Origin of the sequence: Metallibacterium scheffleri (genome assembly GCF_002077135.1) — a bacterium.
GTDB lineage: Bacteria > Pseudomonadota > Gammaproteobacteria > Xanthomonadales > Rhodanobacteraceae > Metallibacterium > Metallibacterium scheffleri.
The window spans coordinates 112727-170397 of sequence record NZ_LDOS01000001.1 but is presented as its reverse complement, the minus strand read 5'-3'; the positions used below and the strand labels follow the sequence as shown (position 1 = coordinate 170397).

46 protein-coding genes and 1 pseudogene (1 of these 47 cut by a window edge) are annotated in these 57671 nt (G+C 68.0%); 22 read left to right on the top strand and 25 right to left on the bottom strand.

Annotation, left to right across the window (positions count from 1 at the left end):
* The 3 genes from Mschef_RS00745 to Mschef_RS00735 form a co-directional block, all read right to left on the bottom strand.
* Positions 1-785, bottom strand: the 5' portion of a protein-coding gene (locus Mschef_RS00745; RefSeq protein WP_081125955.1) for an NRAMP family divalent metal transporter. The gene continues 466 nt to the left of window position 1, outside the view; only the first 785 of its 1251 coding nucleotides appear in the window; its start codon is at positions 783-785; its stop codon lies off the left edge, out of view.
* 113 nt (positions 786-898) lie between these two features.
* Entirely contained in the window at positions 899-1519 is a 621-nt protein-coding gene (locus Mschef_RS00740; RefSeq protein ID WP_136256374.1) for an SGNH/GDSL hydrolase family protein, read from the bottom strand.
* Positions 1512-2759 carry an aminotransferase class I/II-fold pyridoxal phosphate-dependent enzyme gene (locus tag Mschef_RS00735; protein ID WP_081125953.1) on the bottom strand — a complete coding sequence of 416 codons (1248 nt, stop codon included), beginning with the start codon at positions 2757-2759 and terminating at the stop codon, positions 1512-1514. The genes Mschef_RS00740 and Mschef_RS00735 overlap by 8 nt, the downstream gene beginning before the upstream one ends.
* Before the next feature lie 119 nt (positions 2760-2878).
* On the opposite strand from Mschef_RS00735, the gene rsgA reads away from it, so the two are divergent.
* On the top strand, positions 2879-3934 hold the full coding sequence (gene rsgA, locus Mschef_RS00730) for a ribosome small subunit-dependent GTPase A (protein WP_081125952.1): 1056 nt from the start codon (positions 2879-2881) through the stop codon (positions 3932-3934).
* Positions 3935-4083: 149 nt separating this feature from the next.
* Here the strand turns inward: rsgA and Mschef_RS00725 are convergent, their stop codons facing one another.
* The 8 genes and pseudogenes from Mschef_RS00725 to Mschef_RS00695 form a co-directional block, all read right to left on the bottom strand.
* Positions 4084-4596, bottom strand: coding sequence for a GNAT family N-acetyltransferase (locus Mschef_RS00725; RefSeq protein WP_277921456.1), 513 nt, complete (start codon positions 4594-4596; stop codon positions 4084-4086).
* Positions 4572-4826 (bottom strand): helix-turn-helix domain-containing protein, encoded by a 255-nt coding sequence (locus Mschef_RS00720; protein ID WP_081125951.1) that lies wholly within the window; start codon positions 4824-4826, stop codon positions 4572-4574. The genes Mschef_RS00725 and Mschef_RS00720 overlap by 25 nt, the downstream gene beginning before the upstream one ends.
* A 1-nt stretch (position 4827) precedes the next feature.
* On the bottom strand, positions 4828-5115 hold the full coding sequence (locus tag Mschef_RS00715) for a type II toxin-antitoxin system mRNA interferase toxin, RelE/StbE family (protein WP_081125950.1): 288 nt from the start codon (positions 5113-5115) through the stop codon (positions 4828-4830).
* Positions 5116-5199: 84 nt separating this feature from the next.
* A pseudogene (locus Mschef_RS18320) lies at positions 5200-5535 on the bottom strand (GNAT family N-acetyltransferase); the annotation flags it as partial.
* Positions 5438-6643, bottom strand: a complete 1206-nt coding sequence (locus Mschef_RS00710; RefSeq protein ID WP_081125949.1) for an ABC transporter permease — start codon at positions 6641-6643, stop codon at positions 5438-5440. The pseudogene Mschef_RS18320 and the gene Mschef_RS00710, both read right to left, overlap by 98 nt.
* Positions 6640-7374 carry an ABC transporter ATP-binding protein gene (locus Mschef_RS00705; protein WP_081125948.1) on the bottom strand — a complete coding sequence of 245 codons (735 nt, stop codon included), beginning with the start codon at positions 7372-7374 and terminating at the stop codon, positions 6640-6642. Before Mschef_RS00705 ends, Mschef_RS00710 begins: the two co-directional genes overlap by 4 nt.
* Complete coding sequence (locus tag Mschef_RS00700; RefSeq protein WP_081125947.1) at positions 7371-8957, bottom strand: alpha/beta hydrolase; 1587 nt, start codon at positions 8955-8957, stop codon at positions 7371-7373. The genes Mschef_RS00705 and Mschef_RS00700 overlap by 4 nt, the downstream gene beginning before the upstream one ends.
* Positions 8958-9033: 76 nt before the next feature.
* The gene (locus tag Mschef_RS00695; protein WP_081125946.1) at positions 9034-10362 is read right to left on the bottom strand and encodes an MFS transporter; all 1329 of its coding nucleotides are present in this window, start codon (positions 10360-10362) and stop codon (positions 9034-9036) included.
* A 191-nt stretch (positions 10363-10553) separates the two neighbouring features.
* On the opposite strand from Mschef_RS00695, the gene Mschef_RS00690 reads away from it, so the two are divergent.
* The 7 genes from Mschef_RS00690 (at position 10554) to Mschef_RS00660 (ending at position 19333) form a co-directional block, all read left to right on the top strand.
* Positions 10554-11129 (top strand): PepSY domain-containing protein, encoded by a 576-nt coding sequence (locus Mschef_RS00690; protein ID WP_081125945.1) that lies wholly within the window; start codon positions 10554-10556, stop codon positions 11127-11129.
* A 156-nt stretch (positions 11130-11285) separates the two neighbouring features.
* The gene (locus tag Mschef_RS00685) at positions 11286-11969 is read left to right on the top strand and encodes a winged helix-turn-helix domain-containing protein (protein WP_081125944.1); all 684 of its coding nucleotides are present in this window, start codon (positions 11286-11288) and stop codon (positions 11967-11969) included.
* The gene (locus Mschef_RS00680; RefSeq protein ID WP_136256373.1) at positions 11956-13362 is read left to right on the top strand and encodes a sensor histidine kinase; all 1407 of its coding nucleotides are present in this window, start codon (positions 11956-11958) and stop codon (positions 13360-13362) included. Before Mschef_RS00685 ends, Mschef_RS00680 begins: the two co-directional genes overlap by 14 nt.
* 8 nt (positions 13363-13370) lie before the next feature.
* Complete coding sequence (locus Mschef_RS00675) at positions 13371-13916, top strand: DedA family protein (RefSeq protein WP_168708888.1); 546 nt, start codon at positions 13371-13373, stop codon at positions 13914-13916.
* Positions 13906-15258 carry a TolC family protein gene (locus Mschef_RS00670; RefSeq protein WP_168708887.1) on the top strand — a complete coding sequence of 451 codons (1353 nt, stop codon included), beginning with the start codon at positions 13906-13908 and terminating at the stop codon, positions 15256-15258. Before Mschef_RS00675 ends, Mschef_RS00670 begins: the two co-directional genes overlap by 11 nt.
* Positions 15255-16292, top strand: coding sequence for an efflux RND transporter periplasmic adaptor subunit (locus Mschef_RS00665; RefSeq protein ID WP_081125940.1), 1038 nt, complete (start codon positions 15255-15257; stop codon positions 16290-16292). The genes Mschef_RS00670 and Mschef_RS00665 overlap by 4 nt, the downstream gene beginning before the upstream one ends.
* Positions 16289-19333: an efflux RND transporter permease subunit gene (locus Mschef_RS00660; protein ID WP_081125939.1), complete on the top strand. Its 3045-nt coding sequence runs from the start codon at positions 16289-16291 to the stop codon at positions 19331-19333. The genes Mschef_RS00665 and Mschef_RS00660 overlap by 4 nt, the downstream gene beginning before the upstream one ends.
* Before the next feature lie 3 nt (positions 19334-19336).
* Here the strand turns inward: Mschef_RS00660 and Mschef_RS17900 are convergent, their stop codons facing one another.
* Together Mschef_RS17900 and Mschef_RS17005 are read right to left on the bottom strand one after the other, a co-directional pair.
* A complete protein-coding gene (locus Mschef_RS17900; protein ID WP_197686701.1) occupies positions 19337-20449 on the bottom strand; it encodes a GNAT family N-acetyltransferase in 1113 nt (370 codons plus the stop codon).
* Between the two features lie 254 nt (positions 20450-20703).
* The gene (locus Mschef_RS17005; RefSeq protein WP_136256372.1) at positions 20704-21759 is read right to left on the bottom strand and encodes a TraB/GumN family protein; all 1056 of its coding nucleotides are present in this window, start codon (positions 21757-21759) and stop codon (positions 20704-20706) included.
* Positions 21760-21961: 202 nt separating this feature from the next.
* Here Mschef_RS17005 and Mschef_RS00640 point away from each other — a divergent pair, with 202 nt between their 5' ends.
* Positions 21962-25189: a hypothetical protein gene (locus Mschef_RS00640; protein ID WP_136256371.1), complete on the top strand. Its 3228-nt coding sequence runs from the start codon at positions 21962-21964 to the stop codon at positions 25187-25189.
* A 56-nt stretch (positions 25190-25245) separates the two neighbouring features.
* On the opposite strand, the gene Mschef_RS00635 is transcribed toward Mschef_RS00640, so the two are convergent.
* Entirely contained in the window at positions 25246-26523 is a 1278-nt protein-coding gene (locus Mschef_RS00635; protein ID WP_081126737.1) for a tyrosine/phenylalanine carboxypeptidase domain-containing protein, read from the bottom strand.
* A 247-nt stretch (positions 26524-26770) separates the two neighbouring features.
* On the opposite strand from Mschef_RS00635, the gene Mschef_RS00630 reads away from it, so the two are divergent.
* The 7 genes from Mschef_RS00630 to Mschef_RS00600 all read left to right on the top strand — a co-directional run bounded on the left by Mschef_RS00630 (position 26771) and on the right by Mschef_RS00600 (position 38805).
* Positions 26771-27211 (top strand): hypothetical protein, encoded by a 441-nt coding sequence (locus tag Mschef_RS00630; RefSeq protein ID WP_136256370.1) that lies wholly within the window; start codon positions 26771-26773, stop codon positions 27209-27211.
* 154 nt (positions 27212-27365) lie between these two features.
* Positions 27366-28541 (top strand): efflux RND transporter periplasmic adaptor subunit, encoded by a 1176-nt coding sequence (locus Mschef_RS00625; RefSeq protein WP_081125935.1) that lies wholly within the window; start codon positions 27366-27368, stop codon positions 28539-28541.
* Between the two features lies 1 nt (position 28542).
* The gene (locus tag Mschef_RS00620; protein ID WP_081125934.1) at positions 28543-31782 is read left to right on the top strand and encodes an efflux RND transporter permease subunit; all 3240 of its coding nucleotides are present in this window, start codon (positions 28543-28545) and stop codon (positions 31780-31782) included.
* Positions 31779-34901 (top strand): efflux RND transporter permease subunit, encoded by a 3123-nt coding sequence (locus tag Mschef_RS00615; RefSeq protein WP_081126736.1) that lies wholly within the window; start codon positions 31779-31781, stop codon positions 34899-34901. Before Mschef_RS00620 ends, Mschef_RS00615 begins: the two co-directional genes overlap by 4 nt.
* A 467-nt stretch (positions 34902-35368) precedes the next feature.
* The gene (locus tag Mschef_RS00610; protein ID WP_168708886.1) at positions 35369-36526 is read left to right on the top strand and encodes a murein hydrolase activator EnvC family protein; all 1158 of its coding nucleotides are present in this window, start codon (positions 35369-35371) and stop codon (positions 36524-36526) included.
* A gap of 113 nt (positions 36527-36639) precedes the next feature.
* The gene (locus Mschef_RS00605; protein WP_081125932.1) at positions 36640-37386 is read left to right on the top strand and encodes a CPBP family intramembrane glutamic endopeptidase; all 747 of its coding nucleotides are present in this window, start codon (positions 36640-36642) and stop codon (positions 37384-37386) included.
* 150 nt (positions 37387-37536) lie between these two features.
* Complete coding sequence (locus tag Mschef_RS00600) at positions 37537-38805, top strand: S41 family peptidase (protein WP_242426404.1); 1269 nt, start codon at positions 37537-37539, stop codon at positions 38803-38805.
* A gap of 7 nt (positions 38806-38812) precedes the next feature.
* On the opposite strand, the gene tatC is transcribed toward Mschef_RS00600, so the two are convergent.
* From tatC to Mschef_RS00580, 4 genes are read right to left on the bottom strand one after another with little or no spacing between them, the layout of a single operon-like run.
* Entirely contained in the window at positions 38813-39586 is a 774-nt protein-coding gene (tatC, locus tag Mschef_RS00595; protein ID WP_081125930.1) for a twin-arginine translocase subunit TatC, read from the bottom strand.
* On the bottom strand, positions 39583-40221 hold the full coding sequence (gene tatB / locus Mschef_RS00590; RefSeq protein ID WP_081125929.1) for a Sec-independent protein translocase protein TatB: 639 nt from the start codon (positions 40219-40221) through the stop codon (positions 39583-39585). Before tatB ends, tatC begins: the two co-directional genes overlap by 4 nt.
* Before the next feature lie 9 nt (positions 40222-40230).
* A complete protein-coding gene (tatA, locus tag Mschef_RS00585; protein ID WP_081125928.1) occupies positions 40231-40479 on the bottom strand; it encodes a Sec-independent protein translocase subunit TatA in 249 nt (82 codons plus the stop codon).
* 57 nt (positions 40480-40536) lie between these two features.
* Positions 40537-41226 (bottom strand): lipid-binding SYLF domain-containing protein, encoded by a 690-nt coding sequence (locus Mschef_RS00580; RefSeq protein ID WP_081125927.1) that lies wholly within the window; start codon positions 41224-41226, stop codon positions 40537-40539.
* A gap of 375 nt (positions 41227-41601) precedes the next feature.
* On the opposite strand from Mschef_RS00580, the gene hemH reads away from it, so the two are divergent.
* From hemH to Mschef_RS00555, 5 genes are all read left to right on the top strand, one after another.
* Positions 41602-42720 carry a ferrochelatase gene (hemH, locus tag Mschef_RS00575; protein WP_081126734.1) on the top strand — a complete coding sequence of 373 codons (1119 nt, stop codon included), beginning with the start codon at positions 41602-41604 and terminating at the stop codon, positions 42718-42720.
* A complete protein-coding gene (locus Mschef_RS00570) occupies positions 42704-43561 on the top strand; it encodes an alpha/beta fold hydrolase (protein ID WP_081126735.1) in 858 nt (285 codons plus the stop codon). Before hemH ends, Mschef_RS00570 begins: the two co-directional genes overlap by 17 nt.
* A gap of 304 nt (positions 43562-43865) precedes the next feature.
* The gene (locus tag Mschef_RS00565; protein ID WP_081125926.1) at positions 43866-46151 is read left to right on the top strand and encodes an NADP-dependent malic enzyme; all 2286 of its coding nucleotides are present in this window, start codon (positions 43866-43868) and stop codon (positions 46149-46151) included.
* A gap of 184 nt (positions 46152-46335) precedes the next feature.
* On the top strand, positions 46336-49035 hold the full coding sequence (aceE, locus tag Mschef_RS00560) for a pyruvate dehydrogenase (acetyl-transferring), homodimeric type (RefSeq protein ID WP_081125925.1): 2700 nt from the start codon (positions 46336-46338) through the stop codon (positions 49033-49035).
* Positions 49032-49784 carry a hypothetical protein gene (locus Mschef_RS00555; RefSeq protein ID WP_136256392.1) on the top strand — a complete coding sequence of 251 codons (753 nt, stop codon included), beginning with the start codon at positions 49032-49034 and terminating at the stop codon, positions 49782-49784. Before aceE ends, Mschef_RS00555 begins: the two co-directional genes overlap by 4 nt.
* A gap of 60 nt (positions 49785-49844) precedes the next feature.
* Here the strand turns inward: Mschef_RS00555 and Mschef_RS00550 are convergent, their stop codons facing one another.
* Positions 49845-50258 carry a universal stress protein gene (locus Mschef_RS00550; RefSeq protein WP_081125923.1) on the bottom strand — a complete coding sequence of 138 codons (414 nt, stop codon included), beginning with the start codon at positions 50256-50258 and terminating at the stop codon, positions 49845-49847.
* Positions 50259-50773: 515 nt separating this feature from the next.
* On the opposite strand from Mschef_RS00550, the gene Mschef_RS00545 reads away from it, so the two are divergent.
* Positions 50774-51469 (top strand): queuosine precursor transporter, encoded by a 696-nt coding sequence (locus Mschef_RS00545; RefSeq protein ID WP_081125922.1) that lies wholly within the window; start codon positions 50774-50776, stop codon positions 51467-51469.
* A 72-nt stretch (positions 51470-51541) separates the two neighbouring features.
* Here the strand turns inward: Mschef_RS00545 and Mschef_RS00540 are convergent, their stop codons facing one another.
* From Mschef_RS00540 to Mschef_RS00515, 6 genes are all read right to left on the bottom strand, one after another.
* On the bottom strand, positions 51542-53611 hold the full coding sequence (locus Mschef_RS00540; RefSeq protein ID WP_081125921.1) for a sodium-translocating pyrophosphatase: 2070 nt from the start codon (positions 53609-53611) through the stop codon (positions 51542-51544).
* A 101-nt stretch (positions 53612-53712) separates the two neighbouring features.
* Positions 53713-54426, bottom strand: coding sequence for a glycosyltransferase family 2 protein (locus tag Mschef_RS00535; RefSeq protein ID WP_081126733.1), 714 nt, complete (start codon positions 54424-54426; stop codon positions 53713-53715).
* A gap of 84 nt (positions 54427-54510) precedes the next feature.
* Positions 54511-55386, bottom strand: coding sequence for a ParB/RepB/Spo0J family partition protein (locus Mschef_RS00530; protein WP_081125920.1), 876 nt, complete (start codon positions 55384-55386; stop codon positions 54511-54513).
* An 89-nt stretch (positions 55387-55475) separates the two neighbouring features.
* A complete protein-coding gene (locus Mschef_RS00525; protein WP_081125919.1) occupies positions 55476-56267 on the bottom strand; it encodes a ParA family protein in 792 nt (263 codons plus the stop codon).
* Positions 56264-56917, bottom strand: a complete 654-nt coding sequence (rsmG, locus tag Mschef_RS00520) for a 16S rRNA (guanine(527)-N(7))-methyltransferase RsmG (RefSeq protein ID WP_081126732.1) — start codon at positions 56915-56917, stop codon at positions 56264-56266. The genes Mschef_RS00525 and rsmG overlap by 4 nt, the downstream gene beginning before the upstream one ends.
* 209 nt (positions 56918-57126) lie before the next feature.
* On the bottom strand, positions 57127-57549 hold the full coding sequence (locus tag Mschef_RS00515) for an SPFH domain-containing protein (RefSeq protein WP_081125918.1): 423 nt from the start codon (positions 57547-57549) through the stop codon (positions 57127-57129).
* Positions 57550-57671: the final 122 nt, after the last annotated feature.

The window sequence follows — 57671 nt, the reverse complement described above, 5'->3', positions numbered from 1 at the left end:
TTGCTGTGCGCGGAGGCCAGTGTCGCCGCGGCAGCCATCAGCACCGCCGCCATGATCACCTGGGTCAGCACTGCGCCCAGCGCGGTGTCCCAGCGCGCATAGGCGTAATCGCCGGGCGTGAGTTTTTTGTCGGCCACCGCCGACTGCTGATAAAACACCATCCACGGCATGATCACCGCGCCAATGTTGGCCGCGACCAGATACCAGTAATCACCGCTGTGCAGCGGCATGGCGAACAACTGGCGCGCCACCTGGTGGCCATCCAGCGGCGCGCGCAGCGCCACCCAGACGAAGGCCAGCTCGAACAGGCCCAGCAGGATCGCCACGCGCTCCACGCGCCGGTAGCTGCCGGTCCACACCACGACCAGCAGAAACGCCGCGGCCAGTGCCAGACTGGCCGCGCGTGGCACGCCGAACAGCTCGCCGACGCCGGCCACGCCGGAAAATTCGGTGATGATCGCGCCCGCCGACGCCACCGCCAGCCCGCTGACCGAAAGCCATGCCCAGCCCGCGCCGAAGTGCTCGCGGATCAGCTCGCCGTGGCCCTTGCCGGTGAAAATGCCCAGGCGCACGGTGAGTTCCTGCACCACGTACAGCACCGGCACCAGCAGCAGTTGCCAGATCAGCAGTCGATAGCCCCATTGCGCGCCGCTTTGCGCGGCGGTGATCACGCTGCCGACGTCGGTATCGGCCAGCATCACCACCAGCCCCGGCCCCAGCACCGCGAAAAAAGCGATCCAGCGCGACGAGCGCGGCAGGCGCGTACGAGCGGCAGGCGAGGACATGGCGGGTTCCACGGGGCTGAGCGCAAATGATAACGGATCGCAACACCGTTTGGTGCGTGACTGCGGCAATATGCGTGCTCAAGGCGCTGCGGACCATGTGCCGCGCGGCCATTTCAGGGTGCGGGCAGTTGCTCCCGTGCGGCGGGCAACAGTGCGGTTGCAACCCAGTGCGCGTATTGCGCGGGACCGGGATGCAGGCTATCGGCGCACAGCTGTTCGGGCGCTTGGCCAGCGCGGCGGCTGGCGCTGGTGATGTCAACCCAGCCGGCGCCGACACGCAGTGCGCACGCGCGCGCCCGCGCATTGAATTGGTCGATGGTCGTGGCGATGGCTTGCGGCGCGCGCGCATCCTGCCTGGCGAACGGCGTCACGCTCCAGTCCGGAATCGACACGCCCAGCACGCGCGTCGCGCGCGCATCGGCGAGGCGCAGCGCCTGCGCCAGCAGTGCATCGAAACCGCGCACGAATGCCTCCATGTCGCGGCCGCGGTACTGGTCGTTGACGCCGATCTGCAGCGTCACCAGGTCATAGGGCGGTGCCAGCGTGGCCGTTGCCAGTGCCGCCAGCAGCTCATCCGTGGTCCAGCCGGTGCGCGCCAGCACGGTCGGCGCGGCGCAGTCGTGGCCGTGTTCGCGCAGGCGCGCGACGAGTTGCGCGGGCCAGGCTGCGCTTGGCGCCACGCCCTCGCCCACCGTGTACGAATCGCCCAGCGCCAGCAGGCGCAGTTCAGCCATGCGCGTAACGCGGCGCCGCGGCTTCGACATGGCGCGCCAACGCACGCTCGAGGCGCGCCAGCACCTCGGTCATCATCGCTGGCTCGGGCAGCAGGGTCAGGCGCAGGTGCCGGCTGTCGGTCAGGTTGAAGCCGCTGCCCGGCGTCAGCAGCACGTGCTCGTGCTCGAGCAGGTCCAGCGCAAAGGCCTGGTCGTCGAAGCCGGGCAGCAGTCCGTCACGCAGCGCGGGGAACGCGTAGATGGCACCGCGCGGCACGACCACCTCGAGGAACTCGCTGCGCGCGATGCCTTCGATCAAACTCGCGCGCGTGGCGTGCAGGCGTCCGCCCGGCGTGGTGAGGGTGTGTATCTCGCCGCGCAGTTGCAAGGCCACGGGGATCGCATACTGCCCCATCTGGTTGGCGCACAGGCGCAGCGCGGCCAGCAACTGCAAGGCATCGCGCAACGGCTGCAGCGCCGCGCGCGCGCCGGTCAATTGCAGCCAACCGACACGATAGCCGCAGGCGCGCCAGAGCTTGGACAGTCCGCCGAAGCTCAGACAGGGCACCTCTCCGGACAGCGCGGCCAAGGGCGTGAACTGCGCATCGTCGTAGGTGATGCCGTCATAAATCTCGTCGCTCAGCAGCAGCAGCCGATGCCGCGCGGCCAGTGCCACCAGTTGCTGCAGCAGCGCACGCGGATACATCGCGCCGGTCGGGTTGTTGGGATTGATCAGCACCAGCGCGCGTGTGCGCGGGGTGATCAGTGCCTCGATCTCTCCCGCATCCGGCTGGTGGCCGCGCGACGCCGGGCAGTCGTAGTAGCGCGGCACGCCGCCGTTGAGGCGCGTGGCGGCGCTCCATAGCGGATAGTCGGGACGCGGCAGCAGCACCTCGTCGCCCGGCTCCAGCAGCGCGCGCAGGCTCATGTCGATCAGCTCGCTGACGCCGTTGCCGATGAATACGTGCTCGGCATCCAGTACGCCAATGCCGCGCGCCGCGGCGTCGGCGATCAGCGCCTCGCGCGCGATCTCCAGGCCCAGCTCGTGGCCGTAGGCGTCGGCCTCGTGCAGGTGCGCAGCGATGGCCTCGCGCAGCGCCGCCGGCGGGTGCAGGCCGAAGCGCGCCGGATTGCCGATGTTGATGCGCAGCAGGTCCACGCCCTGCTGCTCGAGTTCACGCGCGCGCTGGCTGAGTGGGCCGCGGATGTCGTAGCGCACCTGGTCGAGACGCGTGGCGGGAGCGAGGCGGAAATCGGGCATGACGTGACCGACATGGCTGCAAAGCGCGCCATGCTAGCAGTGCCTGCGGCCGCGTTCGCGCGTGCATGGCGGCACGCGCGCACCAGCGGTTCATGCGTCGCACCCGCCATAATCCATGCATGCATACCTTCGATCCGTTCGCCGCGCTGGTGGCCGTGGGCTGGCCGCCGGCGCAGCCATGGCCCGCGCTCGCGGCCGCGCAGCGCGTGGCGCGCGTGGCCGCGCAGCACCGCGCCGGTTACGTGCTGCACGATGGCCGCGAGAGTTTCAAGGCGCAGCCCGCGCCAGGCTTTCTGCGCCGCAGCCTGACGCCCGAGCAGCGCCCGGTAGTCGGCGATTTCGTCATCCTTGCCGACGGCAGGCCGCCGCATATCATCGAGATCCTGCCGCGGCGCAGCCTGCTCAGTCGTGCCGCCGCCGGCGAGCGCTACGCGCGCCAGCCGATCGCCGCCAACGTCGACACCGTGTGCGTGCTGATGGGCCTGGACGGCGATTTCAATCCCGCGCGCATCCAGCGCTATCTGGCGCTGATCGAAGGCTCCGGCGCGCAGGCACTGATCCTGCTGAGCAAGGCCGATGTGCATCCCGGGCATGCCGCGCAGCTCGCTGCGCTGCGCGCTGCCTTGCCCGCCGACGCGTCGGCACTGGCGATCAATGCCAAGGACGCGACGCTGGGCGACCAGCTCGCGTCGTGGCTGCAACCTGGCGCCACGCTGGCGCTGGTGGGCTCTTCCGGCGCGGGCAAGTCCACCCTCACCAACACGCTGCTGGGTCACGCCGCGCAGGCCACCGCCGCGGTGCGCGCGCACGACAGCCGCGGCCGCCACACCACCACGCACCGCGCGTTGCTGCCGCTGCCGGGCGGCGCCTGCCTGATCGACACGCCGGGCATGCGCGAGCTCAAGCTCACCGGCGACGAGGACCTGGCCCAGTACGCCGATATCGAGGCGCTGGCCGGCCAGTGCCGCTTCAGCGATTGCGCGCACGGCAACGAACCGGGCTGCGCCGTGCGCGACGCGCTGGATAGCGGCGAACTCAACCCGGCGCGCTGGCGCAGCTATCTGAAACTCAGCAGCGAGCGGGAACAGCAGGAAGCCGCGCTGGAAGCGCAGTTGCGTCGCCACGCCGACCCGCGCCCGTCACGCGTGCTGGGGCGGCGTCAGCGCGAGCGCTGAGCGGGTGTGAATTTTTCAGCCTCTCAGCCAGGCCATGGCTGGCCGACGCGAAGCGGTCACGCCAGTGGCCGATTCGCGCAGGCGTGTACGCAGCCGTGCCTGATACGCGTCTGGCGCCGATACGGTTGCCCCGCAATCTTGATCGGCTTTCAACGCTCGGCAACACCCAGTGGTAAATACAATGTCTGCGAATTCGCCGTGGCTTCGCGGAAACCATAGGCGCGATAGAAACGGGCCGCCTTCTCGTGCAGCGCATCCACCAGCAGTACGTTCACCCCAAGCTGGTCCCGCAGCCCCAGGCAGCGCGCCACGGCATGCGCCAGCAGGTAGTCACCATACCCCTTCCCCTGCTCACTGGCCGAGACAGCGAGCCGTCCCATCCGGATCGCCGGCACCGGGTAGCTGGGCAGGTGCTTGCGATCCGCCTCCTGCAATTCGGTCAGCAGGAGCTGAGCCGCGGACAGGCTGCAATAGCCGAGGATGCGGGCCGGATCGCTGCCAGCCACCAGGACGTGCGTGGTGCTGATGCCAGCGCGATGGTGTTGGGCTGCCTGCTGGCGCAGGTAGGTGTCCAGGGATGGCTCGCTGCAGGCGAACCCGTCGCGATCATGCCGCCTGGGCCTGAGCTGCTCGACAACTATGCGGCAGATTCCAGCTGCCAACCCGGGAAGACGAGAACTGCAGGATGGCAATGCAGCGAGGTTGCCAGAACCTTTGCACGCTCGACGCCGAGGTTGACCCGACCAGTTTCGATGCTGGAAATGGTGGTTTGCGGAATGCCGCAAAGTGACGAGAGCTGCGTTTGGCTAAGGCTTTGCAACTCGCGGATGATCCGCACCGATTCGCCAGGACTGACATCGATGCGCTTTTTGGCAGGAATGAGCTTGGGCATTTCAGTGCCTCCGATAGTCATGCGGGGTAACGCGAACAACTTGGACGGTCATGACGTCGGCCTCCACGGAGTAGATGACACGCCATTGCTCGCTCAACCGGGATGACCTGAAACCCTTCAAGTCGCCGGATAGCGCCTCATCACGGAAGCCCCTGATGGCGCGGAGGCCTTGCGGGCCGGAGAGCATGGCAATGTCTTTCCACTTCTCGTAGCGTTTCAGGATCTCGACCGGAACGCGCCCCGACGAAAGTTCCTTGTCCGCCTGGCGGTGTTCCAGAATCGTCCACATGCCACATTGTGCCTAGACACAATATGTACTGTCAAGCACCGGGACACTCGCTCAGCAATCGCCTGCGCGGCTTGCTGGCCGGGGTTATGCGTCTGCGCGCAATGCGACGTGTGCATACATGTAGAAGTTGCCATGCCTACCGCGTACCTTGCGGTACGAACGCAGGAGACCTTCTCGCGCGAAACCACAGCGCTCCAGTACAGCAATTGAACGAGCGTTCGATTCGAGTACGGTTGCTTGGACCCGAACGATGCTCGCTGCGGAGTGGGCCCAGCTGACCAGTGCGGAGCACACAGCGCGAAATTTCCTATTGCCCAGACGCCTACGCCGACACCGCCAGGCGCTCGCTGGAATACAGCCAGCGCGCCAGCAGGAAGGCGAGCACGGCGGCGAGGCTGGTGCCGCCCAGGCACGCGACCAGTTGCAGGCCGTCGAGCGTTTCACCACGCACCAGGTCCATGATGCCGAGCTGCTGGCCCAGCAGCGGCACGGCGTACATCCACAACTGCGCGCGCACCGGCACCACCGCCAGCAGCAGGGACGGGATCACCGGCAGCAGCATCAGGATCGACAGGTAGGTCTGCGCCTCGCGATAGCTCTTGGCGAAGGCCGACACCAGCGTCTGCAGGGTGGCCAGCAGCACCGCCAGCGGCAGCATCAGCAGCAGCACGAAGGCGCCGAAGCGCGGGCCGAGGTCGAGCACCACGTCGAGTTTTTCCACCGGCAGGAAGCGCCCGACCACGGCGAACGCGACGATGCTCAGCAGCAGGCTGGTCAGCGCGAAGCTGACGGTGGCGGCGAGCTTGCCGCTGAGGATGGTGCCGCGGCCGACCGGGTTGACCAGCAGCGGCTCCAGCGATTGCCGCTCGCGCTCGCCGGCGGTGGTGTCGATGGCCATGTACATGCCGCCGAGGAACACGGTGAGCACGAAGAAATACGGCAGGATGGAAAACATCAGCGCGCTGCGCGATTGCGGTGTGGCCTGGTCGCGATCCTCGGCCACCAGCGGGCGCATCAGCGTCGGTGAGATGCCGCGCACCAGCAGCCGCTGCGCCGCGGTGAGGCCGGCGTAGCCCTGCAGCATCTTTTTCAGACGGCGCACGGGCGTGTTGCTGTCCTGGCGCGCCGAGTCGTAATACAGCTCGACGCCGGCCGTCTGGCCCTTGCGCCAGGCGGCATCGAATCCGGGCGCAATCACCAGCACCACCTTGGCCTGGTGCGCGCGGATGGCGGCGGCGGCATTGGCGGGCGCGGGTTCGAGCACCATGCCCTGCGCTTCCAGCGCGTGAATCAGATTGGGTGCATGGGCTGCGCCGATCACCGGCACCGGCAGCGGTTTCTCAGCATCGGCCAGTTGCTGATGCAGGGTGAAGCTGAAGATCAGGCCGAACAGGATCGGCCCCAGCAAAGGCCCGGTGATCAGCGCGTTGAGCACGGTGCGCTTGTCGCGGATGTTTTCGCGCACTTCCTTGACGTAGACCGTCCACGCGGCGTGCAGGCGCTGGGCGAATCCGGGGCGCAGGCTCATGCGGCGAGGCCCTCGCCGCTGCCGATCAGGCTGACGAAGGCGTCCTCGAGCGTGGCGGCGCCGGTGCGCGCGCGCAGCTCGTCGCTGCTGCCTTCGGCCACCACGCGGCCACGCGCGATCACGATGATGCGGTCGCACAAGGCCGCCACCTCCTGCATGATGTGGCTGGAAAACAGCACGCAGCGCCCCTCGCCGCGCAGCTTGCGTAGGAACTCGCGCAGCGCGCGCGTGGCCATCACGTCGAGGCCGTTGCCGGGTTCGTCCAGGATCAGATTGTGCGGTTCGTGCACCAGCGCGCGCGCCAGCGCCACCTTGACGCGCTGGCCCTGCGAGAAGCCCTCGCTGCGGCGCTCGGCGATGTCCTGCATCTCCAGCAGCGTGATCATGGCATCGACGCGCGCGCGCAGCGCGGCGCCACTGAGACCGTGCAGGCGCGCGAAGTAGCTGATGTTCTCGCGTGCGCTCAGGCGCTTGTACACGCCGCGCGCATCCGGCAGCACGCCCAGGTGCTGGCGCGCGGCCAGCGTGTCGGTAAGCGCGTCGATGCCGTCGATGCGGATGCTGCCGCTGTCCGGGTGCATCAGCGTGTACAGCATGCGCAGGGTGGTGGTCTTGCCGGCGCCGTTGGGGCCGAGCAGGCCGGTGATCTCGCCATCGCGCGCGATGAAACTGACGCCGTCCACCGCCTGCACCTTGCCGAAGGCCTTGCGCAAATCCTGCACCTCGATCATGGCGCGGCTCCGTTGTAATTCAGGAATGGCGCGGTGGGCTTGAGCTGGTCGAGACACTGCGCGTCGAGCGTGCGTGGGTCGGGCTTCGCGATGAATTGCTTGACCAGACGCGGCATGCAGCCGGCGCCGATCACGTTGTGGCCCTGGCCGGGCGCGATCAGCATGCGCGCGTCGCCGAGACCCTTCAGCACTTCCGTGCCGTAACGCGGCGGCGTGACCGGGTCGAACTGGCCTTCGAGGATCAGCACCGGCACATTGCTGCGCAGCGGCGCATGAAAGTTTGCCGGCACCGCGCCATGCGGCCACAGCGCGCATTGCGCCTGCAGTTGCCTGATGTAGGCATCGCCGAGCAGGGTGTCGGCCTCGCGCGGCGTGACCTTGAGCCAGGGCACGTCCTCGCTGCACACCACCGACAATTGCATGCCGTCGTTGAGGCTGTGCTGCAGGCTGCTGCTGATGAAATGGCTTTGCGCCAGCAGCGGTCCGTAGTGGCCCGCGCTGGCGGCGTGCAGGCTCAGCGGCAGCAGCGCCGCGGTCAGCGGCGAATAGGCATACAGACGCACCAGGCCGACCAGGGCATCGGCGGTCATGGCTTCCTGTTTCGGCTGGAAGCCATCCGGCGTGCGGAAGTTCACCTCGGGGGTGTTTTTCTCGAGGCGCTTTTTCAGTTCCAGCAGGGTGGCCCAGGAATTGCCGAAGGCCTTGTGGCAGGCCGGCGAGTTCATGCACAAGTCGAAATCGTCACGCAACGCGGCGTCCAGATTCACGCCGAAATCCTGGCCCAGGATCAGTTGATCGGGCACCACGCTGTCCAGCACCACGCTGCGCACCGCATGCGGATGGCGCATGACGAACTGCTGCGCAACGCGCGTGCCGTAGGACACGCCGACCAGGTCGAACTGCGGATCGCCCAGCGCGTGGCGCAGCGCGGCCAGATCCTGCACCGCCTGCGTGGTGGTGAAGTCGGCGGGGTTCAATCCGCGTTTGCGCAGCGCCGCCAGACACGCGCGGGTCTCGGTTTCCAGCGCGCGCAGACGTGCCGTGCCGGAGGGTACCGGCTGCGGCGCGGGGTGTGATTTGCCGGCGCGCGCGGCGGCGGTGGCCGCGGGCGGGGTCGTCGCCTTCGGCGTGACATCCGGGCAAGTCAGTGGCGCCGAGCCGCCGGTGCCACGCTGGTCGAGCAGGATCACGTTGCGATGCGCGAGCACGTCGTCCAGCGCGGGCGCGATCTCGGGCCAGGTGTCGATGGCCGATTGCCCAGGGCCGCCGGCGAGGTACAGCACGGGATCGGGTGCCGGCTGCGCGGCGTGCGAGCGGATCAGCGCCAGGCGCAGCGCCAGCTTGCGGCCATCCGGCCTGGCCCAGTTCTCGGGCACGCTGAAGGGCGCGCACCACGCCGCGGTCGCCAGACCACTCTGCGGCTGGTGCAGCGTGCAGGGTTTGAAATCCAGTTGTCCGAGGCGGTAGTGCGCGGGTGCCGCGGCGGCCACGGTCGGCGTGCGCGCGTGCTGCCACAGCCATTGGCCGCCGAAGAAAACGATCAGTACCAGTGCCAGCAGGACCAGGCGTGTGCTGCGCTTCATGCTGCGACGGGTCCATGGCTGCGGCGAGGATGCGCGAGCCTAGCCGTGCGCGCCCCGTGCTGACAACCGCCCATCGTCATTGCGCCGCGCGCGTGTCGGTGCCGTCGTCCAGCCGCGCGCTCTGGTCGGGGTGGTGAAACAGCAGCACCGCCAGTACCGAGGACAGCGCCAGCACCGCCAGCAGCGCGAACGCCGCGGTGTAGTGCCCGCTGATGCCGACCAGCCAGCCGGTGAGCACCGGTGCGATGAACCCGGCCAGCGCAAAGAAGGTGTCCATCACGCCTAGCGCGGTGCCCGAGCGCGCCCGCGCCACGTCCACGTTGACCGCATAAAAACAGGCGTTGCTGCTCATGCCGAGGCCGACCGCCAGGGTGATGAATACCAGCGCCACGTCGAGCCGGTGCACGAAGATCACCGGCAGGATGCACAGACCGGCCAGCAATTGCGTCACCCAGATCACATGCGAGCGCGCCACGCGCAGGCGCCCGGTGCGGCGTAGCAGCCAGTCCGACAGATAGCCCGTGCCCCACAGCATCAGCGCCGCGGTCAGCCACGGCAGCACCGAGAACCAGCCCACCGCGGCCAGCTTCAGGCCATAGGTCTGCTGCAGGTAACTGGGCAGCCAGGTCATGAAGAAAAACAGGAAATAGCCGAACACGAAAAATGCCCAGTCGTTGGCCAGCAGGGTCGGATTGCGCAGCAGGAACTTCCACAGTCCGCGCGTCTTGCGCCGCGCCGCGTGGCGCGCGCTGGCGGCGTGGTCCAGCTCGGGCGCGGCGCCATCGCGGATATGCGCCAGCTCGGCGGCGTTCACGTGCTTGCTGTGCTCGGGGAAATCGCGGAACAGCCACCACCACAAGGGCAGCCACAGCAGGCTGGCCAGCATCAGCACGATGAACATGCCGCGCCACGACACATGCAGGATCAGTTGGGTGACGATGGGCGCGCCGATGGCCAGCGCCAGCGGCACCGCCACCAGCGCATTGCCCAGCGCGATCGCGCGTTCGCGGCTGGACAGCCAGTCGGCCACGGCGCGGTTCAGCGCCGGAAAGTTGGGGCCCTCGGCCACGCCCAGCAGCACGCGCGCCACCACCAGCATGGCGAAGCCCACGGCGAAGCCGGTCATGCCGATCGCCGCCGACCACAGCAGCGCCGCCCAGAACAGCGTCACGCGCGCGCCGTGGCGATCGGCGAGGATGCCGCCGAGAAACGTGGTGAACATGTAGCCGAGGCTGAACGCGGCGAGGATGAAGCCGTTGAGCAGGTCCTTGTCGTGCTGCCCGAAATGCAGTGCGCGCGCGATGTCGCCGATGGCGTAGGCGATCGCCGAGCGGTCGATGTAGTTGATCACGGTGATGAAGAAGATCAGCGCCACCACCAGCCAGCGGAACCGCGTCGCGCGCATGTCGATGTCCCCCGGTGGGTCAGGTGTGTGTTGGATGTAGGTGCTGGGTCAGACCGTCGCGCAGCGTGCAAGTTCGCCGCAAGCTGGCGATCCGCCGGCGCCCGGCTTACCAATCGGTAAGTGGCCGCAAAGCTTGCGGTGTGGTGCGCGCGCGCATGCTCATGCCTACTCATCCGATGTGGAGAACGAACATGCAGGATATCCAGGCAAAAAACACGACCCTGGCGCCACGGCCGCTGTGGCTGGCCGTCGCGCTGGCCCTGGCGCTGGACATGACCGGATTTGTCCCCGCCGCGCACGCCGACGCCAGCGAAGCCGCTGAGATCGCGGCCGTGGCCAGGGCGCACATCACCCCGATCGCGGCGGTGACGCTGGCCGAGAAACACAGCGGCGGCCGCGCCTACGGCATGGGTCTGGAAGTCGCCAGACTGGGCACCTGGTACGAGGTGCAACTCGACGTGAAGGGCCAGTCCATGGTCGCGCGCATCGATCCGCACTCGGGCGCGTTCCTCGGCATCGAACCGGCCAAGGGCGACGACAGGATCGGGGCGCGTACGCTAGCTGGGCGCAAGATCGATCTGGTGCAGGCCTTGCGCGCCGCCGAGACGCACGCGCATGGCCGCGCGCTGGAGGCCGGCCCCGCGGGCAGCGGTGTCACCGCGCACTACGACGTCGATGTGGTCGCTGCCGGTGGCAAGTTGCAGCACCTCAGTGTCAACGCCGACAACGCAACGGTCGGCGTCGCGCCGCAGAGCGAGCAGGACTGATGGCGCGGGTCGCCGCGGTGCCCGCCCATCGCCGCGGCTGCGTGCCGGAGTGACAGCGATGCTGCACAGCAGCCATGCTATGCGTCTGCCGCGGCGCCGCGTCGGCGCCGCGCATCGCACCGGCCGCCAAGGCCACACACCGCGAGGGCACACGCCATGCGCATCCTGGTGATCGAAGATGACAACGAGACCGCGGCCTATATCCTGCGCGGGCTCAGCGAGCACGGCCACGCCGTCGAGCGCGCGCCGACCGGACGCGACGGATTGTTCCTGGCAACCGACGGCAGCTACGACCTGATCGTGCTGGACCGCATGTTGCCGGGCATGGACGGCATGACCCTGCTCAAGACCCTGCGCGCTGCCGAGGTGCGCACGCCGGTGCTGATGCTCACCGCGCTGGGCGAGGTCGATCAGCGCGTCGAGGGCCTGGAGGCCGGCGCCGACGATTATCTGGGCAAGCCGTTCGTGTTCACCGAGCTGCTGGCGCGCGTGCAGGCGCTGGGCCGGCGTCCGCCGTTGCAGGAGCAGGTGTCGCTGCTGCAGGTGGCCGACCTGGAGATGGATCTGCTCAAGCGCGAGGTGCGCCGCGCCGGCAAGCTGATCGAGCTGCAGCCGCGCGAGTTTCGCCTGCTCGAATACATGATGCGTCACGCCGGCGAAGTGGTCACGCGTACCATGCTGCTGGAGCAGGTGTGGGATTTCCATTTCGATCCGCAGACCAGCGTGGTCGAGACCCACATCAGTCGCCTGCGCGCCAAGATCGATCGCGCGCATGGCGCCGGGCGCGAACTGCTATACACCGTGCGCGGCGCCGGATACTGCCTGCGTGCGCCTGCCTGAGCTGCTGCGCACCTCGGCGCTGCGCCTGGCGCTGTGGCAGGCGTTGCTATTCCTGGTGACCGCCGGGGTGCTGGCCGGCATCGTCGGCTGGCAGGTGCACGTGTTCGGCCGCGATCAGCTGCGCGCGGCGATCCGTGCCGACACGCAGCGTCTGCTCGAGGAACACGACGAGCCCGACAACGGTGGTCTGCGCGATGAAATCGCCGAACGCCTGCGCGCCGGTGGCATCGAGCACACGCTGATGGCGTTGCTGGATGGCGCGGGCCAGCCGGTGCTGAGCAACTTGCCGGCGTCGGTCGCGCTGCATGGCCTGGCGCCCGGCTGGCACGCGGTCGACATGCCGCGCAGCTACGACCCCGATGACGGCGACGACGCCAGCGCCGAGTTATGGCTGCAGCGCCTGCCCGATGGCCGCATGCTGGTGGTCGGCCGCGATCGCTCCAGCCTGATCCAGCTCGACGAAACCCTGGCCGGTGCCTTCGCCATCGCCAGCGCCGTGGCGTTGCTGCTGGCACTGTTCGGCGGGCTGCTGCTCGGGCGCAGTTATCTGCGCCGCGTGCGCGTGGTCGGCACCCGCGCGCAGCGCATCATGGACGGTGACCTCAGCGTGCGCATCCCGGCGCGCGCGCAAGGCGGCGATGAATTCGACCTGCTCGCGCGCCAGCTCAACGCGATGTTGGCGCGCATCCAGACCCTGATGGAAAGCATGCGCCAGGTGTCCAACGACATCGCGCACGATCTGCGCACGCCGCTGACGCATTTGCGCCAGCGCCTGGAAACCGCGGCGCGTGCCAGCGATGCCGACGCGTTGCGCGCGGCGCTGGCGCAGGCACAGCACGACGTCGACCAGGTGCTGTCCACGTTCTCCGCGATGCTGGCCATCGCGCGTATCGAGGCGCGTGAGCGCCGCGCCGGCTTTGCCATAGTCGATTTCAGCACCCTGCTCGAGGTGCTCGCCGCCGACTACGCGCCGGTCGCCGAGGAGCGTGGCCAGCGCCTGCGCACGCAGATCGCGCCGGGGCTGATGGTCGCCGGCGACCGCCGCCTGCTGCAGCAACTGTTCGCCAACCTGATCGAGAACGCGATGACGCACAGCCCCGCGCATACCGAAATCACCTTGAGCCTCGCCGCCGAGGGCGCGCAGGGTTTTCTTGCCACGGTGGCTGATCGCGGCCCCGGCATTCCGGCGGCCGAGCGCGAGGCCGTGTTCAAGCGCTTTTATCGCCTCGATCAGTCGCGCGCGACGCCGGGCAGCGGCCTGGGTCTGGCGTTGGTGCAGGCCATCGCCGAGTTGCATGGTTTCCGCGCCAGCATCGCGGACCACGCACCGGGTACGCGCGTGCTGCTGCGCGGCGCACGCGCCGCGCCGGTCAGGTCGGGTGACTTGGCATGATTCAAGCCATGATCCACGCGCTCGCGCAGTTCGTGCTGGCGCACGCGCACTGGGCGCCGCTGCTGCTGGCGCTGGTGGCCTTCAGCGAGGCGCTGGTCGTGGTCGGCACGCTGGTGCCCGGCTCGGCCACGCTGGTGGCGGTGGGCGCGGCGGCCGGCGCCTTGCATCTGCCGCTGCTGCCGCTGCTGCTGGGTGCAATGTCCGGCGCGGTGGCCGGCGACACCCTGTCGTTTTTCCTGGGCCGGCATTACGGACCGCGCCTGCTGTCTTCGCCGCGGCTGGACAAGCGCCGCGTGTGGATCGTGCGCGGCGAAAAGGCGCTGTCGCGCTGGGGTGATCTGGCCGTGTTCGGCGGGCGCCTGCTGCCGCCGACGCGCGCGCTGATACCGGCAATGGCCGGCACCTCGGTGCTGCCGTGGTGGCGCTTTCTCATCGCCGACGTGTTCGCCGCGCTGGTGTGGGCGGCGCTGCATCTGGGCGCGGCGGCATTCGTCACCCATGCGCTGGTGCATGGCGGCTGGTTCAACACCTGGTGGCACGCGCATGGCCTGTGATCGCGCACGCCGGGCCGGTGCGTTGCTGCTGGTGTTGCTGCTGGGCGGCTGCGTGAGCTACCAGCCGCGACCGCTGGCGCAGGCGCCGCGCTGGTCGCCGCTGCCTGCTGCCGCACCCGGGCGCGCGCTGCCGCGGCTCGATCTGAAGCAGGCCGTGGCACTGGCCTTGCACGACAATCCCGATTACCGCGCGGCGCTGCTCGACGCGCGCATCAGTACCTTGCAATTACGTGCCGCCGGCCTGCTGCCCGATCCGCAACTGAGCGCCAGCGCCGATCATCCAGGCACGCCGGGCTACAGTCGCGCCTGGGGTCTGGGTCTGAGCGCGGACGTGTCCTGGCTGCTGACGCGCGGGGCCACGCTGGATGCCGCGCGCGCGCAGCGCACCGCCACGTTGTTGAATCTGGCCTGGCGGGGCTGGGCGCTGGCGCAAGGCACGGCGACCGATTTCATCGATGCGTGGAGCGCGCAGCAGCGCTGCGCCTTGCTGCAGCGCCAGGTGGACACGGAGCGCACGCGCGCGGCGGCGTTTTCGCGCGCACTGCAGCGCCGCGATGTGACCCTGGAAAACGCCGCCGCCAATCTGGTCACGCTGGCCGCGGCCGAATCGCAACTGGCCAGCGCCGAACAGGCGCGCGCTGCCGCGCGGGCGCGGCTGGATGCCGATCTCAATCTGCCGCCGGATGCGCGCTACACGTTGCGGGCGCCCAGCGTGCTGGCGCTGCCGGATGCGCACCAGCTCGATGCCGCGCTGGCCGCGCTGCCACGCACGCGTCCGGACCTGCTTGCGCTGGCCGCCGCCGCACAGGCGCGCGATGCCGAGTTTCGCGCCGCGGTGCTGGCGCAGTTTCCCGCGCTCAGCGTCGGCATCACCCGCGCCTCCGACACCAGCCGCGTGCACAGCACCGGCATCGGCATCAGCCTGAGCCTGCCGGTCTTCGGCGGCGCGCAGGCGCGCGCGCGCATCGCCGGGGCCACGCGCGACCGCGCCGTGGCGGAATATCAGGCACGCCTGGATGGCGCCGATCGCGCCGCGCGCGCGCTGGCCGCGCAGTTGCGCCTGCTCGTCGCGCAGCGCGCACAGCTCGTCGGGCACCTGCCACAGCTGCGCGAGCTGGCGGCCAATGCCGATCGTGCCTTCGCCGGCGGCAATCTCAGCGGCACCGCCTGGGCCGGCGTGCAGCAGAACCTGATCGCGCGCGAGCTGGAACGGCTGTATCTCGATGCCACCTTGGCCAAGGGCCAGGTGGCGCTGGCCGCGCTGCTCGGCCACGTGCCGCCCGGCGCCGCCGCGCTGTCCACGGCGACCTCCTCCAACCCTGCCGAAGTTCCGATCCCATGAAATGGTTCGTGCTGTTCTTGCCGATGCTGCTGCTTGCGCCGCGCCTTGCGCAGGCCGCGCCCGCCGCGCCCAGCGTGCTGGTGCAAACCGTGCCGGCGACGTTGCGCGATCTCGATGAACGGCTCACCGTGTATGGCAAGGTCGAGCCTGACCCCGAGCGTCTGCGCGCCGTGACCACGTTGAGCAGCGGCGAGGTGCGCAAACTCTACGTCGGGCTGGGCCAGCGCGTGACGCCAGGACAGCCGCTGCTGGAGCTGGCCACCGCACCCCAGGCGCGCATGGCATGGACGCAGGCGCAGGGCCGCGTGGCCAGCGCGCGCATCCAGTTGCAGCAGACGCAAAATCTGTTCGGTGAGCAACTGGCCACGCGCGCCGATCTGGCCAGCGCACGGCAGGCGCTGGGCAGTGCCGAGGCCGCGCTGGCCGCGCTGCACGCGCAGGGTGCGCAGCACGCCACGCAAGTGCTGCGTGCCAGCGCGGCCGCGGTGGTCACGCAGCTCGATGTCGCGCCAGGCGCGCTGGTGCAACCGGGCCAGCCGCTGTTGCTGCTGGGCGCGCAGGGTCATGTCTGGGTGCGCTTTGGCGTCGAGCCCGAGGACGCCGCGCGCGTCGCGCCGGGCATGCCGGTGACGCTGACGCCCGTGTTCGGCGGCGCGCCATTGGACGCGCGCGTCGCGCAGGTGCACGCGGTGATCAACCCGACCACGCACCTGCTTGATGCCGTGGTCAGGCTGGATGGCGCGCGCGCGGCCGCGCAGATTCCCGGTGCGTGGATGCGCGGCGTCATCCGCCTGCGCGCGACGCGCGCGCTGGCGGTGCCGCGCAGCGCCGTGCTCGACGACGCGCGCGGCCACTACGTGTTCGTGATCGAGCGCGGCCATGCGCGCCGCGTGGCGGTGAATGCGGGGCTTGAGCAGGGCGGCTGGATCGCGGTGCAGGGCGCGCTGGTGCCCGGCGCGCAGGTGGTCAGCGCCGGCAACTACGAACTGCACGACGGCATGGCCGTGCGCATCGCCGCGGCGCCGGCGCGATGAGCGGCGGGCTCGCGGCCTGGCTGCAGCGGCACCGGCGCTCGATCCTGTTCCTGATGTCGGTGCTCGCGGCCGGCGGGCTCCTCGCCGCGCTCAACATGCCGGTGTCGCTGTTTCCGGCGATCCAGTTTCCGCGCGTGCGCGTGAGCATCGACGCCGGTGACCGCCCGGCGCAACAGATGGCCATCGAGGTGACGCGCCCGGTGGAGCAGGCGCTGCGCGGCGTGCCCAATGTGCAGGCGATCGCGTCCACCTCCAGCCGCGGCAGCACCGACATCGACCTGCGTTTCGCCTGGGGCACCGACATCATCCAGTCGGCGCTGCAGGTCGAGGCCGCGCTCAACCAGGTGCTGCCGCAATTGCCCGCGGGCACGCGCTTCAACGTGCGGCCGATGGACCCGACCAAGTTTCCGGTGGTGGCCTACAGCCTGACCTCGCCCACGGCGACGCCGGTGCAGTTGCACGCCATCGCCGAGTATCAACTGCTGCCGCTGATCTCGAGCATCCACGGCGTGCGCGCGGTACAGGTGCAGGGTGGCGAAACGCCCGAATACCGCGTCACCGTGGACCCGGCCCGGCTGGCAGCGTTGGGACTGAGCCTGCAGAATGTCGAGGCGGCGCTGTCCGCCGCCAACGTGGTGCAGGCAGTGGGCCGGTTGCAGCGCCAGGGCCGGCTGTACCTGCTGCTCTCGGACACGCGTTTCAGTGGCCTTGATGCGATCCGCCACAGCGTGCTGCGCACCGGCAGCGACGGCGTGGTGGAACTGGACGACGTGGCCACGGTGAGCCTGGCCACGGTGCCGCGCTGGCAGAGCGAAACCGCCGACGGCAAGCCGGCGGTGCTGATCAACGTGTACCAGCAGCTCGGCGGCAACACCGTGGCGATCAGCCGCGACATCGCCGCGGCATTGGCGGCGTTCCGCGACAAGCTGCCGGCCGACGTGCGCATCCACCAGTGGTACGACCAGAGCGGGTTGATCACCGCGTCGGCCGGCTCGGTGCGCGACGCCATCATCCTCGGCGTGCTGTTCGCTACCGCTGTGCTGTTCCTGTTTCTGCGCAACTGGAAGCTGACCCTGATCGCCGCGCTGGTGGTGCCCGCGGTGCTGGCCGCGACCAGCCTGCTGCTGTACGCGCTGGGCATGAGCTTCAACATCATGACCTTGGGCGGCATGGCCGCGGCGGTGGGGCTGATCATCGACGACGTGATCGTCATGCTCGAACACCTCGTGCGGCGCGGCGCGCAGCGCGGCCACGGCACGCAGACGCTGCTCGCCGCCGCGCGCGAATTCACCCAGCCGCTGGCCGGCTCGAGCACGGCCACGGTGATCATCTTCGTGCCGCTGGCGTTCCTCGGCGGCGTCACCGGCGCGTTCTTCAAGGCGTTGTCGCTGACCATGGGCGCCAGCCTGGTGATCAGTTTCTTCTTTGCCTGGCTGGCGCTGCCGCTGCTGGCCGATCACCTGCTCGGCGCGAAGGACGCCGCGATCGAGCATGGCGGGCGTTTGACCCACGCCGTGCAGGGCTGGTACCGGCGCCTGATGACGCGGTTGCTGGCGCGTCCGGCCCTGCTGTTGCTGGGGCTTGCGCCGCTGCTGGCGCTGGGTACGCTGGGCTACTTCAAGGTGCCCACCGGCTTCATGCCGGAGATGCAGGAGGGCGGGTTCGTGCTCGATTACCGCACGCGGCCCGGCACCTCGTTGCGCGAGAGCGATCGCCTGATCGCGCAGGTCGAGCACATCCTGGCCAGTACGCCGGGCGTGGATACCTGGTCGCGGCGCACCGGCGCGCAGCTCGGCGGCGGCATCACCGAGGCCAACGAGGGTGACTTTTTCGTGCGCCTGAAATCGCCCGCCGGGCAAGCCGCGCTCATGCAACGCATCGTCGCGCGCATCCAGCAGCAGGTGCCGGGCTTCGAGATCCTCGACACGCCGCAGCCGATGCAGGACCTCATCGGCGACCTCACCGGCTCGCCGCGCCCGGTGGTGATCCGCCTGTTCGGCGACGACTGGAGCCAGCTGGTGACGCTGGCGCCGAAGGTCGCCGCTGCCGTCGGCAAGGTGCGCGGGCTGACCGAGGTGCAGGATGGCTTGAACATCGCCGGCGACGCCGTGGAGATCAAGGTCGATCGCATCAAGGCGGCGCTGGAGGGCATCACCCCGGCTGCGGTCACGCGCCAGCTCGACACGTACCTGTCCGGCACGGTGACCACGCACGTGCTGCAGGGCCAGCAGGTGCTCGGCGTGCGCGTGTGGGTGGCGCCGCGCGATCGCGACTCGTTGCGCCGCATCGAGGCGCTGCGTCTGCGCGCCGTCGACGGCCATCTGCTGCCACTGGCGCGCATCGCCACGCTCAAGCTGATCACCGGGCAGCCGCAGATCACGCGCTACGACCTCAAGCCCATGGTCGCGGTGTCGGCGCGCATCGAGGGTCGCGGCTTTGGCAATGCGCTGGCCGATGTCAAGCGCGTGCTGGCACGGCCCGGCCTGCTGCCACGGGGCGTGTACTACACGCTCGGCGGTTTGTATCAGCAGCAGCAGATCGCGTTTCGCGGTCTGGCCATGGTGTTCGGCGCGGCCACCGCGCTGGTGTTTCTGGCACTGCTATTCCTGTACGAGCGGTTTCGCGTGGCGCTGGCGATCATGGCCGCGCCGCTGCTCGCCGCCAGCGCGGTGTTCTTTGGCCTGTGGATCAGCGGGCAGACGCTCAACATCACCGCGCTGATGGGCCTGACCATGATCCTTGGCATCGTCACCGAGGTCGGCGTGTTCTATTTCTCCGAGCTGCAACTGCTGCGCGGCGAAGGCATGGCCTTCGGCGAGGCGATCATCCAGGCCGGCGTCAACCGCCTGCGCCCGATCGCCATGACCACGCTGGCCGCCGCCCTGGCGCTGCTGCCGCTGGCGCTGGGCATCGGCCAGGGCTCGGCGATGCAGCAGCCACTGGCCATCGCCATCATCGCCGGCCTCGCCGTGCAGATGCCGCTGGTGCTGCTGCTGGTGCCGGTGCTGTACGCGCTGCTGGCGCGGCGCGAGGCGCGTTGAGGATCAAGCGTCCGCCAGCAATGCCCAGCGCTCGTGATCGCGCCAGCGGCCGCCGATTTTCAGATAGCGCGGCGAGAAACCCTCCAGGGTGAAGCCGCAGGCGCGCACCAGCGCGCGCGAAGCCACGTTGCCGGGCTGGATGTTGATCTCCAGCCGGTGCAGTTTCAGCGCGCCGAAAGCGTGGCGCACGGCGGCGTGCAGCGCCTCGCGCATCAGCCCCTGGCGTTCGTGTCCGGCGAACACGTAGTAGCTCAGATACGCGCTGCACAATGCGCCGCGCACGATCTTGCTGAGATTGATCACGCCGACCGCCGCGCCGCTGTCGCGCAGGCACACCAGATGCGTGTAGTGATCGGGCTGCGCGGCGCGCGCCAGCAGCGCGCGGAATTGCTGCGGCGTCTGCGGCGCGCGCAGCCAGGGATGATGCAAGGCGCGGCTGATGCGTGCGGCAGCCAGAAACGTCCGTGCATCGTCGGGTCGCAGCGCGCGCAGCACGACGCGCGTGGGTGGCAGCGTGCGTCGTGGGCCTTGCACGGGTTTGCACGCAGGCTGCGCATGGGCGGCAGTGGTCGTCATCGGCACGCGCGCGAACACGTGCGCCGTCACCGGCTGGCCGCCCACGATCAGGCGATTGCGCGCGATGCATTCCAGCGTGGCGCCGGCCTTGCGCGCCACCGCCGCGCTGGCGGCGTTGCCTTGCGCCGTCACGATCTCGATGCGCGCCAGTCGCAGCGTGTCGAAACCGAAATCCAGCAAGGCGCGCGCCGCCTGCGTGGCGATGCCTTGCCCCTCGCGCGTATGTCGCACCCAGTAGCCGAGATTGGCGCTGCGGTGTTGCGCGTCGATGCGATTGAGCCCGGCGCCACCCAGCAACTCGCGCCCGTCACGGCTGAAAATGCCGAGCGCGTGTGCGGTTTCCGCGCGCCGCTGCGCCGCGCAATCGGCGAACCAGGCTAGCGCCATGTCCGGCGTGTAATCGGCGCGCGGCCACGGCATCCAGCGCCCGACGCTGGCCGCCGATTCGCGCACCGCCGCCGCGAAGCGCACCGCGTCGCCGCGGCGAAACGGGCGCAGCAGCAACGTGGGCGTGACGATCGCGATCGTGTGGGGGGTCATGGGTTGACTCGCAAGGCACGGGTTGCGCGGATTGTGGCGCGTTCGGCCACAAGACACCCCGCCAAGCCAAGCTCGCGTGGCGCACGCGGCAGCCGGATCTGTTTATCGGAAAAGCCAAGAATCAAGCGGGACTTGACAGCTATCCCACCGCGCCGGCTCCGCCAAAACAGGCCGCCCACCAAAGCGGGACAAGTCCGGGGAAGGTGCACTTTGACCCTCGTTTTACGGACCCGGATAGCAAAATGGCGTCTCCTTTAATGGTGGAAGTCCCCGAGTCCCGTTTTATGATTTGTAATCCCTTGTGGATCAGTTATGGCATATCCCAGCTTTCTGAACTGATAGATAAAACCCTTTGCGCTCAGGAGAATATTGATTGGAAGAACGGTTACCGCAACAGGGTATTTTTGTATAATTCCTTCATAATAATCGACAAGCCGATGTTTAAACCGTAGGTTTTGGCCACCATATTCTTTAGTATACGCGGCGCGGTATGTTGAATTCCAATAGCAACTGTGACGGCTGGTCGGCTTCAGGTACTCAATCTGGGAAAGATCACCAATCGCCCATGCTTTTGCCCGGTAATAAATTTTTGGGTAATCATGGGCAACGCGCTCAAGAATGGCGCGAAAACAGGCAAAATGGTCCCCGTCCTGCTGTTTGCGTATTCGTAAAAATGCCTTTTCAAAATGACTGACATCTTGAATAAGTACCGGGTGCTTAATTCGCAGCCCGTCGTGCCGGGCGATATGGATCAATGCATGATCGACATAACGTTCTCTCAATCCATAGTGATCGCGGAAACGCTTGTAAAGTATTTCCTGTGCATAAAAGGGCGTGAGTCGATCGGGCGGATTGTGGCCATGCCCATATTTTTTCCATAATTGAAGCCATTGCTCGTAAATAGAATTAGGCAGAATGTTTGATAGTACTGCGCCGTGGGGATTTTCGCGCCACTGGTGGTGCTCAAGCCAATCCACCTGTATTAATCTTAGTATGGGCAGCTTTTTTTCTAAATTTGTGCTCCGTTTGTCTGCAATGAATACCCGCGCAGTTTTCATCAATTCCGTCACATTTGTAGAGTTCCACTTCAGATCCTTTTGGATTGGCGAAACGCTGCCGACAATCCACAGCACGTGGTTGCCTTTTGATATTCCCCAGATCGCCGGGCCGTACTGATCAACCTGCACCGTCGGCAGCGACGCAGTGGCCTGGCTGCTTGCCAAAGCGGGGCTTGCGCGGCTGGTGCCGCTGATCGCATACAAACCGATAAAAACGGCAACTGTCAAAAATGCTAACCATCTGCTGTTCATGGAATGCCCCGAAGCAGCAAGCTTGCGGCAATTCTTGCACCGCAAACCGCCCTCAACAAGTGCCCTCGCGACCGCGCAATTACGGTTCCCATACAATCCCGCTTTTCGCCCTGAAACCCATGACTTCCGGCAGGGGTCGCGCTGCAACCAAACCGCGGCTGAACGGTCTGAGTGGCTTCGTCTGAACCTCGGAGTCGCCACCATGCCCCGCACCCCGCGTCTGTCCCCACTTGCTCTTGCGCTGGTTTTGGCGCTTGCTCCCGCGCTGCCGCTGCTGGCGGCGCCTGCATCGGCGGCGAAGCCGGCGGTCAATCCGGCGGAATCGCCGTTCACCCACCTGGCGTTCCGCAATCTCGGCCCGGCGGTGGCGGGCGGGCGCGTGACGGCCATCGCCGGCATCCCCGGCAATCCGCGCGTGTTTTATGTGGGCGCGGCCAGCGGCGGTGTGTGGAAAACCGTCGATGGCGGGCTGCACTTCACCTCGATCTTCGGCAAGGAAGGTACGTCCTCGATCGGCGCGGTGGCACTGGCGCCGTCCAACCCGAACATCGTCTGGGTGGGCACCGGCGAGGCCAACATCCGCAGCGATGTGATTGGTGGCGATGGCGTGTACGTGTCCACCGATGCCGGGCAGAGCTTCAAGCGCGTGCTGGATGAGCACGGCCAGGTGGGGCGCATCCTCATCGACCCGCAGAATCCCGAGCACGTGCTGGTGGCGGTGCTCGGCAATCCGTGGAAGCCCAACGCCGCGCGCGGCGTGTTCGAAACCACCGACGGTGGCAAGACCTGGCACAAGAGCCTGTTCGTCAATGACGGCACCGGCGCGGTCGATCTGGCCTGGGCGCCGTCCAATCCCAAGGTGGTGTTCGCCGCCACGTGGCAGGCCAATCGCACGCCGTGGACCTTGAACGATGGCGGCCCCGGCAGCGGCATCTGGCGCAGCAACGACGGTGGCGCCACCTGGACCGAGCTGCACGATGGCCTGCCCAAGGGTCCGCTGGGGCGCATCGGTCTGGCGGTGGCGCCGTCGCAGCCGGATCTGGTGTATGCGCTGGTCGAGGCCAAGCGCGGCGAGGGCCTGCTGTTTTCCTCGAACGATCTGGGCGAGCACTGGCACCGGGTCAGCGACAACTACGCGCTGGACGTGCGCCCGTTCTACTTCAGCACGCTGGCGGTCGCGCCCAACGACCCGCAGCGCGTGTACTTCAACTCGTTCTATTTGATGGTTTCGAACAATGGCGGCAAGACCGCCAAGCCGCTCGACAAGTCGGTGCATGTGGATCACCACGCGCTGTGGATCGACCCGACCGATCCGAACCGCATCCTCGAAGGCAACGACGGCGGTGCCTATGCCTCGCTGGACGGCGGCAAGACCTGGCGTTTTCTCGATGACCTGCCCATCGAGCAGGTGTATGCGATCGCCACCGACAACCGCAAACCCTTCGACGTGTGTGTCGGCCTGCAGGACAACAGCGGCTGGTGCGGACCGAGCAACACCATGGCCGACAACGTGATCAGCGCCTACGACTGGTACACCGTGGTCGGTGGCGACGGCGAATACGCGGTGCCCGCGCCGAGCGATGCCGATGTGATTTACAGCAACGCCGAAGACGGCGCGACCATGCGATTCGATCGCCGCACCAAGCTGTCGCGCTTCGCCATGCCGTATCTGCACGGCCCCGGCGCGGTGAACGATCTGGAGACCAGGAACCAGAAGTACCGCTTCAACTGGACCGCGCCGATCGCGGTGGATCCGAACGACGCCAAGACCGTGTACCTCGGCGCCAACGTGTTGTTCAAGAGCACCGACGGCGGCCTCGACTGGACCGTGGACAGCCCCGACCTGACGCGCAACGACAAGAGCAAGCAGCTCAACTCGGGCGGGCCGGTGAACAAGGACATCTCCGGCGCCGAGACCTACGACACCATCCAGTCCATCGCCATCGCGCCGCAGAATCCCGAGGTGATCTGGGTGGGCACCGACGATGGTCTGGTGCAAGTCACCCGCGACGGCGGCAAGACCTGGCACGACGTCACCCCGGGTGGCGTGCCGAAGTGGGCGCGCGTGTACCAGATCGGCGCCTCGCCGTTCACCCTGGGCACGGCGTATCTGTCGTTCGACGCGCACATGCTGGCCGACAACAAACCCTATGTGTACAAGACCACCGATTACGGCGCGCACTGGCAGCGCATCGACAGCGGCCTGCCCGACAACGCCTCGACCCTGGTGGTGCGCGAGGATCCGCGGCAGCAGGGCTTCCTCGCCGCCGGCACCATGACCGGGGTGTGGATCTCGCACGATGACGGCGCGCACTGGAACAAGCTGGTCACGCACGCGTTCCCGACGACGCCGGTATGGGATCTCAACTACGCGCAGGGCGATCTGGTGCTGGGCACGCACGGCAACGGCATCTGGGTGTTCGATCACATGGCGCCGCTGGCGCAGTGGCGTCCGGCCATGGCGCAGGATGCGCTGCACGTGTTCACGCCCAGCATCGGCATCGAATGGCAGCGCTGGTCGCGCGGCGAGGGCGCCGAGCCGGCGTTCACCACGCCCAATCCGCCCACCGGCGTGATCCTCGATTACTGGCTGCCCAAGGCGCTGACGCCCAGCGCGGCGGAAAAGGCCGGCAAGCAGACGCCGGTGCGGATCGTGGTCACCGACGCCAGGGGCGACGTGGTGGCCACGCGCTGGGGACCGGCCAAGGCCGGCATCAACCGCTTTGCCTGGGACATGACCTGGGACGGCTACACGCGTCTGGACTTTGGCGACCGCCACATCAAGAGCGCCAACAACAGCGGACCATTGGCGCTGCCCGGCACCTACACGGTGACGATCAGCGCCGACGGCGTGAGCAAGGCCGTGCCGGTGACGCTGCAGTACGACCCCAACCAGCAGTTCGACGCCGCTGCCAACACGGCCGCGCTGCAGGCTGCGCTGGCGACACGCAACCAGGTCGATGCGCTCAACCAGATGCTCAACCGCCTCACCGCCTGGCAGGGCGCGCTGAAGGCCTACGAGGTCAAGGCGCAGGACACGGGCAGCAGCATGGACGCCACCCAGCGTGGCCTGCTGGCGCAGGCGCAGGTGCTGGACAAGCAGGTCACGGCGCTGCGCGACGGCATCTACAACCCGCTGCTGCAACACGAGGTGATCGAGGACGACATCCACTACCTGCAGGATCTGCACGCCAATCTGGAGATGACCTACGGCCTGGTCTCCGGCCTGCAGGATCAGGCGCCGACGCCGCCCATGCACGGGCTGATGCAGGAATACGGCGGCCAGCTCATGCAGAAACTGGATGCGTTCAATGGCCTGCTCGGCAACGGCGTGGCGCAGTGGAACGCCGCCGCCTACAAGGCCGGCGCACCCACGCTGCCGGGCGGTGCGCCGATCGGCGTGGTGCCCGCGCCGCTGATCGGCACCTGAGGCAAGCCCACGGTGTCCGCATCCGTGTGGGTGCGGACGCCGTTGCCCTGCCGGCTTCAGGCGTCAGTCCGCGCGCGCCAGTTGGCGGCGCTGACTTCGTCCATGGGAATGCGGTTGATGAACAGCGAGAACGCCAGACTGCCCGCGAGTCCCTGCATCGAGGCGATCCACGGCGGCAGGTAGCGTGGCTCGGCGATGAAGCCGGTGTCGAACCAGGGCTCGAAATCGAGCACGTCACTCAACGCCATCTTGCCGGCGAACAGACGCCGCAGCAGGCTCAGTCGGCGCCCACGCAAGGCCCAGCGGAAAAACGTGTGCACGCTGAGCAGGCCATGCAGATACACGGTGTCCTTGGCGAAGGCATAGCCGCCGCGCAACGGCACGCCGCGGAAGATGCGCGCGGTGGAGTTGTAGCTGTCGGCGGCATCGTGGCCGTGGCCGAGGAAAAAACGGAACACCTCGATGAAATCGGCGCCGGAAAGCGCCAGCTCGATGCCGAGGATGCGCAGGCTGATGCGCTTGAGCCGCGCCAGGTCCATGCCGCCGGAGATCAGCTCGGCATACACCGCCAGGCCTTCCTGGGTCGCGGTGACGTGCGGACTGGTGCGCGCCAGCGAGCCCAGCGCCGGCTGCAGCAGGCCGTTGCGCGCGGTGAGCGTGTGCACGAAGGCTTCGTGCGCGAGCAACTGGTGGCGGTCGTAGGCGCTGAACCGCGACGTGCTGCGCAAACGGATGCGGCTGGCACCGGCGGCGGCCTTGGCGGCCAACTCGGCATCCAGCTCCACCGCGACGCTGCCGGCGCCGAAAAACGCATCCAGCGCCACGCGCAACTCGGTCTGCAGGGTGGCGGCGTCGATATCGTGCAACTCGGCCGAATCCTCCAGCTCGCCGCCCAGTTCCGCGGCCACCGCGACGAACTCGCGCGCGGCCGCGGCGCTGCTCAGCGTGGTGCCGGGGATCGCATCCTGCGGGCTGCCATACAGTTGCGCCGACAGCGCGCTGGCGGCGGGCGTGCCCACCGCTTCCAGCATCAACGTGGCGTCGCGCCAGGCGCTCGCCGCGCGCTGCAAATAATTGCCCAGCGGATGCGCATGCGGAATGGCGACGAGGATCGCGTCCAGTTCGTCGCGCGCGGCGGACAGGTCCGGGGCGCGATAGTCCGCGACCGGCATGCGCAGGCGCCCCGCCGCGTGCGCGGCCAGAAACGGCTCGGCTTGTGCCGCCGGCAGCGCCACCGTGCGCAGGATGCGCACGCCACGCACCGCGGCGCTCAGACGCTGATCCAGCGCGGCGATGCGCTGCAAGTCGGATGCGGGCGGCGCTGCGGCGAGCATGCCGCGATTGTAGGCCCGCGCGTGGCCGATGGCGCGGTGCAGCAGGGCTGCGACGGGGCCGTGGCGCAACGAACCGTTACATCCCGACACGCCAGGCATTCATTGCGCGCAGCACGCGCACCTAGAGTGCGCATGCCGACCCACGTGCGCGCAGCCCCGGCGGCGCGGGGCGGATGCCGCGGACGCCAACGGCGCGCCGCACTCAATGTCACGCCGCGACAGACGGCGCCCGCATCCGGAGTTCACCATGTCTTGCACGACACGTACCAGCCCCGCCGCGGGCAGCACCGCGAGCAATGATCCGCGCAGTTTCGCGCGCAGCCTCGGCATCAACCTGCGCCATCTGGCCGAGTACGCCAACGTCGCGCCGGAGACCCCAACCCTGCAGCCGCTCGATGCGCGACTGCAACGCTACATGCGCGATGCGCGTACGGTGCTCGATCGCGCCACGCGCCTGGGTGGTGGCCGCGCGGCCGCGCGTGACTGGTTCCGGCACATGCCGCTGGCGACGTTCGCCTACCGCACCGCCGAGGAGATGGTGTCCGAGGGCCGCGTTGGTGAACTGTTGCACTATCTGGATGGCGTCGAACGCTGGGACACGCGCGCCGCGCTGCCCACGCGCGATGCCGGCGCCGCGTTTGCCCTTTCCACGCCAGCGCGTGGCGACGACGATTCGCCCATGGCCTGAGCGGATCTGCGCGTATCCGCGGCGCGCGCAAGTTTGCAATTGGCTTGCGACGCGACATGACTGATGGCAGGGCCGCGCGCGCGCAGGCGGCGCGGCCCTACACTTGCACGGTTTGCGAGCCCACACCTATCCCCGCCCCATCCCAGGAAGCGCCATGTCACGCTGGAAAATCGTCGCGATCATCGTGGTCGTGCTGGTGGTCGCCATCATTGGTTACCGCATCATGCATCGATCCACCGGTTTCCAGCGCGGCGGCGAGGACACGCCGATCCCGGTCACCGTGGTGCCGGCCACGCGCGAAAACGTGCCGGTCTATCTGACCGCGCTGGGCACGGTCAGCGCGCTGAACACGGTCACCGTGGTGCCGCAGGTCACCGGGCAGCTGGTTTCGGTCAACTTCAAGGAAGGCAAGGAGATCAAGAAGGGTGACGTGATCGCGCAAATCGATCCGCGTACGTTTCAGGCCGCGGTCGAGCAGGCGCAGGGCAAGCTGGCGCAGGATCAGGCGCTGCTGAGCGCGGCGAAGTATCTGGCATCCAGCTACGAAAACCTGGGCAAGAAACAGTACGTCGCCGCGCAAACCCTGCAGGCGCAGGAGCAGACCGTGCTGCAGCAGCGCGCCGCGGTGCTGGCCGACCAGGCCGCGCTGGACAGCGCGCGGGTGCAACTGGGCTACACCACGATCCGCGCGCCGATCGACGGCATCGCCGGACTGCGTCTGGTGGACGTCGGCAACATAGTCGGCCCGACCACCAGCGGCGGCATCGTGGTGCTGACCCAGATCCACCCGATCAGCGTGCTGTTCAATCTACCCCAGCAGAACATCGAAGCCGTGCGTGACGGCATGCTCAAGGGCGCGCTGCAGGTCGCGGCGCTGGATCGCAGCAACGACAAGGTGATCGCCATGGGCGCGCTCAAGGTGATCAGCAACCAGATCGATACCAGCACCTCGACGTTCCAGCTCAAGGCCGAATTCGCCAATCCCACCGATACGCTGTGGCCAGGGCAGTTCGTCAACGTGCGCCTGCAACTAGGCACGCTGCACGACGCGCTGGTGGTGCCGGCACAGGCGGTGCAGCGCGGTCCCGATGGCGACTACGTGTTCGCGGTGCAGCCCGGCAACACGGTGAAGATGCAGGCGGTGACCACCGGCGGCGAGGCCGGCGCCAGCCAGACCCTGATCCGCAGTGGACTCGTCGCCGGTACGCGCGTGGTCACCGAGGGGCAATTCCGGCTCAAGCAGAACAGCAAGGTGATCCCGCTGGCGCCGGGTCAGGTGCCGCCGCTGCCCAAGACCGCCACGGCCGGCACGCGCAGCGGTGGCGGCTGACATGACTGAAGCGGTGCCAGGCACGGGCGTCGGCATCTCGACGCTGTTCATCCGCCGCCCCATCGCCACCTCGCTGCTGATGGTGGCCCTGCTGCTGTTCGGCATCTTCGGCTATCGCACCCTGCCGGTGGCGGCGCTGCCCAACGTCGAGGCGCCGAGCCTGCAGGTGACCACGCAATATCCGGGCGCCAGCCCCTCGACCATGGCGCGCCTGGTGACCACGCCGCTGGAGCGCCAGTTCGGGCAGATTTCCGGCCTGACCATGATGAGCTCGAACAGCTCGCAGGGTCTGTCGGTGATCAACCTGCAGTTCACCCAGAGCCGCGATATCGCCAACGCCGAGCAGGACGTGCAGGCCGCGATCAACGCCGCGCGCGGCACGCTGCCCGCGGCGCTGCCGTATCCGCCGGTGTACAACGCGGTCAACCCGGCCGATGCGCCGATCCTGACCCTGGCGCTGACCTCCAACACCCTGCCGGTGCGCGATGTCACCAATTACGCCGACAGCATCCTCGCGCAGAAGCTGTCGCAGATCTCCGGCGTGGGCTTGGTCAGCGTCGAGGGCAACATCAAGCCGGCGGTGCGCATCCAGGTCAACCCCGCGGCGCTGGCCAACCTCGGCCTCACGCTCGAGGACGTGCGCAGCGCCATCACCCAGGCCAACGTCAACGCGCCGCTGGGCAATCTCAACGGCAGCACGCAAAGCTTCACCATCGGCGCCAACGACCAGTTGCCCGATGCCGCGGCCTACCAGAACCTGATCATCAGCTACGTCAACGGCGCGCCGGTGCGGCTCAGCGATGTCGCCAGCGTGGTCAACGGTGTCGAGAACGACCAGGTGGCCGCGTGGGCCAACGGCAAGTCGGCGGTGCTGCTGGACATCCGCCGCCAGCCCAGCGCCAACATCGTGGAAACCGTGGCGGCGATCCGCGCCGAGTTGCCGGCATTGCGTGCGGTACTGCCGGCGGGGGTCAACCTCGGCATCTTCGCCGACCGCACCATCACCATCCGCGCCTCGGTGGCGGACGTGGAGTTCACCCTGCTGCTGGCCATCGTGCTGGTGGTGATGGTGATCTTCGTGTTCCTGCGCCGGTTGTGGGCCACGGTGATCCCATCGGTGGCGGTGCCGTTGTCGCTGATCGGCACCTTCGGCGTGATGGCCTTCGCCGGATTCTCGCTGGACAACCTCTCGCTGATGGCGCTGACCGTGGCCACCGGCTTCGTGGTCGACGATGCGATCGTGATGATCGAGAACATCGTGCGCTACATCGAGCAGGGCAAGCAGCCGCGCGAGGCCGCTGAACTGGGCGCCAAGGAAATCGGCTTCACCATCATCTCGCTGACGGTGTCGCTGATCGCGGTGTTCCTGCCGCTGCTGCTGATGCCGGGCGTGACCGGGCGCCTGTTCCACGAGTTTGCCTGGGTGCTGACGATCGCGGTGGCGCTGTCGGCGGTGATTTCGCTGACGCTCACGCCGATGCTGTGCGCGTATCTGCTCAAGCCCGGCGCGCTGCCGCAGGAGCACAGCGCCGATGGCAAGCCACGCGGTTTCTTCGCGCGCATGCTCGGCGCCTATGAACGCAGTCTCGACTGGGTATTCGAGCATCAGCGCACGATCATGGGCGTGTTCGCGCTGAGCGTGGTGGTGACGGTGTTTTTGTATGTCGTCATCCCCAAGAGCCTGTTGCCCGAGCAGGACACAGGCCTGATCACCGGCGTGGTGCAGGCCGACCCGAGCATCGCGTTCCCGTCCATGGAGCGACGCATGCAGGCGGTGATGGCGGCGGTGCGCCGCGATCCCGAAGTGGCCGGCGTGGCGGGGTTCGTCGGCATCGGCGATACCAACCCCACGCTCAACCAGGGCCAGCTCAGCATCGTGCTGACGCCGCGCGCGGAGCGCTCCAGCCTGGCCAGCATCGTCGCGCGCCTGCAGCGCAGTGCCGCCGATGTGCCGGGCGTGGCGCTGTATCTCAAGCCGGTGCAGGACGTGACCCTGGATACGCGCGTGGCCGCCACGCAGTACCAGTACGTGATGCGCTCGCTGGATGCCGCCGCGCTGAAACAATACGCGACGCGCATGTCCGCCGCATTCCACAAGCTGCCCGAGCTGGCCGATGTGGACAGCAATCTCGCCGATCGCGGCCGCGTGATGGACCTGCAGATCGACCGCGCCAACGCCAGTCGGCTGGGCGTGCCGATCCAGACGATCAACGACACGCTGTATGACGCCTTCGGTCAGCGCCAGATCTCGACCATCTTCACCGAGCTCAACCAGTACCGCGTGATCCTCGAGGTGGCGCCGCAGTTCCGCAACATCACCGCGCTGCTCGATCAGCTCACAGTGCGCAGCAACGGCAGTGGCGCGCTGACCGGCAGCACCGCCACCAGCTTCGGCCAGGCCGCCTCCAGCAACACCTCCACCGCCACCGGCATCGGCCTCAGCAACACCGGCATCAGCGTCGGTGGCGGCAGCAGCGTGCCGCTGAGCGTGCTGGTGCACGCCAGCGAAACCACGGCGCCGCTGGTGGTCAGCCACCTCGACCAGATGCCGGCGGTGGTGTTGTCGTTCAATCTGGCGCCGGGCTATTCGCTGTCGCAGGCGGTGGACGCGATCAACACCGTACAGCAACAGATGCAACTGCCGGATTCGGTCCGCGCCGGCTTCATCGGCTCGGCGGCCGAGTTCTCGTCGTCGCTCAGTCAGGAGGTGCTGCTGATCCTGGCCGCGATCCTGGTGATCTACATCGTGCTCGGCGTGCTGTACGAGAGCTACATCCATCCGCTGACGATCCTGTCCACGCTGCCATCGGCCGGCGTCGGCGCGCTGCTCTCGCTGATGCTGTTCGGCCTGCCGCTGTCGATCGACGGCATCATCGGCATCATCCTGCTGATGGGCATCGTCAAGAAGAACGCCATCATGATGGTGGACTTCGCCATCGTCGCGCAGCGCGAAGGCATGACGCCGCAGCACGCCATCCGCCATGCCGCGCTGCTGCGCTTCCGGCCGATCATGATGACCACCGCCGCCGCGCTGCTGGGCGCGCTGCCGCTGGCGCTGGGCACCGGTATCGGCGCAGAACTGCGGCAGCCGCTGGGCATCAGCATCGTCGGCGGCCTGCTGCTGTCGCAGCTGGTCACGCTGTACACCACCCCGGTGGTTTACCTGTACCTGGAGCGCTTCGCGGCATGGCTGCGCGCGCACGGCGTGCGCCGCGTCAACGTGGACGGCAGCGTGACATGAACATCTCGGCACCTTTCATCAAACGCCCGGTCGGTACCTCGCTGCTGGCCGCCGGCGTGCTGGTGATCGGCATGATTTGCTACTTCCTGCTGGGCGTGGCGCCGCTGCCCAACCTCGAGTTCCCGGCGATCTTCGTGCAGGCCAGCGTGCCCGGTGCCGACGCGCGCAACATGGCCAACACCGTGGCCGCGCCGCTGGAGCGGCATCTCGGCCAGATCAGCGGCATCGACACGATGAACTCGTTCAGCTCGGAAGGCTCCAGCTTCATCGTCATGCTGTACAACGTCGGCACCAACATCGACAACAAGGCGCGCGACGTGCAGGCGGCGATCAACGCCGCCGCGCCGGACCTGCCCAGCAGCCTGCGCGTGCCGCCGATCTACCGCAAGGCCAACCCCAACAACGCGCCGGTGCTGATCCTGGCACTGACCGGTACCACGCAGCCGCTGTCGCAGCTTTACAACTACGCCGACACCACGCTGTCGCCGCGCATCTCGCAGATTCCCGGCGTGGCGCAGGTGGACATCAACGGCGGCGCCACGCCGGCGGTGCGCGTGGATCTGAACCTGCGCGCCATGGCCGCCATGGGGCTGACCGGCGACCAGGTGCGCAACGCGCTGGTCGCTGCCAACGTCATCGAGCCGATGGGCTATCTGTCGGATGGCCACACGCAACTGGCGATCAACGCCAACACGTCGATGACCCAGCCGGATCAATTCGCCGACGCCATCGTCGCGGTGCGCAACGGCGTGCCAGTGCGACTGAAGGACATCGCGCACGTCTACTCGGGCCAGCAGGACCAGTACCAGGCCGCCTGGTACAACGGTCAGCGCGCGATCCTGCTGATGATCCGCAAGCAGGCCGATGCCAACGTCATCGCCATCGTCGATCAGGTGCGCGCGCTGCTGCCGCAGCTCACCCCGGATCTGCCCGCGGGGGTCAAGCTGACGCCCTTCTTCGATCGCACCCCGACCATCCGCGCCTCGGTGGACGAGGTGCAGATCACGCTGCTGATCAGCCTTGGCCTGGTGATCATGGTGATGCTGCTGTTCCTGCGCCGCTGGGCGCCGACGCTGATCGCCGCGCTGGCTGCACCGCTGTCGGTGACCGGCGCGTTCATCGTCATGTACGTGCTCGGCTACACGCTGGACAATTTCTCGCTGATGGCGCTGGTGATCGCGATTGGTTTTGTCGTCGACGATGCCATCGTGGTGATCGAGAACATCCATCGCCATCTCGAAAAGGGCCTGAGCCCGATGGATGCCGCGCTGGCCGGCACGCGCGAGGTGGGCTTCACCGTGGTCTCGATCACCGCGTCGCTGGTGGCGGTGTTCGCGCCGTTGCTGTTCATGACCGGCTTCTTCGGCATGCTGTTTCGCGAATTCTCGATCACGCTGGTGGCGGCCATCCTGATCTCGGCGCTGGTTTCGCTCACCCTGACGCCGTCGCTGTGCGGGCAGTTCCTGCACGCGCATCCGCCCGCAGCGGAAGCGTCGCGACTGGGACGCAAGCTGGAAGCCTTCCACGCCGGCATGCGCGCGCGCTACGCCAAGGCGCTGGAGTGGGCGCTGCGCCATCCGCGCCTGATGGCGGCGCAGGTGCCGCTGCTGCTGGTGCTGACCATCGCGCTGATGGTGGTGATCCCGAAGAGCTTCTTTCCGCAGCAGGACACCGGCGCCATCCAGGGCTCCACGCAGGCGGGCGCCGACATCTCGCCCGCGGTGATGATGCAGCTGCAGCAGCGCGTGGCGAAAATCGTGCAGCAGAATCCATCGGTCGACAGCGTCGGTTCGCGCCTCGGCAGCTGGCACGGCAGCGGCAACACCGGCACCTTGCTGATCAATCTCAAGCCGCTCGGCGACGGCCGCAGCTTGACCACAGAACAGGTGATGAACCAGTTGCGCCTCGCTACCGCGCATGTGCCCGGCATCTCGGTGTTCCTGCGTCCGGTGCAGGACATCGGCGGTCCCGGCGGCGGCAACAGCAAAACCCTCTACAGCTACAACCTCAAGGGCGACAACTACGCCGAACTGGAGGCATGGACGCCGAAACTGGCCGCGGCGATGCGCAAGTCGAAAATCTTCACCGATGTCAGCACCAGTCTTGACGGCTCCGGCCTGCGCGAGACGCTGCATATCAACCGCAATACCGCGGCGCGCCTCGGCATCGGCATCGGCGCCATCGATGGCGCGCTCTATGATGCCTTCGGCCAGCGCCAGATCAGCACCATCTACACCGACATGAACCAGTACCAGGTCGTGCTCAATGCCATGCCGTCGATGGCGGCCACGCCCGAGTCGATCAAGCGCCTGTATGTGCAAAGCAGCTCGGGCGGCATGGTGCCCATGACCGCACTGGCCACGATCACGCCCGGCCTGGCGCCCACCGAGGTCGATCACGAAGGCCAGTTTCCGGTGGTCAGCGTCAGCTTCAATCTCGCGCCCGGCGTGGCGATGAGCGCCGGTTACGCCGCGATCAATCAGTTGATGAAGGACCTGCGCCTGCCTGGCGACATCCATGGTGGTTTCGGCGGCGATTTCCGCCGCTTCACCGAGCAGCAAAACAGCACCCCGCTGCTGCTGCTGGGCGCGCTGCTGGCGGTGTACATCGTGCTCGGCATGCTCTACGAAAATCTCATCCACCCGATCACGATTCTTTCCACGCTGCCCGCCGCCGGCTTCGGCGCCATGCTGGCGCTGCTGATCACCAACACCGAACTATCCGTCGTCTCGATCATCGCCATCGTGCTGCTGATCGGCATCGTCAAGAAGAACGCCATCATGATGGTCGACTTCGCGCTGGCTGCCGAGCGCGAGCGCGGTCTGGCGCCGATCGATGCGATCCGCGAGGCCTGTCTGGTGCGCTTCCGGCCGATCATGATGACCACCATGGTGGCGATGCTGTCGGCGCTGCCGCTGGCGATCGGCTTCGGCTCCGGCGCCGAGTTGCGGCGCCCGCTGGGCATCGCCCTGGTGGGCGGTCTGCTGTTCTCGCAGGCGCTGACCCTGCTCAGTACCCCGGCGATCTATCTGCTGTTCGACCGCGCCAGCCAGCGCCGCCGCGCACGCCGTGCCGCGCGCCACGCCGCGCGCGCGGCCAGGCAGCCGCTGGCATCCTGAATGCGGCGATCGGCCACGGCGCCCACGTTGTGGGCACGCTGTGCTATGCAGAGCGCGCCGGTCCCGCCGGTGCCGAGCTGACCCGTCCGATGCAAACCCATCTCCGATGAGAACCGATGGCACACTGGCCGAATGGCAAGACGTGCGCAGCTTCGGTTTCGGTCCCGTCAACCCGGTTCTCCGCGAAGTCGTGGTTCACGTCACGCGATTGCGGACGTGGTGCGGGATGGACCGCGCCACCCGCGCACCGGCATTGCGCTGCGCCGGGCGCATGCACTGCGCGCACATGGCCGCGTGCGCGCGGGCGCGCTGTTTTCCGCGCCACTGCACCGACGTGCCGATGGATGGCGACGGGCACGGCGAGCCTTGCGAACGGCCACGGTGCACAACCGTGTTTTCGCCATGACCCTTGTCGTCACCGCCTGCGCTGGCTGTGCAAACACCCATGCTTGTCGTGGTCGCGATTGATGATTCCCGCACCGCGCGCGCGTCTTGCCGGTTTGCTGCTTTGGGCGTTTTCCGGCACCTGCTTGGCGGCCGCGCCGAGCACACCGCCCGGGGATGTCGCGCGCAAGCAGCAGGAAGCCGTGACCAGCGCCAGGCTGGCCCGGATCAGGCAGCAGATCGCCGCGCTGGCCTCGGCGCAGCAACAGACCGCCATGCAGCGCGATGCGCTGGACGGCGAGATCGCACAGGCCTCGCAGGCACTGGCCCAGGCGGCCACGCTGCGCGCGCAGACCGCGGCGGCGCTGCTGGCCAGCCAGCAAAAACTCGTTGCGCTGCAGGTGGCCGTGGGCGCGCAGCAGGCGCTCCTGACGCAGCAGCGCGAGGCACTGGGCGCGCTGTTGCGCGCTGCCTACGCGCTGGGCCCGGAGTCGGATCTGCGCGTGCTGCTGGGTGATGCCGACCTGGCGCATCTGACGCGCGCATTGGCCTACACGCACTATTTCCAGCGCCAGCGCCTGGCGCAAATTCGCGCGCTGCTGACGGCGCTGGAGGTGTTGCGATCACGGCAGGCCGCGCTGGCCGCACAGCAACGCCAGCTCGTGCAGGCGCAAAGCGCGGCGCAAGCCAGCGACCTGGCGCAGCGCGAGGCGCGCAACCGACTGCAGGGCCTGCGTGCGCAGGCCGCGGCGCGCTTCCGCGATCAGGGCGACAAGCTGGCCGCGCTGGCGCAGCAATCACGCGATCTGCAAAACCTGCTGGCGCGCCTGCGCGACATCTTCGCGGACATCCCCAAGCAACTGCCCGGCAACGTCCCCTTCGCGCAACTCAGGGGCCACTTGCCGTGGCCGCTGCGCGGCAGCGCGCGCGCCTGGCAGGGCGGGCTGCTGATCGCGCCCGGCGCGCACAGCAAGGTGCGCGCGGTGGCCAACGGTCGCGTGGCCTATGCCGACTGGCTGCGCGGCTTCGGCATGCTGGTGGTGGTCGATCAGGGCGATGGCTGGATCACCCTGTACGGCAACAACGAGAGCCTGCTGGTGCAGGTCGGCGACTGGGTGAGCCCGGGGCAGGTGATCGCCAGCGCCGGTACGCCGGCGGCGGGCTTCGATGGCGTGTATTTCGCGCTGCGCCACGCCGGCCAGCCGGTGGACCCACGCGCGTGGCTGATGCCGCGACCCTGAGCAACGCCGGCACGTGATGCGGCGCACACTGCGCGCCTGGCGTTGGTCGACGATACCCGCGGACACGATGCGTGTCACAGGCGGCATGCCCGCAAACGGCCATAGTGCGGGCCATGGCATCCACCACCCCCGCCACCCTTGCGAATACCCCGCCTGCGCCCTGCGCGGATGCGATCGATTGGCGCCTGGTGCTCGGCGCGCCTGGCTTGTATCTGTTGCTGCTGGTGGGCATGGCGCAGGGGTTGGCGTTGCTGGGCAGCGCTGCGTTCGCGCCACCCGACGCGGGCGCGCAGTACGTATACGGCTCGCTGGCGTTGCTGCTGACCCAACTCGGCGCCGGCCTGCTGACGTTTCGCTGGCTGCGCGCGCGGGTCGGCGCGCGGTGGCGGGCGGGCAGCGCGTGCGGTTTCGGTTTCGGCGGCAGCACACGCGCCTGGATGCTGGCCGGCGAGGGCAGTGGCCTGATGCTGGCGCTGGCCGCGGTCGCGCTGGCCTGGCTGCTGCCGCGACATGGCGCGCCGCATCTGGCCAGCCTGCTGATCGCGCTGCCGGCGCTGCCGCTGGCGAGCACGCTGATCAGCGTGTTGCTGGCACCGTTGTTCGAAGAGGGCATTTTCCGCGGTGCGCTGCTGGGTGCGCTGGCGCCGGCGCTGGGTCCGCTGGGCGCGGGCGTGGCCAGCACCGCGCTGTTCACCGTGCTGCATGTGCCCGAGCAAGCCGGTTACTTCTGGGGCCTGCTGCCGATCGCCGCGCTGGGTGGCCTGGCCGCGTGGCTGCGTCTGCGCTCCGGTTCGTTGTGGCCGGGCATCGTGGCGCACATGTGCTTCAACGCATTGCTCGGGCTGGGTGCGCTGCATTGAGCACCCGAACGCGGCAGGGCGAACCGCGCGCCGCGGCGCGCGGCCACGGCACGGGCATAATGCCGGCAGTTGCCGGAGTCCGCGATGCGTCGCCTGCCGATCGTTTTTGCCTGCATGCTGTCCGGCGTTTGCGCCACGGCCGGAGCCGCCGTGCCTGCGCTTGCGGGCAGTGTCGCGCCGGCTGTCGCGAGTTCGCTGCCGAGCGCGCATGCCGGACCGGATCTCAAGGACATCGCCATCTTCACGCGCACCTTCGAGATCATCAAACAGGCTTACGTCGAGCCGGTGAGCGATCACGCGCTGATGCAGTCGGCGCTGCGCGGCATGCTGTCCGGGCTGGATCCGCACAGCGAATTCCTTGACGCCAGGGCGCTGCGCCAGTTCGACGAGGACACCAGCGGTGAATACGCCGGGCTGGGCATCGAGGTCGCCGAGGTCAAGGGCACGCTGCGCATCATCGCGCCGATCGACGGCACGCCCGCGCAGAAAGCCGGCATCCGCGCCGGTGACATCATCCTCGGCATCGACGGCAAGGCCATCGACCCGGATGCGCTGGATGCTGCGCTGGATGCGTTGCGCGGCAAGCCCGGCAGCGTCATCACCCTGACCATCCTGCACGCCGGCGCCAGCCAGCCGATCAATCTGCGTCTGGTGCGCGAATTCATCCAGGTACCCAGCGTGCGCTCGCGCCTGCTGGTGCCGGGCTTCGCCTACCTGCGCATCAGCCAGTTCCAGGCCGATACCGCCAGCGAACTGCAGCGCCAGCTCGATGCCCTGCAGCGCAAGGACGGCCCGCTCAAGGGTGCGGTGCTGGATTTGCGCTCGAATCCAGGCGGTCTGGTGACCGCGGCGGTCGCAGTGGCCGATGACTTCCTTGACTCCGGCGTGATCGTCAGCACGCGCGGGCGCCTGCCGCAATCCGACACGATTTTCCGCGCCACACCCGGCGATCTGCTGCATGGCGCGCCGCTGGTGGTGCTGATCGACGGTGGCACCGCCTCGGCCGCCGAGATCGTCGCCGGCGCACTGAAGGACAACCACCGCGCCGTGTTGATGGGCCGGCGCAGCTTCGGCAAGGGTTCGGTGCAAAGCGTGCTGCCGCTGCCCGACGGCGCGGCCATCAAGCTGACCACGGCGCGCTACTACACGCCCGACGGTGACTCCATCCAGGCGCGCGGCATCAGCCCCGACATCGAGCTGGCCGACAACCTGCGGGTGAGCGTGAGCAAGGCGCCGGAGCTGAGCAGCCGCGAAGCCGATCTGCTCGGACATCTCGGCGGTTCCGGCAACGTGGCCGCGAGCAGCGGCGGCACGGGCACGCTGGCCGCCGAGGACTGGTGGCTGGATCAGGCCCTGCACGTGCTGCAGGCGCTGGTGGCCACGCGCGCGCGGCCGGCAGCGGCCGCATCCGCGCCTTGAAGCACGCTCAGCGCTCGTTTTCGTCCTGGTGTTGTGCGGCGCGCGCGGCCTTCTGCCGCACCAGCATGGCGGCGACCAGCACGCCGATCTCGTACAGCAGCACCATGGGCACCGCCAGCAGGGTCATCGACAGCACGTCCGGCGGGGTGATGATCGCGGCCACCACGAACGCGCCGACGATGACGTAGCGCCGCGCGCTGCGCAGCTTGGCCACGCTGACCACGCCCATCGCGGCCAGCACCACCACGATCACCGGCACCTCGAAGCACAGGCCGAAGGCGAAGAACACGTGCAGCACGAAGCTGAGGTAATGCCCGATGTCGGTCATCATCGACACGCCGGGCGGGGTGACCAGGGTGAGGAAATGGAACGCCGCCGGCAGGATCAGGAAATAGGCGAACGCGCAGCCGGTGTAGAACAGCAGCACCGCGGCGATCAGCAGCGGCAGCGCCAGGCGTTTTTCGTGGCGGTACAGGCCGGGGCTGACGAAGGCCCAGATCTGGTACAGCACCGCCGGCATGGCCGCGAACAGCGCCACCACGAAGGTCAGTTTGATCGGGGTGAGGAACGGCCCGGTGACCTCGATGGCGATCATGTGCGCGCCCTTGGGCAGGCGCTCGATCAGTGGCCGCGCCAGCAGCGCGTAGAGTTTTTCGGAAAACGGCAGCAGCGCCAGCAGCGCCACGAGCACGGCCAGCGCGGCCTTGAGCAGGCGCGAGCGCAGCTCCAGCAGGTGCGCGATCAGGCCGCCGGGGCTGTCTGGGGCGTCAGCGGCGCTCATGCGGAGTGCGGCGGGGCGGGCACCGGGCGGGCAGCGGCCGCATCCGCATCCGGGGCCACGGCGAGCGTCGCCGCCGGCACCTGCTGCAGGCGCTGCGCGATCTCGGTCAGCGATTGCGCCACGGCCTGCGTGGCCGGGGCCGTGGCGTCCGCCAGCGCGGCCGCGTCGGCGGCCATCTCCGGCGTGGCGGCCAGTTGGTCGGCGGCGGCACGCAGATCGGCGGCAACCGCGCGCAGTGCGTCGCGCTCGGCGCCGGCCGCGCCATCCAGGCGTGCCGCCAACGTGCGCAACTCGCCGATGCTGCGCGCCAGTTCGGCAGACACCTCCGTCATGCCGGCGCGCGCCGCGTCCGCCGCGTGCACGGCCGGCTGCAGCGCTTCACGCGCTTCGCCCAGCGTCGCGCGCGCTTCGCTGGCCACCCCACGCAGCGCCGCGGCGCCCTCGCGCCACTGCCGGGTGAGCGCGTCCTTGTCCAGTTCGCCCGCCACCTCGGCCTGCACGCTGGCCCAGGCCGTGCGCGCACGCCGCACCAGCGCCCCGGCGGTCCGCGCCGCGCCAGGCAGCTTCTCCGGGCCCAGCACCACCAGCGCCACCACCGCAATCAGCAGCAGCTCGTTGAAGTCGATGCCGAACACGGGCGCCGCTTACGGGGCGTGATCCTGCGGCTTGGCCGCATCCTTGGCCGCCTCCGCGACCGGCGCATCCGCCTGCAGGCGCTCCACGCTGCCGTCCTTGGCGTCCTTGGCCGCGTCCGCGTCCTCCTTCATCGCTTTCTTGAAGTTGCGCACCGCCGCGCCAATGTCCGAACCCGCGTTGCGCAGCTTGCTCGTGCCGAAGATCAACAGCACGATCACCAGCACAATCAGCCAATGCCAAATGCTGTCAAAACCCATGTTCCAACTCCCGCGCGCCAATGCGCGCCGATGGCACCGTAGTGGCCGGCGCTTGCCTCACTGAGTGTACTCTTCGAGCGTGTTGCGGAACTCGACGATCGCGGGCGGCACCTGCTTGACCTGACCGTCGAACACGCGTCGCGCGGTCACGTTGGTGCCATAGACGCGCTGGTCGGCGGCGTTGTCGATGCCGATGCGCGCGCCATCCAGCGCCACGCCGGCGAACAGGCCGCGCGAGCGCGAATAGGAATAGATGGCCGCGTCAAAATGACCATTCGTGCTGACATTGGCATAACGCCCCACCGGTCCGGCCGCCGCCGATGCATCCGCGCCGATGGTGAACTCGCCGTGGATCAGGCGCTTGACGCCGTCCTCATTGGTGAATACCAGGATCACGTCGGTCGACGACACGCCCGCCTGAAAGCCCACGCTGGCGCCGGTGAGGCGGATGTAGGCTGGATCCGACCAGGTGCCGTCGGGTTTCTTGATCGATACCAGGCCTTCACCAAAGCGGCCACCGAAAATCAGCCCGGCCTTGATCACGTTCGGGATCACCGCGATCGCGTGGGCGACCTGCATCAGGCTGTGCGGCACCGCGCGATCGGGCGCCATCTGGATTTCCGACAGTACGCGCGTGGCGCTCTGGGCGCGCTGGGTATCGCGGTCGATACCATCCTGGGCACCCGCCACGAAAGGCAGCAACAGCGTCAACAGCATCAACAGCACTCGCAAAGGTCGCAGCAACATGAGGCACTCCTTCAAATCAGATTGGATGAGTTTGCAAAACCGCGCATTCTGCCGTGGTCTGCCGACAAACGCTCGCGGCAATGGCCGCGCCACGTTCGTCGCGGCGGCACGTGGGCATCTGCGCATCCTGCTCCTGTAGCCAGGCCCGGCCCGCACCATGCATGGTTCCAGCGTGCTGCGGCCCTGCGTTCGCTGCACGCGTGCGCCGCAGCAGTCTTGCAACCACCCGCTGGCAACTCGACGCGGACAACGGACGCGACAACAGGTCGCAGCGCACAAGGCCCACTCTATATGCCGGTGCGCGCAACCGCGCGTGAACGCGGCCTACACGCGCGCCTGTGGCAGACTCGCCGCGCCGTCACTGCCCGCCGCGTCATGCCTGCATCCTCGCACTACACCGGCCTCGCCGGCTACGCCCACGACACGCCAGCGCGTGCCGCCGTGCTGTTGGTCAACCTCGGCACGCCGGAGGCAGCCACGCCCAAGGCCGTGCGCGAATATCTGGCCGAATTTCTTTCCGATCCGCGCGTGATCGAGTATCCGCGCTGGTTGTGGCAATTGGTGCTGCATGGCGTGGTTCTGCGCGTGCGGCCCAAACGCTCGGCGCACGCCTACGCCAGTATCTGGACCGATGCCGGTTCGCCGCTGCGCACGCACAGCGAAGCGCTGGCCGCGGCCTTGCAGCGCACGCTGGGCGATCAATGCGCCGGCCCGGTCAGCGTGGACCTGGCCATGCGCTACGGCCGGCCCGCGATACGCGAACGCATCACCGCGCTGCAGGCCGCGGGCGTGCGCCGCCTGCTGCTGCTGCCGCTGTATCCGCAGTATTCGGCCACCTCCACCGGCAGCGTGCTGGATGCCATGGCCGACACCATCAAGCGCCTGCGCTGGCCGCCCGAGCTGCGCGTGATCAACGACTATCACGACGACGCCGCGCATCTCGACGCGCTGGCCGACAGCGTGCGCCGGCACTGGGCGGTGCAGGGTCGCGGGCAGAAGCTGTTGCTGAGTTTCCACGGTATTCCGCGGCGCTATGTGCTCGGCGGTGATCCGTATTACTGCCAGTGTCTGGCCACAGCGCGGCTGCTGCGCGAACGCCTGGGCCTGGGTGCGGGCGAAGTGCTGCTGACGTTCCAGTCGCGCGTCGGTCGCGAGCGCTGGCTGCAACCGGCCACCGACGTTACGTTGCGCGCGTTGCCCGCGCAGGGCGTCAAGCGCATCGACGTGCTGTGTCCGGGCTTCGCCGTGGATTGTCTGGAGACGCTGGAGGAAATCGCGCTGCGTGGCAAGGCGGATTTCCTCAGTGCCGGCGGCACCGTGCTGCACTATATCCCCGCGCTCAACAGCGGCGACGCGCAGGTGCGCGCGCTCGCCGCGCTGGCGCTCAGGCACATGGCCGGCTGGCCGGAACTGGCGCCCGATTTCAATCCCGCGGTCCATGCTGCCCTGCAGGCCAGTGCCCGCGAACGCGCCGCGCATGACTGCAACCGCTGAGCCGCTGCGCATCACCTTGCCCGGCCTCGGGCTGGATCTGGCCGCGCTGGCCTGGGGCGATGCGCACGCGCCACCGCTGCTCGCCCTGCATGGCTGGCTGGACAACGCCGCCAGTTTCGCCGCGCTGGCGCCGCTGCTGGCCGTACAGTACCGCGTCATCGCGCTGGACTTGCCCGGCCATGGCCACAGCGCGCACCTGCCGGCCTCGGCGCGTTACGACCTCGCGTTGTTCGTGACCGCGGTGCGCGATGCGGTCTGCGCGTTACGGTTGACGCGCTTCGGCCTGCTCGGTCACTCGCTGGGTGGCGCCGTGGCCAGCCTGTATGCCGCGGCGTTTCCCGCGCAAATCGCGCAACTCGCCTTGATCGAGGCGCTGGGTCCCATCGCTGACGACGGCAGCGCCACGCTGCAACGCTGGCGCGATGCGCTGGCCATGCCAGTCGCCAAGTCCGTGCGCGTGTTCTCCGATGTCGAACAGGCGTTGGCCGCGCGCTGCCGCTCCACCGGCCAGCAGCCGGGCGCCATCCGCGCCATCGTCGAACGCGGCCTGCGCCCGCAGCATGATGGCTGGGTATGGCGCAGCGATGCGCGTCTGACCACGACCACGCCGTTGCGCATGGCCGAGTCGCAAGTGCATGCGCTGCTGGCCGGCATCGCCGCGCCCGCCTGGCTGTTGCTGGCCGAGCCGGAAAGCCCGTATCTGCCCCATGCGCTGCTGCGCATGCGGGCCGCCCGCGTCCCGCACCTGGTAATCGACACGCTTGCCGGTGGCCACCATCTGCATGGCGAGCAACCTGCACAGGTCGCCGCGCGGCTGCGCGCGTTTTTTCGCGACGCCTGATCCGCGGCGAGGTCGGAGCTGGCCCGGGCACGCGCCATTGCACCTGACCGCCGCGTCTCGCGTCATCGCACGAACCTCGCCAGGCCCGACGCGCGCGCGCACCACGCGGCGCTGCACCCCACCCCACCCGCCTTCGGCGCGAGCGTGGCAACTCCTCCACGCGGCCCGGATGTTGGCGGCATGGCGCCGGGTCGTCCGCGGCTTCCGGGCGCGTCCGTTGCTGCCGTGCAGCGTTTGGTGCTGCTGCCGCGCTTGTAGAATGAACGATTGTTTTTCACGCCACGGCGCCACGGTCGCGTCATCCATGAGCTTATCCGACGAACTCAAACAGGCCGCCCTCGAGTATCACCGCCAGGCGCCGGCGGGCAAGATCAAGGTCACCTCCACCAAGCCGCTGCTCACCCAGCGCGACCTCGGCCTGGCCTATTCGCCGGGCGTGGCGGCGGTGTGCGAGGCGGTCGTCGACGATCCCACCAATGCCGCCACGCTCACCGCGCGCGGCAATCTGGTGGCGGTGATCAGCAACGGCACCGCGGTGCTGGGCCTGGGCGCCATCGGCCCGCTGGCGGCCAAGCCGGTGATGGAAGGCAAGGCGGTGCTGTTCCAGAAGTTCGCCGGCATCGACGTGTTCGACATCGAGATCGACGAGCGCGATCCGGACAAACTGGTCGACATCATCGCCAGCCTCGAGCCGACCTTCGGCGGCATCAACCTGGAGGACATCAAGGCGCCGGAGTGTTTCATCGTCGAGCGCAAGCTGCGCGAGCGCATGCGCATTCCGGTATTCCACGACGACCAGCACGGCACCTCGATCATCGTCGGCGCGGCGGTGCTCAACGCCGTGCACATCGTCGGCAAGCAGCTCAAGGATGTGCGCGTGGCTGCGTCCGGCGCTGGCGCCGCGGGCATCGCCTGCCTGGACATGCTGGTCAGCCTTGGCGTCAGGCCGGAGCATATTCTGGTCAGCGACAAGGACGGCGTGCTGTATCAGGGCCGCCCTGGTCTGGATCCGCAGGGCGCGCGTTACGCGCGGCCAACGGATGCGCGCACGCTGGCCGACATCGTCGTTGGCGCCGATGTGTTTCTCGGCGTGTCCGCCGGCGGCGTGCTCAAGCCGGAAATGGTCGCCAGCATGGCGGCGCGGCCGATCGTGCTGGCGCTGGCCAATCCCACGCCCGAGATCCAGCCCGATGCGGCGCGCGCGGTGCGCCCGGATTGCATCGTCGCCACCGGGCGCTCGGATTACCCGAATCAGGTCAACAACGCACTCTGCTTCCCGTACATTTTTCGTGGTGCGCTGGATGTCAGCGCCAGCACCATCAACGAGGCCATGAAGATCGCCTGCGTGCACGCCATCGCCAAGCTGGCGCGGCGCGAGGCCAGCGACGTGGCCGCGCGCGCCTATGGCGGCAAGGCGCCGCACTTCGGCCCCGACTACATCATTCCGCAGCCCTTCGACCCGCGCCTGCTGGTCGAGCTGGCGCCCGCGGTGGCGCAGGCGGCGATGGACTCCGGCGTGGCCACGCGCCCGATCGAGGACATGGCCGCTTACCGCGAACGCCTGAGCAATTTCGTGTTTCGCACCGGCTGGGCGATGAAGCCGGTGTTCGCGCGCGCCAAGGCCGAGCCCAAGCGCGTGGTGTACACCGAGGGCGAGGAGGAAACCATCCTGCGCGCCATACAGACCGTGCTTGAGGAAGGACTCGCGCGCCCGATCCTGCTCGGTCGCCCCGAGGTGATCACCAGACGCATCGAGCGCATTGGCCTGAATCTGCAGCCAGGGCGTGATTTCGAGCTGGTCAATATCCACTCCGATCCGCGTTTCAACGACTACTGGCAGCAATACCACCAGCTCGCCGAGCGTCGCGGCGTGACCCCGGCGCTGGCCAAGTCGCTGGTGCGCTCGCGCAGCACCCTGATCGGCGCGCTGATGCTGGCCCGCGGCGAGGCGGATGCGATGATCTGCGGCGTGGTTGGGCGCTTCCAGAAGAAGCTCGAGCACTTGCTCGAGGTGCTGCCGCTGGATCCAGGCATCAGCGCGCCCGCGGCGATGAGCGCGGTGGCCAACGACAAGGGCCTGACGTTTTTCCTGGATACCCACGTACAGGAAAATCCCAGTGCCGAGCAGATCGCGGAGGCGACGCTGCAGGCGTCCCTGCGCCTCAAATTGTTCGGCATCACACCACGCATCGCGCTGCTGTCGGTATCCAATTTCGGCAGCCGCAATACGCAAGGCGCGCTGAAGATGCGCCGTGCGCTGCAGCTGATCCGTGCGCACGTGCCCAGACTGGAAGTGGAGGGCGAGATGCAGGCCGACACGGCGCTCAATCCCGAGATCCGCGAGCGCCTGTTTCCGAATTCCAATCTCAAGGGTCCGGCCAATGTATTCGTGCTGCCGGACCTGGAAAGCGCGAACATCAGTTTCAATCTGGTGCGCAGCATGACCGACGGCGTGGTGATCGGGCCGATCTTGATGGGCCTGTCGCGGCCGGTGCATATCCTGACGCCGGCCTCCACGCCGCGGCGCGTGGTCAACATGACCGCGATCGCCTGTGTCGAGGCGCAGATCCGCGCCGCGGCTGGAGTCTGAGCGGAAATCGAGCCGGACCTGCGTGCGGCGACCCGCGCAAATCGTTCGCGTGGCGCTAAAATGAAAAGGTTGCGGGGCACTGCCAATGCGCGTCCGCAACGCCCGATTCCCCTGGTGTCGCACGTGCGGCACCGTGGCCGCGACGGCGGCCTTGGCGACGCGGTAACGCGGCGTGGAGCAGCACATGGACCCGATCACCGACATCCTGCAGCAGGATCCAGATCCCAGCGAAACACGCGAATGGGTTGAATCCATCGATGCCATCCTCGAGCGCGGCGGCGCGCCGCGCGCGCATTTCCTGCTCGAGCGCATGGTCGACGAGACGCGCCGCGCCGGCGGCATGCTGCCGTTCGCGCCGACCACCGAATACATCAACAGCATTCCCCCCGAGCGCGAGGCCAAGAGTCCGGGTGATGCCGCGCTGGAATGGCGCATCCGCTCGATCATCCGCTGGAACGCGATGGCCATGGTGCTGCGCGCCAACCGCAAGCCGGGCGAGCTGGGCGGACACATCGCCAGCTTCGCTTCGAGCGCCACGCTGTACGACGTCGGCTTCAACCATTTCTGGCGCGCGCAAAGCGCCGATCACCCTGGCGATCTGGTCTGCTTCCAGGGCCACTCGAGCCCGGGCATCTACGCGCGCGCATTTCTCGAAGGCCGCATCGACGCCGAACGGCTGGATCATTTCCGCATGGAAACCGGCGGCCAAGGGCTGCCCTCGTACCCGCATCCATGGCTGATGCCGGATTTCTGGCAATTGCCCACGGTATCGATGGGTCTGGGCCCGATCCAGGCCATCTATCAGGCGCAGTTTCAGAAGTACCTGGAGCACCGCGGCCTGGTGCCGAAGACCGATCGCAAGATCTGGTGTTTCCTCGGCGACGGCGAAACCGACGAGCCCGAGTCGCTGGGCGCGATCGGTCTGGCCGGGCGCGAGCATCTGGACAACCTGATCTTCGTGATCAATTGCAACCTGCAGCGTCTGGATGGCCCGGTGCGCGGCAACGGCAAGATCATCCAGGAACTCGAGGGCCAGTTCCGCGGTGCCGGCTGGAACGTGCTCAAGCTGATCTGGGGCAGCTACTGGGACCCGCTGCTGGCGCGCGACAAGGATGGCCTGCTCAAGCGCCTGATGATGGAAACCGTCGATGGCGAGTACCAGGCTTACAAGGCTTTCGGTGGCGCCTACACGCGCGAGCATTTCTTCGGCAAGTATCCCGAGACCAAAGCCATGGTCGCCAGCCTCTCCGACGAGGACATCTGGCGCCTCAACCGCGGCGGTCACGATCCGCACAAGGTCTACGCCGCCTATCACGCCGCCATGCACACCGAGGGCATGCCCACGGTGATCCTGGCCAAGACGGTCAAGGGCTACGGCATGGGCGATGCAGGCGAGAGCCAGAACATCACCCACCAGCAGAAGAAGATGGACACCGCTGCGGTGCGCGCCTTCCGCGACCGCTTCAACATTCCGGTGGCCGACGCCGAGCTCGAGGAGGTGCCGTACTACCACCCCGGTGCGGATTCGCCCGAGGTGCAGTATCTGCGCGCGCGTCGCGAGGCACTGGGCGGTCCGCTGCCCAGTCGCCGGCGCATGGCCGACCACGCGCCCGTCGCGCCCGGGCTGGATGCGCTCAAGCAGATCACCCAGGGCACCGGCGAGCGCGAGATCAGCACCACCATGGCCTTCGTGCGCGGCCTCAACCTGCTGCTGCGCGACAAGGACATCGGCCCGCGCATCGTGCCCATCGTCGCCGACGAGGCGCGCACCTTCGGCATGGAGGGCATGTTCCGCCAGATCGGCATCTACGCACCGTTCGGCCAGAAGTACCGGCCGCAGGACGCCGACCAGCTGATGTATTACCGCGAGGACCAGTCCGGCCAGGTGCTGCAGGAAGGCATCAGCGAGGCCGGCGGCATGGCCGCGTGGATGGCGGCGGCGTCGAGCTATTCATTCCACAACGTGCCGATGCTGCCGGTGTTCATCTACTACTCGATGTTCGGCTTCCAGCGTGTTGGCGATCTGGCCTGGGCGGCGGGTGACATGCGCTGCCGCGGTTTCCTGATCGGCGGTACCGCCGGGCGCACCACGCTCAACGGCGAAGGTCTGCAGCACGAGGACGGTCACAGCCATCTCCTGGCCGCGGCGATTCCCAACTGTCACGCCTACGATCCGACCTTCAGCTACGAGGTGGCGGTGATCCTGCACGACGGCGTGCGCCGCATGTTGCACGAGCAGGAGGACGCCTATTGGTACCTGACCGTGATGAACGAGAACTACGCTCACCCCGAGATGCCCGCCGGCGTCGAGCTGGACATCGTCAAGGGCATGTACCTGTTCCGTGCGGCGGATGGCGGCAAAACCAAGGGCAAGTCCGCCGCGCCGCGCGTGCAGTTGCTGGGCTCGGGCACGATCCTGCGCGAAGTCATCGCCGCCGCCGAGTTGCTGGACAAGGATTTCGGCGTCAAGGCCGACCTGTGGAGTTGCCCCAGCTTCACCGAGCTGGCACGTGACGGCATGGAATGCGAGCGCCGGCAGCGTCTGCACCCGCTGCAGAAGCCACAGACCTGCTTCGTCGCGCAGCAACTGGCGGGCCACGATGGCCCGGTGATCGCCGCCACCGATTACGTGCGCGCCTTTCCCGAGCAGATCCGCGCCTACCTGCCCCTGGGGCGCCGCTACGTGACCCTGGGCACGGACGGCTTCGGTCGCTCGGACACGCGTGCGCACCTGCGCGCGTTCTTCGAGGTGGACCGCCACTGGATCGCGCACGCCGCGCTGGCCGCGCTGGCTGCGGAAGGCGCGGTGCCGGCCAAGGAGGTGGCGCGCGCCATGGAGCTCTACCAGCTCGACCCTGACAAGCCGTTGCCGTTGCACGCATGAGCGCTGTACATACCCGTCGCGTGGCATTGCGCGCCGCCATGCTGCTGCTGGCCGGGCTCGCGCTGGTCGGCTGTCAGCAGGGCCCCACGGCCGCGCAGCGCGAAGCCGCCGCGCACGCGCAGGCTGCCGCGCAGCGGCTGGAGCAATCGCAGCAGGAGCTCAAGCTGTACCACGAAATGCTGGCACGCAAGGACATCCAGCTCGCGGCCAGCCTGGGCCAGCAGATCGAGCAGATGTATCCGGGCACGCCGGCTGCCAGCACCGTGGCCAGGGATCTGCCTGCGCTCACCGCCGAGGCCGCGAAGCAGGCGCAAGCACGGCGCCTCGCCGCGCTGTGGGATTACCAGACCGGCGTGCCCATGGAAGGCGGCACGCAGAACACCGCCTCGATCAATGCCACGCGCAGCGACGGCACGCAGGGCACGATCCAGCTGATCCTGCGCCGGCACAGCGCGTGGGGACAAAGCGTGTACCTCTATGGTCAGGCGCCGGGCTTTGTGTGCAAGGGCATCTGCCGCGTGCCGGTGTCCGTCGATGGCGGCAAGCCGCAGGGCTGGGCAGCGTATCTGCCGCCCACTGGCGAGCCGGCGCTGTTCATCAAGGACGACGCGCGCTTCATCCGCCTGCTTGAGAAATCCCGAGTGCTCGAGATGCGCGTGGATTTGAAACAGGGCGGCACACGCATGCTCAAATTCGAGGTCGCTGGCTTCAATCCGGCGGATTTCCCGGCGCTGCCCAGCAAGCACTGAGCATTTCCGCCGGTGCCGGAATCCATTGGCACGACGGCATCGAATGCATGCAAAAACGTCTCAGGGCACCACGGTCACCGGCACCTGGCTGTTTTCGACGACCTCGCCCATCACCGAGCCCAGCAGCCAGCGTGCCAGCGCGCCGCGGCCGCTGTTGCCGATCACCAGGTGATCGAAGCTGCCGGTCTTGATCTCGGCCAGCAACACATCACCGGCCGAGCCGGGCACGACTTTCCAAGCGGTCTTGACGCCGGCCTGTGCGGCACTCTCCAGCACCTTCTGCGACAAACCCGGGCGCAGCGCCTTGCTGTCGGCCATCAGCGAGGCCGTGGCCTCCGGGCTGGCTGCGGGCAGCATCGCCGCGTACACCACCTGCAACTCGGCGCCGAAGCCCTGCGCCAGCTTGAACGCGAACTGCAGCGCGCGCTGCGCGGCGGGCGAATCGTCGTAGCCGACGAGGATCTGTTTGGGCATGGTGTCGGTCCACTGGGGGAATCGCGCAATGATGCGCGCATTGCCGACGCTGCTCCAGGATTGCGCGCGGATCCTGCATGCCCTGCGGTCGCAGACGGGCACCCGGCGCGATGGTGCGCGGTCGTCGTGGCCACCCCATGCGCGGCAAGGATCACGAAACCGCCAACTTTACGAGGTGTGCCTATCGGCTTCATCACGCCAGGCCGAGGCAACGGGGCTAGCACGTGTGCCCCCTCTGGATTGGATCGATCATGCGTCGTCTGCGCATCCTGCTTTTTGCGTTGTGCCTGTTGCCCACATAGGCCGCGGCCGCAGAAACCACACCCCAGGTCGGGCAGATGGCTCCGGGCTTCAGGCTGCAAGACCAGAACGGACATTGGAAATCGCTGGCTCGATATTGTGGCGAAAAGGGCCGGCGCGGTGATGCCGCAAGCCGTTCTGGATGACAACAGGGGCGGTGAGGCCGTAGCTTCGCCTCTCCCGGAGACCTGCGCGAAGCCGCGCGAGGAGTCGACATGGCCGCCGTGCCGCAGCGTCAATTTCGCTACTACGACCTGATCCTGGGCGCCTTCGTCTGCGTGCTGTTATGCGCGAACCTGATCGGGCCAGCCAAGATCGCCGAGGTGCATGGCATCGATTTCGGTGCCGGCGTGCTGTTCTTTCCCATCTCCTACCTGTTCGGCGACATTCTCACCGAGGTCTACGGTTACGCGCGCTCGCGGCGCGTGATCTGGTCGGGGCTGATCGCGCTGGTGTTCGCCTCGATCATGAGCGCGGTGGTGGTGGCCTTGCCGCCCGCGCGCGGCTGGCACGACCAGGCCGCCTACGAAACCATCTTCGGGCAGACGCCGCGCATCGTCATCGCCTCGATCACGGCGTTCTTCGTCGGCGAGTTCGTGAATTCATTCGTGCTGGCCAAGATGAAGCTGCTCACCGCAGGACGCTGGCTGTGGACGCGCACCGTCGGCTCGACCGTGTGCGGCGAGGGCGTGGACACGCTGGTGTTCTACCCGGTGGCATTTCTCGGCGTGTGGAATCATCACCTGCTGCTGCGCGTGATGGCCTTCAACTACATCGCCAAGGTGCTGTGGGAAGTGCTGGCCACGCCGCTGACCTACCGTATCGTGGCCTTCCTCAAGCGCGTCGAGCACGAGGACTACTACGACCGCGACACCGATTTCACGCCGTTCTCGCTGCGCGTAACGCGCTGAATCCGTGCCGCAAGCAGGCACAGAAAACCCCGCCGCAGCGGGGTTTTCTGTGCCTGTGCGGACTGCGCGCGCTCAGTGCATGGCCAGCAGCGGAATCAGCAGCAGCGCGACGATGTTGATGATCTTGATCAGCGGATTGATCGCCGGGCCGGCGGTGTCCTTGTAGGGATCGCCGACGGTGTCGCCGGTGACGGCGGCCTTGTGCGCCTCGGAGCCCTTGCCGCCGAAGTGGCCGTCCTCGATGTACTTCTTGGCGTTGTCCCAGGCGCCACCGCCGGTGGTCATCGAGATGGCCACGAACAGGCCGGTGACGATGGTGCCGATCAGCACGCCGCCCAGGGCCTCGGGGCCGAGCAGGAAGCCGACCAGGATCGGTACCACGACCGGCAGCAGCGAGGGGATGATCATTTCCTTGATCGCCGATTTGGTCAGCATGTCGACCGCGCGCGAATAGTCGGGCTTGGTGGTGCCTTCCATGATGCCCGTGATCTCGCGGAACTGGCGGCGCACTTCCTCGACCACCGCGCCGGCCGCGCGACCGACCGCCTCCATCGCCATCGCGCCGAACAGGTACGGCACCATGCCGCCGATCAGCAGGCCGATGATGACCATGTGGTTGGACAACGAGAAGTCGAAGGTCTGCTGCGCCATGCCGGTGGCCAGCGCGTGCGCCTTGGCGGCGAGGTCGAGGTTGTGCGTGTAGTCGGCGAACAGCACCAGCGCCGCCAGCGCCGCCGAGCCGATCGCGTAGCCCTTGGTCACAGCCTTGGTGGTGTTGCCGACCGCGTCCAGCGGATCGGTGACCGCGCGCACTTCCGGCGGCAGGCCGGCCATCTCGGCGATGCCGCCGGCGTTGTCGGTGATCGGGCCGTACGCGTCCAGCGCGACGATCACGCCGGACATCGACAGCATGGTCGAGGTGGCGATGGCGATGCCGTACAGGCCGCCTGCCCAGAACGCCACGCCGATGGCCAGGCAGATCGCCAGTACCGGCAGCGCCGTGGATTTCATCGATACACCCAGGCCGGCGATGATGTTGGTGCCGTGGCCGGTGGTGGAGGCCTTGGCCACGTGCTGCACCGGCTTGTACTCGGTGCCGGTGTAGTACTCGGTGATCCACATCAGGACCAGCGTCAGCACCGGGCCGGTGACCGCCGCGATGAAGATGCCGTCGACGCTGATGCCGGCGATGCCGCCCATCATCGCGCGGGTGATGAACCAGAACGCGATGATGGTGAGCACGCTGGTCACGATCACCGCCTGCCACAGCGCGCCCATGATCTTGCCACCGGGTTTGACCCGCGCCAGCACCAGGCCGATCACCGAGGCCAGGATCGACACGCCGCCCAGCACCAGCGGATAGATCACCGGCGCCATGCTGAGCGCGCCGAACAGCAACCCGCCGACCAGCATCACCGCGATCTTGCTCACCGCGTAGGTCTCGAACAGGTCGGCGGCCATGCCGGCGCAGTCGCCGACGTTGTCGCCGACGTTGTCGGCGATCACCGCCGGGTTGCGCGGATCGTCCTCGGGGATGCCAGCCTCGACCTTGCCCACCAGGTCGGCACCGACGTCGGCGCCCTTGGTGAAGATGCCGCCGCCCAGACGCGCGAAGATCGAGATCAGCGAAGCGCCGAAGGCGAGGCCGATCAGCGCGTGCAGCGCGGCCTCCTCGGTATGCCCGAACCACGTGGTGAGAATGTAGAAGTAGCCACTGACGCCGAGCAGGGCCAGACCGGCGACCAGCATGCCGGTGATCGCGCCACCGCGAAACGCCACCTTGAACGCCGCCGGCAGCCCGCTGCGCGCGGCCTCGGCGGTGCGCACGTTGGCGCGTACCGACACGTTCATGCCGATGTAGCCGGTGGCGCCGGAGAGGATCGCGCCGATGGCAAAGCCCAGCGCCGTGCCCCAGTTCAGCGCGAAGCCGATGACCACGAACAGCACCACGCCGACCATGCCGATGGTGGTGTACTGGCGGTTGAGGTAGGCGCGCGCGCCGACCTGGATCGCCGCGGCGATTTCCTGCATGCGCGCGTTGCCGGCCGGCTGCGCCAGCACCCAGCGCGTCGTCACGATGCCGAAGAGAATCGCCACGACCGCGCAAGCCAGCGCGATCTCAAGACCATACTGTTGCAGCATCGACCCCTCTCCCGTGTTGATGGATGACCAGCCCGGCTGGGCGGTCGCGCGAGTATAGGCAAGCTTGCGTGTTGCGCCTTGATGCGGCGCAAAAGCCGGCGCTAGAGTTCGTCGATTCCGGTCAGCCGCGTGCGCCGCATCAGCCAAGCCACGCCGTGCAGGTCCGACAGCCCTACCCACAGACGGTTCCACATGCCGTACTTGGACACGCCGCGCGTGCGCGGGCGGTGCGCCACCGGCACGCTCTGGCAGGCATGGCCGGCGCGGCGCACCAGCGCCGGCAGAAAGCGATGCATGTGATCGAAATACGGCAGGCGCAGAAACATCGCGCGCTCGAACAGCTTGAGCCCGCAGCCGGTGTCCGGTGTGGCGTCGTGCAGCAGGCGCGCGCGCACGCCGTTGGCGATCTTCGAGGAGATGCGCTTGGAAAAACCGTCGCGGCGTGTGGTGCGCCAGCCCGCGAAAAGCTTCACGGCTGGCGTCGCCACGGCGCGTGCCGCCAGCAGCTTGGGGATGTCGGCCGGATCGTTCTGGCCGTCACCGTCCAGCGTGGCGATCCACGCGCCGCGTGCCGCGCACACGCCGTTCCACACCGCGGTGCTTTGTCCGCTTTGCACGCGGTGGCGCAGGATGCGCAGCTCGGGAAACCGCGCGCGCGCCGCCTGCAGCACGGCCAGCGTGTCGTCGCGGCTGGCGTCATCCACGTACACGATCTCGAATGCCGTGTGCCCGCGCAGTGTGGCGGCGATCTCGCCCAGCAACGGCAGGATGTTGTCGCGCTCGTTGAACACGGGCACGACCACGGACAGGGGCAGGGCGTCGGAATCGGTCACGGTACGGACCACGCGGCAAGTGGCCGGCGATTATCGCCGATCATGCGCGGCGGCCGTGGCCACGCATCAGCGGCGCAGCTTGGCGAGCAGCCCGTCGAGTGCATCGAGGTTGTGATAGTGCAACACCAGTTTGCCGTGTCCGCCACGGCCGCCCTGCAATTCGACGCGCGTGGCCAGGCGCTCGGACAGCTCTCGTTCGAGCACGGCGAGGTCGGCGTCGCGCGCCTTGCGCAGCGGCTTTTTTTTCAGCGCGGCGATAGGCGCGTTCTGCGCATGGCGTGCGGCGGCTTCCAGTTCGCGCACCGACCACTGCTGCGCGGCGGCCTGCTCGGCCAGGCTCAGCGCGAGTTTTTCCGGCAGTGCGGCCAGCGCGCGCGCGTGGCCCATGTCCAGGCCGCGCGTATCCAGCAGGGCGCGGATGCGTGCAGGCAGTTCCAGCAGGCGCAGCAGGTTGGATACCGCCGCGCGCGAACGGCCCACGGCCGCGGCCACTTGCTGGTGGGTGAGTCCGAATTCGTCGATCAGGCGCTGCAGTGCGTCGGCTTCCTCCAGCGGCGACAGGTCCTCGCGCTGGATGTTCTCGATCAGCGCCAGCGCCAGCACGGTCTGCTCGGGCACCTCGCGCACCAGCGCCGGTACCTCGGCGAGGCCGGCGCGCTGCGCCGCGCGCCAGCGGCGCTCGCCGGCGATCAGTTCGTAGCGACCCTTGGGCAGCGCGCGCACCACGATCGGCTGGATCATGCCCTGGGCCTTCAGCGAGGCAGCCAGCTCGTCCAGCGCAGTTTCATCGAAATTGCGCCGCGGCTGGTACTTGCCTGCCTGGATCAGGCCGACCGCAAGCGTGGCCAGCGTGCCATCGCCGCCGCTGTCGCCCGCCGGCGCATCCGCTTGCCCAAGCAGGGCATCGAGGCCGCGTCCCAATCCGCGTTTCTTCGCCGCCATGACGGTACCTCAGCAGGGGCCGTGCGCGTGTGCGCGCAACGGCGGGTTGGACAGGTGTGCATGCGTGGCCGACATCAGTGCGTACGCATTCAGTGCATGGGCGCGCTGGCGCCCTGGTGCTGGCGCTCGCGGCGGATCATCTCGCCGGCGAGGCCGAGATAGGCCAGTGCGCCACGCGATTCGCGGTCGTACAGGTTGATCGGCTTGCCGTGGCTGGGCGCCTCGGCGAGGCGCACATTGCGCGGAATGATCGAGCGCAGCAGCAGCTCGCCGAAGTGCTGGGTGAGCTGCGCCGAGACGTCGTTGGCGAGGTTGTTGCGCACGTCGTACATGGTGCGCAGCAGGCCGTCGATCTGCAGTTGCGGGTTGAGGCGCTTTTGCACCGCCGCGATGGTTTCGCGCAGGCTGGCCAGACCTTCCAGCGCGAAGTATTCGCACTGCACCGGGATCAGCACGCCGTGCGCCGCGGTGAGCGCATTGAGCGTGAGCAGGTGCAGCGTCGGCGGGCAGTCGATGAGGATGGTGTGGTAGCGCTCGCCGAGTTTGGCCAGTTGTTCCTTGAGGCGCATCTCGCGCGCCAGTGCGTCCATCAGCTTGAGTTCGGCCGCGGTCAGATCGCCGTTGCCGGGCAGCAGGTCGAAGCCGGCTTCGGTGGCGATGATGGCGCGTTCGATCGGCACTTCCTCCAGCAGCACTTCGCAACCGGTCGCGGCCAGCGTGCGTTTGTCCACGCCCGCGGCCATGGTGGCGTTGCCTTGCGGATCGAGATCGACCAGCAGCACCTTGCGCCGCGCTTCGGCCAGCGCCGCGGCAAGATTGACCGCGGTGGTGGTCTTGCCGACTCCACCCTTCTGATTGGCGATGGCGATGATGCGTGTCATGGTGCGTGCCGACTCCCCGTGTCGCTGCGGCGGATGATGACCACATGCCGCGCCGCGTCCAGACCCGGCACGTGCAGCGGCAATGTCGCGGCAGCATAACCGGCTGGCAGCGCCGCCAGCTCCGCGTCAGGATAGCGGCCTTTCTGCGCCAGCCAGATGTTATCCCGCGTGAGCAGGTGTCCGCCCCAGCGCAGCATGTCGGGCAGGCTGGCAAGGGCGCGCGCGGTGATCGTATCGAAGCTGCCGCGCAGTGCCTCGACGCGCAGGTGCGCGACGTCCGCGTTGAGCTTGAGGGTATCGATGGCGGCCTGCAGAAAACGCGCCTTCTTGCCGTTGCTGTCGACCAGGGTCACGTGCAGGTCGGGGCGCGCCAGCGCCAGCGGAATTCCCGGCAGGCCCGCGCCGCTGCCAAGATCGGCCAGCCGCGTGCCCCGCACATGCGGCAGCAGCACCAGCGAGTCGAGCAGGTGGCGCGTGACCATCGCGCTGCGCTCGCGTACCGCGGTCAGGTTGGTGTGTTGATTCCACTGGTCCAGCAACGCCAGATAATCGAGCAGGCGCTGTTGCGTCGCCGCGGGCACGGCGTCGTCCAGCTCCAGTGCATGCAAGCCAGCGGCGAGTATCGAGGCGGGGATGGTCTGGGATGACATGCGGCGCGCGCGCGGCACAGGCCGCAGGGCCAAGCAGTATAAGCGCGCGGCGCGGCTCAGAGCCTGTGAAAAATTCCGCGTCGTGAGGAATTTTTCATCGGCGCGTCCGGCACAGGTCCGTACGCGCCGCCGCGAATCAGCCACGTGCGTGACCGCTTCGCGTCCGGCCATCCATGGCCGGGCTGAGAGGCTGAAAAATTCACAGCCTCTCAGGCCGACAGCAGCTCGATGCGCGTGATCAGCAGGCCGAAATCGCGCAGGCGCTGGTTGAGCGAAGCCTTCAACTGCGCCGGCTCGGCGCCGCGCTGCGCCGCGCATATTTCGACGGCGGTCTGGCTGAGCAGGGCTTCGGCGCGCTCGATGACGCCCTCGGCGCGCGCCGGTTCCAGCACTTGCCAATACACGCGCGCGTGCAGCTCGGGCGCGCTCAGATCGAGCATGTGGCCGCCGAGACTGATGCGATGCTTGACCCGCTCCAGCAATGGCAGCACGAAGTGCGTGCCCGGCTCCAGGCGGCGCGCGTGTCCGTCGAAACGGGTCAGCGTGACCACCGTGCCTTCGGGGATGCGCTTCACCGCCAGAAAGGCGGTGGCCACGAACAAGGCAAGCAGGGCGAATAGCAGCAGTGACATGATTTTTATCAGCTAGTTGAATGTGAATGCTCAGTGTAATTTTGCATTGGAAACGCAAGTCTATGTTTCTACAGCTCGATCATCGCTTAACTTTATAGTAACGGCAAGCAACCTTGCCTGAA

Coding starts and splice junctions, on each gene's coding strand:
- Mschef_RS00740 (WP_136256374.1), bottom strand. CDS start 1,519: ATGGCTGAACTGCGCCTGCTGGCGCTGGGCGATTCGTACACGGTGGGC.
- Mschef_RS00735 (WP_081125953.1), bottom strand. CDS start 2,759: ATGCCCGATTTCCGCCTCGCTCCCGCCACGCGTCTCGACCAGGTGCGC.
- rsgA (WP_081125952.1), top strand. CDS start 2,879: ATGCATACCTTCGATCCGTTCGCCGCGCTGGTGGCCGTGGGCTGGCCG.
- Mschef_RS00720 (WP_081125951.1), bottom strand. CDS start 4,826: ATGCCCAAGCTCATTCCTGCCAAAAAGCGCATCGATGTCAGTCCTGGC.
- Mschef_RS00715 (WP_081125950.1), bottom strand. CDS start 5,115: ATGTGGACGATTCTGGAACACCGCCAGGCGGACAAGGAACTTTCGTCG.
- Mschef_RS00710 (WP_081125949.1), bottom strand. CDS start 6,643: ATGAGCCTGCGCCCCGGATTCGCCCAGCGCCTGCACGCCGCGTGGACG.
- Mschef_RS00705 (WP_081125948.1), bottom strand. CDS start 7,374: ATGATCGAGGTGCAGGATTTGCGCAAGGCCTTCGGCAAGGTGCAGGCG.
- Mschef_RS00700 (WP_081125947.1), bottom strand. CDS start 8,957: ATGAAGCGCAGCACACGCCTGGTCCTGCTGGCACTGGTACTGATCGTT.
- Mschef_RS00695 (WP_081125946.1), bottom strand. CDS start 10,362: ATGCGCGCGACGCGGTTCCGCTGGCTGGTGGTGGCGCTGATCTTCTTC.
- Mschef_RS00690 (WP_081125945.1), top strand. CDS start 10,554: ATGCAGGATATCCAGGCAAAAAACACGACCCTGGCGCCACGGCCGCTG.
- Mschef_RS00685 (WP_081125944.1), top strand. CDS start 11,286: ATGCGCATCCTGGTGATCGAAGATGACAACGAGACCGCGGCCTATATC.
- Mschef_RS00675 (WP_168708888.1), top strand. CDS start 13,371: ATGATCCACGCGCTCGCGCAGTTCGTGCTGGCGCACGCGCACTGGGCG.
- Mschef_RS00670 (WP_168708887.1), top strand. CDS start 13,906: ATGGCCTGTGATCGCGCACGCCGGGCCGGTGCGTTGCTGCTGGTGTTG.
- Mschef_RS00665 (WP_081125940.1), top strand. CDS start 15,255: ATGAAATGGTTCGTGCTGTTCTTGCCGATGCTGCTGCTTGCGCCGCGC.
- Mschef_RS00660 (WP_081125939.1), top strand. CDS start 16,289: ATGAGCGGCGGGCTCGCGGCCTGGCTGCAGCGGCACCGGCGCTCGATC.
- Mschef_RS17900 (WP_197686701.1), bottom strand. CDS start 20,449: ATGACCCCCCACACGATCGCGATCGTCACGCCCACGTTGCTGCTGCGC.
- Mschef_RS17005 (WP_136256372.1), bottom strand. CDS start 21,759: ATGAACAGCAGATGGTTAGCATTTTTGACAGTTGCCGTTTTTATCGGT.
- Mschef_RS00640 (WP_136256371.1), top strand. CDS start 21,962: ATGCCCCGCACCCCGCGTCTGTCCCCACTTGCTCTTGCGCTGGTTTTG.
- Mschef_RS00635 (WP_081126737.1), bottom strand. CDS start 26,523: ATGCTCGCCGCAGCGCCGCCCGCATCCGACTTGCAGCGCATCGCCGCG.
- Mschef_RS00630 (WP_136256370.1), top strand. CDS start 26,771: ATGTCTTGCACGACACGTACCAGCCCCGCCGCGGGCAGCACCGCGAGC.
- Mschef_RS00625 (WP_081125935.1), top strand. CDS start 27,366: ATGTCACGCTGGAAAATCGTCGCGATCATCGTGGTCGTGCTGGTGGTC.
- Mschef_RS00620 (WP_081125934.1), top strand. CDS start 28,543: ATGACTGAAGCGGTGCCAGGCACGGGCGTCGGCATCTCGACGCTGTTC.
- Mschef_RS00615 (WP_081126736.1), top strand. CDS start 31,779: ATGAACATCTCGGCACCTTTCATCAAACGCCCGGTCGGTACCTCGCTG.
- Mschef_RS00610 (WP_168708886.1), top strand. CDS start 35,369: ATGATTCCCGCACCGCGCGCGCGTCTTGCCGGTTTGCTGCTTTGGGCG.
- Mschef_RS00605 (WP_081125932.1), top strand. CDS start 36,640: ATGGCATCCACCACCCCCGCCACCCTTGCGAATACCCCGCCTGCGCCC.
- tatC (WP_081125930.1), bottom strand. CDS start 39,586: ATGAGCGCCGCTGACGCCCCAGACAGCCCCGGCGGCCTGATCGCGCAC.
- tatA (WP_081125928.1), bottom strand. CDS start 40,479: ATGGGTTTTGACAGCATTTGGCATTGGCTGATTGTGCTGGTGATCGTG.
- Mschef_RS00580 (WP_081125927.1), bottom strand. CDS start 41,226: ATGTTGCTGCGACCTTTGCGAGTGCTGTTGATGCTGTTGACGCTGTTG.
- hemH (WP_081126734.1), top strand. CDS start 41,602: ATGCCTGCATCCTCGCACTACACCGGCCTCGCCGGCTACGCCCACGAC.
- Mschef_RS00570 (WP_081126735.1), top strand. CDS start 42,704: ATGACTGCAACCGCTGAGCCGCTGCGCATCACCTTGCCCGGCCTCGGG.
- Mschef_RS00565 (WP_081125926.1), top strand. CDS start 43,866: ATGAGCTTATCCGACGAACTCAAACAGGCCGCCCTCGAGTATCACCGC.
- aceE (WP_081125925.1), top strand. CDS start 46,336: ATGGACCCGATCACCGACATCCTGCAGCAGGATCCAGATCCCAGCGAA.
- Mschef_RS00555 (WP_136256392.1), top strand. CDS start 49,032: ATGAGCGCTGTACATACCCGTCGCGTGGCATTGCGCGCCGCCATGCTG.
- Mschef_RS00550 (WP_081125923.1), bottom strand. CDS start 50,258: ATGCCCAAACAGATCCTCGTCGGCTACGACGATTCGCCCGCCGCGCAG.
- Mschef_RS00545 (WP_081125922.1), top strand. CDS start 50,774: ATGGCCGCCGTGCCGCAGCGTCAATTTCGCTACTACGACCTGATCCTG.
- Mschef_RS00540 (WP_081125921.1), bottom strand. CDS start 53,611: ATGCTGCAACAGTATGGTCTTGAGATCGCGCTGGCTTGCGCGGTCGTG.
- Mschef_RS00530 (WP_081125920.1), bottom strand. CDS start 55,386: ATGGCGGCGAAGAAACGCGGATTGGGACGCGGCCTCGATGCCCTGCTT.
- Mschef_RS00525 (WP_081125919.1), bottom strand. CDS start 56,267: ATGACACGCATCATCGCCATCGCCAATCAGAAGGGTGGAGTCGGCAAG.
- rsmG (WP_081126732.1), bottom strand. CDS start 56,917: ATGTCATCCCAGACCATCCCCGCCTCGATACTCGCCGCTGGCTTGCAT.
- Mschef_RS00515 (WP_081125918.1), bottom strand. CDS start 57,549: ATGTCACTGCTGCTATTCGCCCTGCTTGCCTTGTTCGTGGCCACCGCC.